The sequence below is a fragment of the Streptomyces sp. LN549 genome, from assembly GCF_043203805.1.
Lineage (GTDB): Bacteria > Actinomycetota > Actinomycetes > Streptomycetales > Streptomycetaceae > Streptomyces.
Map to the genome: position 1 here is coordinate 8414813 of NZ_JAZHRI010000002.1, position 55962 is coordinate 8470774.

52 protein-coding genes and 3 pseudogenes (1 of these 55 running past the window's edge) are annotated in these 55962 nt (G+C 69.7%); 22 read left to right on the plus strand and 33 right to left on the minus strand.

Annotated features, from left to right (window positions below; all coding sequences use genetic code 11):
* Together SH922_RS37180 and SH922_RS37185 are read left to right on the plus strand one after the other, a co-directional pair.
* Positions 1–563, plus strand: the 3' portion of a protein-coding gene (locus SH922_RS37180; RefSeq protein ID WP_393062936.1) for a type 1 glutamine amidotransferase domain-containing protein. Its footprint begins 133 nt before the window's first position; the window shows 563 of its 696 coding nt (coding positions 134–696); the start codon falls outside the window, past its left edge; the stop codon is at positions 561–563.
* A gap of 165 nt (positions 564–728) precedes the next feature.
* Positions 729–979, plus strand: a pseudogene (locus SH922_RS37185) (cysteine hydrolase family protein); the annotation flags it as partial.
* Positions 980–1051: 72 nt separating this feature from the next.
* Here SH922_RS37185 and SH922_RS37190 read toward each other — a convergent pair.
* Together SH922_RS37190 and SH922_RS37195 are read right to left on the minus strand one after the other, a co-directional pair.
* Complete coding sequence (locus SH922_RS37190) at positions 1052–1423, minus strand: VOC family protein (protein WP_393062937.1); 372 nt, start codon at positions 1421–1423, stop codon at positions 1052–1054.
* A 200-nt stretch (positions 1424–1623) separates the two neighbouring features.
* Positions 1624–1950 (minus strand): plasmid stabilization protein, encoded by a 327-nt coding sequence (locus SH922_RS37195; protein ID WP_393062938.1) that lies wholly within the window; start codon positions 1948–1950, stop codon positions 1624–1626.
* Positions 1951–2256: 306 nt separating this feature from the next.
* On the opposite strand from SH922_RS37195, the gene SH922_RS37200 reads away from it, so the two are divergent.
* Together SH922_RS37200 and SH922_RS37205 are read left to right on the plus strand one after the other, a co-directional pair.
* Complete coding sequence (locus SH922_RS37200) at positions 2257–2694, plus strand: VOC family protein (RefSeq protein ID WP_393062939.1); 438 nt, start codon at positions 2257–2259, stop codon at positions 2692–2694.
* Between the two features lie 304 nt (positions 2695–2998).
* A complete protein-coding gene (locus SH922_RS37205; RefSeq protein ID WP_393062940.1) occupies positions 2999–3610 on the plus strand; it encodes an endonuclease in 612 nt (203 codons plus the stop codon).
* Between the two features lie 249 nt (positions 3611–3859).
* Here SH922_RS37205 and gndA read toward each other — a convergent pair whose 3' ends face one another.
* Positions 3860–5299 carry an NADP-dependent phosphogluconate dehydrogenase gene (gene gndA, locus SH922_RS37210; protein ID WP_393062941.1) on the minus strand — a complete coding sequence of 480 codons (1440 nt, stop codon included), beginning with the start codon at positions 5297–5299 and terminating at the stop codon, positions 3860–3862.
* 626 nt (positions 5300–5925) lie between these two features.
* On the opposite strand from gndA, the gene SH922_RS37215 reads away from it, so the two are divergent.
* Together SH922_RS37215 and SH922_RS37220 are read left to right on the plus strand one after the other, a co-directional pair.
* A complete protein-coding gene (locus SH922_RS37215; RefSeq protein ID WP_393062942.1) occupies positions 5926–6156 on the plus strand; it encodes a hypothetical protein in 231 nt (76 codons plus the stop codon).
* Positions 6157–6380: 224 nt separating this feature from the next.
* Positions 6381–6974, plus strand: a complete 594-nt coding sequence (locus tag SH922_RS37220; RefSeq protein WP_393062943.1) for a TetR-like C-terminal domain-containing protein — start codon at positions 6381–6383, stop codon at positions 6972–6974.
* 186 nt (positions 6975–7160) lie between these two features.
* On the opposite strand, the gene SH922_RS37225 is transcribed toward SH922_RS37220, so the two are convergent.
* A complete protein-coding gene (locus SH922_RS37225) occupies positions 7161–7664 on the minus strand; it encodes a GNAT family N-acetyltransferase (protein ID WP_393062944.1) in 504 nt (167 codons plus the stop codon).
* Positions 7665–7686: 22 nt separating this feature from the next.
* The gene (locus SH922_RS37230; protein WP_393062945.1) at positions 7687–8787 is read right to left on the minus strand and encodes an RICIN domain-containing protein; all 1101 of its coding nucleotides are present in this window, start codon (positions 8785–8787) and stop codon (positions 7687–7689) included.
* Positions 8788–8996: 209 nt separating this feature from the next.
* On the opposite strand from SH922_RS37230, the gene SH922_RS37235 reads away from it, so the two are divergent.
* Entirely contained in the window at positions 8997–9596 is a 600-nt protein-coding gene (locus SH922_RS37235; protein ID WP_393062946.1) for a hypothetical protein, read from the plus strand.
* Positions 9597–9761: 165 nt separating this feature from the next.
* Here the strand turns inward: SH922_RS37235 and SH922_RS37240 are convergent, their stop codons facing one another.
* The 5 genes from SH922_RS37240 to SH922_RS37260 all read right to left on the minus strand — a co-directional run bounded on the left by SH922_RS37240 (position 9762) and on the right by SH922_RS37260 (position 15272).
* Positions 9762–10388 carry a hypothetical protein gene (locus SH922_RS37240; protein WP_393062947.1) on the minus strand — a complete coding sequence of 209 codons (627 nt, stop codon included), beginning with the start codon at positions 10386–10388 and terminating at the stop codon, positions 9762–9764.
* Between the two features lie 269 nt (positions 10389–10657).
* On the minus strand, positions 10658–12016 hold the full coding sequence (locus tag SH922_RS37245) for a GH1 family beta-glucosidase (RefSeq protein ID WP_393063803.1): 1359 nt from the start codon (positions 12014–12016) through the stop codon (positions 10658–10660).
* 20 nt (positions 12017–12036) lie between these two features.
* The gene (locus SH922_RS37250; protein WP_393062948.1) at positions 12037–12945 is read right to left on the minus strand and encodes a carbohydrate ABC transporter permease; all 909 of its coding nucleotides are present in this window, start codon (positions 12943–12945) and stop codon (positions 12037–12039) included.
* Positions 12938–13948 (minus strand): carbohydrate ABC transporter permease, encoded by a 1011-nt coding sequence (locus SH922_RS37255; protein WP_393062949.1) that lies wholly within the window; start codon positions 13946–13948, stop codon positions 12938–12940. The genes SH922_RS37250 and SH922_RS37255 overlap by 8 nt, the downstream gene beginning before the upstream one ends.
* A gap of 10 nt (positions 13949–13958) precedes the next feature.
* The gene (locus SH922_RS37260; RefSeq protein ID WP_393062950.1) at positions 13959–15272 is read right to left on the minus strand and encodes an ABC transporter substrate-binding protein; all 1314 of its coding nucleotides are present in this window, start codon (positions 15270–15272) and stop codon (positions 13959–13961) included.
* Positions 15273–15417: 145 nt separating this feature from the next.
* Here SH922_RS37260 and SH922_RS37265 point away from each other — a divergent pair, with 145 nt between their 5' ends.
* Positions 15418–16776, plus strand: a complete 1359-nt coding sequence (locus SH922_RS37265; protein WP_393062951.1) for an ROK family protein — start codon at positions 15418–15420, stop codon at positions 16774–16776.
* An 81-nt stretch (positions 16777–16857) separates the two neighbouring features.
* On the opposite strand, the gene SH922_RS37270 is transcribed toward SH922_RS37265, so the two are convergent.
* Positions 16858–17952, minus strand: coding sequence for a LacI family DNA-binding transcriptional regulator (locus SH922_RS37270; RefSeq protein ID WP_393062952.1), 1095 nt, complete (start codon positions 17950–17952; stop codon positions 16858–16860).
* A gap of 8 nt (positions 17953–17960) precedes the next feature.
* Complete coding sequence (locus tag SH922_RS37275; protein WP_393062953.1) at positions 17961–20492, minus strand: glycoside hydrolase family 3 C-terminal domain-containing protein; 2532 nt, start codon at positions 20490–20492, stop codon at positions 17961–17963.
* A 229-nt stretch (positions 20493–20721) separates the two neighbouring features.
* Here SH922_RS37275 and SH922_RS37280 point away from each other — a divergent pair, with 229 nt between their 5' ends.
* On the plus strand, positions 20722–22086 hold the full coding sequence (locus tag SH922_RS37280; protein ID WP_393062954.1) for a transglycosylase family protein: 1365 nt from the start codon (positions 20722–20724) through the stop codon (positions 22084–22086).
* On the opposite strand, the gene SH922_RS37285 is transcribed toward SH922_RS37280, so the two are convergent.
* The gene (locus SH922_RS37285) at positions 22056–23387 is read right to left on the minus strand and encodes a DMT family transporter (protein ID WP_393062955.1); all 1332 of its coding nucleotides are present in this window, start codon (positions 23385–23387) and stop codon (positions 22056–22058) included. The two genes, SH922_RS37280 and SH922_RS37285, sit on opposite strands and share 31 nt — an antisense overlap.
* A gap of 225 nt (positions 23388–23612) precedes the next feature.
* Here SH922_RS37285 and SH922_RS37290 point away from each other — a divergent pair, with 225 nt between their 5' ends.
* The 4 genes from SH922_RS37290 (at position 23613) to SH922_RS37305 (ending at position 30545) form a co-directional block, all read left to right on the plus strand.
* Positions 23613–24326 carry a (2Fe-2S)-binding protein gene (locus SH922_RS37290; RefSeq protein WP_393062956.1) on the plus strand — a complete coding sequence of 238 codons (714 nt, stop codon included), beginning with the start codon at positions 23613–23615 and terminating at the stop codon, positions 24324–24326.
* Between the two features lie 212 nt (positions 24327–24538).
* On the plus strand, positions 24539–25186 hold the full coding sequence (locus SH922_RS37295; protein WP_393062957.1) for a GAP family protein: 648 nt from the start codon (positions 24539–24541) through the stop codon (positions 25184–25186).
* A gap of 272 nt (positions 25187–25458) precedes the next feature.
* A complete protein-coding gene (locus tag SH922_RS37300; protein WP_393062958.1) occupies positions 25459–28065 on the plus strand; it encodes a PA14 domain-containing protein in 2607 nt (868 codons plus the stop codon).
* 128 nt (positions 28066–28193) lie between these two features.
* Positions 28194–30545: a GH92 family glycosyl hydrolase gene (locus SH922_RS37305; RefSeq protein ID WP_393062959.1), complete on the plus strand. Its 2352-nt coding sequence runs from the start codon at positions 28194–28196 to the stop codon at positions 30543–30545.
* A 73-nt stretch (positions 30546–30618) separates the two neighbouring features.
* Here SH922_RS37305 and SH922_RS37310 read toward each other — a convergent pair whose 3' ends face one another.
* Together SH922_RS37310 and SH922_RS37315 are read right to left on the minus strand one after the other, a co-directional pair.
* Positions 30619–30951, minus strand: coding sequence for an STAS domain-containing protein (locus tag SH922_RS37310; RefSeq protein ID WP_393062960.1), 333 nt, complete (start codon positions 30949–30951; stop codon positions 30619–30621).
* Between the two features lie 248 nt (positions 30952–31199).
* Positions 31200–31712 (minus strand): MarR family transcriptional regulator, encoded by a 513-nt coding sequence (locus tag SH922_RS37315; protein ID WP_393062961.1) that lies wholly within the window; start codon positions 31710–31712, stop codon positions 31200–31202.
* An 80-nt stretch (positions 31713–31792) separates the two neighbouring features.
* Between SH922_RS37315 and SH922_RS37320 the strand changes: the two genes are divergently transcribed.
* Positions 31793–32968, plus strand: a complete 1176-nt coding sequence (locus tag SH922_RS37320; RefSeq protein ID WP_393062962.1) for a PP2C family protein-serine/threonine phosphatase — start codon at positions 31793–31795, stop codon at positions 32966–32968.
* Positions 32969–32997: 29 nt separating this feature from the next.
* Here the strand turns inward: SH922_RS37320 and SH922_RS37325 are convergent, their stop codons facing one another.
* The 6 genes from SH922_RS37325 to SH922_RS37350 form a co-directional block, all read right to left on the minus strand.
* Entirely contained in the window at positions 32998–33453 is a 456-nt protein-coding gene (locus SH922_RS37325) for an ATP-binding protein (RefSeq protein ID WP_393062963.1), read from the minus strand.
* Between the two features lie 101 nt (positions 33454–33554).
* Positions 33555–33998, minus strand: a complete 444-nt coding sequence (locus SH922_RS37330; protein WP_136325649.1) for a response regulator — start codon at positions 33996–33998, stop codon at positions 33555–33557.
* Positions 33995–35617 carry a CHASE3 domain-containing protein gene (locus tag SH922_RS37335; protein WP_393062964.1) on the minus strand — a complete coding sequence of 541 codons (1623 nt, stop codon included), beginning with the start codon at positions 35615–35617 and terminating at the stop codon, positions 33995–33997. The genes SH922_RS37330 and SH922_RS37335 overlap by 4 nt, the downstream gene beginning before the upstream one ends.
* Positions 35607–36866, minus strand: a complete 1260-nt coding sequence (locus SH922_RS37340; RefSeq protein ID WP_393062965.1) for a PP2C family protein-serine/threonine phosphatase — start codon at positions 36864–36866, stop codon at positions 35607–35609. Before SH922_RS37340 ends, SH922_RS37335 begins: the two co-directional genes overlap by 11 nt.
* Before the next feature lie 132 nt (positions 36867–36998).
* A complete protein-coding gene (locus tag SH922_RS37345) occupies positions 36999–37205 on the minus strand; it encodes a hypothetical protein (RefSeq protein WP_393062966.1) in 207 nt (68 codons plus the stop codon).
* A 27-nt stretch (positions 37206–37232) separates the two neighbouring features.
* A complete protein-coding gene (locus tag SH922_RS37350) occupies positions 37233–38123 on the minus strand; it encodes an RNA polymerase sigma factor SigF (protein WP_393062967.1) in 891 nt (296 codons plus the stop codon).
* A 323-nt stretch (positions 38124–38446) separates the two neighbouring features.
* Here SH922_RS37350 and SH922_RS37355 point away from each other — a divergent pair, with 323 nt between their 5' ends.
* Positions 38447–39931: an SDR family NAD(P)-dependent oxidoreductase gene (locus SH922_RS37355; protein ID WP_393062968.1), complete on the plus strand. Its 1485-nt coding sequence runs from the start codon at positions 38447–38449 to the stop codon at positions 39929–39931.
* 333 nt (positions 39932–40264) lie between these two features.
* A complete protein-coding gene (locus SH922_RS37360; RefSeq protein WP_393062969.1) occupies positions 40265–40441 on the plus strand; it encodes a hypothetical protein in 177 nt (58 codons plus the stop codon).
* An 80-nt stretch (positions 40442–40521) separates the two neighbouring features.
* Here SH922_RS37360 and SH922_RS37365 read toward each other — a convergent pair whose 3' ends face one another.
* From SH922_RS37365 to SH922_RS37385, 5 genes and pseudogenes are all read right to left on the minus strand, one after another.
* A complete protein-coding gene (locus tag SH922_RS37365; RefSeq protein ID WP_393062970.1) occupies positions 40522–40896 on the minus strand; it encodes a fluoride efflux transporter FluC in 375 nt (124 codons plus the stop codon).
* 124 nt (positions 40897–41020) lie between these two features.
* Complete coding sequence (locus SH922_RS37370; protein ID WP_393062971.1) at positions 41021–41218, minus strand: helix-turn-helix domain-containing protein; 198 nt, start codon at positions 41216–41218, stop codon at positions 41021–41023.
* An 81-nt stretch (positions 41219–41299) separates the two neighbouring features.
* Positions 41300–41563: pseudogene (locus SH922_RS37375) on the minus strand (recombinase family protein); the annotation flags it as partial.
* Between the two features lie 9 nt (positions 41564–41572).
* Positions 41573–41710: a hypothetical protein gene (locus SH922_RS37380; protein WP_393062972.1), complete on the minus strand. Its 138-nt coding sequence runs from the start codon at positions 41708–41710 to the stop codon at positions 41573–41575.
* A 154-nt stretch (positions 41711–41864) separates the two neighbouring features.
* Complete coding sequence (locus tag SH922_RS37385; protein WP_393062973.1) at positions 41865–42440, minus strand: TetR/AcrR family transcriptional regulator; 576 nt, start codon at positions 42438–42440, stop codon at positions 41865–41867.
* Positions 42441–42631: 191 nt separating this feature from the next.
* Between SH922_RS37385 and SH922_RS37390 the strand changes: the two genes are divergently transcribed.
* Positions 42632–43462, plus strand: a complete 831-nt coding sequence (locus SH922_RS37390) for a zinc-binding dehydrogenase (protein WP_393063804.1) — start codon at positions 42632–42634, stop codon at positions 43460–43462.
* Positions 43463–43475: 13 nt separating this feature from the next.
* A pseudogene (locus SH922_RS37395) lies at positions 43476–43829 on the plus strand (ammonia channel protein); the annotation flags it as partial.
* Positions 43830–43855: 26 nt separating this feature from the next.
* On the opposite strand, the gene SH922_RS37400 reads toward SH922_RS37395, so the two are convergent.
* Genes SH922_RS37400 through SH922_RS37410 form a run of 3 tightly spaced genes read right to left on the minus strand, consistent with a single transcriptional unit; the run spans position 43856 to position 46696 of the window.
* Positions 43856–45283, minus strand: coding sequence for a lipase maturation factor family protein (locus SH922_RS37400; protein WP_393062974.1), 1428 nt, complete (start codon positions 45281–45283; stop codon positions 43856–43858).
* Between the two features lie 37 nt (positions 45284–45320).
* Positions 45321–45845 (minus strand): DUF1990 family protein, encoded by a 525-nt coding sequence (locus SH922_RS37405; RefSeq protein ID WP_393062975.1) that lies wholly within the window; start codon positions 45843–45845, stop codon positions 45321–45323.
* A complete protein-coding gene (locus tag SH922_RS37410; RefSeq protein WP_393062976.1) occupies positions 45842–46696 on the minus strand; it encodes a YndJ family protein in 855 nt (284 codons plus the stop codon). The genes SH922_RS37405 and SH922_RS37410 overlap by 4 nt, the downstream gene beginning before the upstream one ends.
* Before the next feature lie 199 nt (positions 46697–46895).
* Between SH922_RS37410 and SH922_RS37415 the strand changes: the two genes are divergently transcribed.
* Positions 46896–48104, plus strand: coding sequence for a DUF6777 domain-containing protein (locus tag SH922_RS37415; protein ID WP_393062977.1), 1209 nt, complete (start codon positions 46896–46898; stop codon positions 48102–48104).
* On the opposite strand, the gene SH922_RS37420 is transcribed toward SH922_RS37415, so the two are convergent.
* Together SH922_RS37420 and sigJ are read right to left on the minus strand one after the other, a co-directional pair.
* On the minus strand, positions 48094–48543 hold the full coding sequence (locus tag SH922_RS37420) for a VOC family protein (protein WP_393062978.1): 450 nt from the start codon (positions 48541–48543) through the stop codon (positions 48094–48096). The genes SH922_RS37415 and SH922_RS37420 overlap by 11 nt on opposite strands.
* A gap of 121 nt (positions 48544–48664) precedes the next feature.
* On the minus strand, positions 48665–49540 hold the full coding sequence (gene sigJ / locus SH922_RS37425; protein ID WP_393062979.1) for an RNA polymerase sigma factor SigJ: 876 nt from the start codon (positions 49538–49540) through the stop codon (positions 48665–48667).
* 264 nt (positions 49541–49804) lie between these two features.
* Between sigJ and SH922_RS37430 the strand changes: the two genes are divergently transcribed.
* Positions 49805–50383, plus strand: a complete 579-nt coding sequence (locus SH922_RS37430) for an NADPH-dependent FMN reductase (protein ID WP_393062980.1) — start codon at positions 49805–49807, stop codon at positions 50381–50383.
* A gap of 442 nt (positions 50384–50825) precedes the next feature.
* On the opposite strand, the gene SH922_RS37435 is transcribed toward SH922_RS37430, so the two are convergent.
* Positions 50826–52259, minus strand: coding sequence for a carotenoid oxygenase family protein (locus SH922_RS37435; RefSeq protein ID WP_393062981.1), 1434 nt, complete (start codon positions 52257–52259; stop codon positions 50826–50828).
* 180 nt (positions 52260–52439) lie between these two features.
* On the opposite strand from SH922_RS37435, the gene SH922_RS37440 reads away from it, so the two are divergent.
* Both SH922_RS37440 and SH922_RS37445 read left to right on the plus strand, forming a co-directional pair.
* Positions 52440–53036, plus strand: a complete 597-nt coding sequence (locus SH922_RS37440; RefSeq protein WP_393062982.1) for a hypothetical protein — start codon at positions 52440–52442, stop codon at positions 53034–53036.
* Positions 53037–53153: 117 nt separating this feature from the next.
* A complete protein-coding gene (locus SH922_RS37445; RefSeq protein WP_393062983.1) occupies positions 53154–54206 on the plus strand; it encodes a chitinase in 1053 nt (350 codons plus the stop codon).
* Between the two features lie 68 nt (positions 54207–54274).
* Here SH922_RS37445 and SH922_RS37450 read toward each other — a convergent pair whose 3' ends face one another.
* Positions 54275–55642, minus strand: a complete 1368-nt coding sequence (locus tag SH922_RS37450) for an FAD-dependent oxidoreductase (protein WP_393062984.1) — start codon at positions 55640–55642, stop codon at positions 54275–54277.
* Between the last annotated feature and the right edge of the window lie 320 nt (positions 55643–55962).

The following is a 55962-nucleotide window of genomic DNA, read 5'->3' on the forward strand; positions in this document are numbered from 1 at the left end:
TCGTCGTCGCCACCCCCGGTGGAGTGGTGCCGACCGTGGACCGGGGCAGCCTGGCTCCCGAGTTCAACGACGGCCAGGAGAACGCCGACAGGATGGCGGCGGCCGTCGCCGGCATGACCGAGCTCCGGCACCCGCTCAAGGTGGAGGACGTGGACCCGTCGGACTACGCGGCGGTGTTCTACCCGGGCGGGCACGGCCCGATGGAGGACCTGGCGGTGAACGCCGACTCCGGCCGGCTGCTGACCCGGGCGCTGGACTCGGGCATGCCGCTCGGCATCGTCTGCCACGCCCCGGCCGCCGTGCTCGCTGCCACGAAGGACGACGGCACCAACCCCTTCGCCGACTACCGGCTCACCGGATTCACCAATACGGAGGAGAGCCAGGCAGGCTTTGCCGACAAGGCCAAGTGGCTGCTCCAGGACCGCCTCGTGGAGATCGGCACCGATTTCCAGGAGGGCGAGCCGTGGGCCCCGCACGTCGTCGTCGACCGCAGTCTGGTCACCGGCCAGAACCCGGCGTCGTCGGGCCCGCTCGCCGACGAACTGCTCAAGAGGATCGGCTGACGCGTTCGGGTGCTCCGGACGACCCGGCCGCCCGTCGGCAGCGCGAGAGCACGGGCATCAGCATCGGCATCAGGCATCCGCCGCCGTCCGGCGACGGGTGCCGTGTCCGGCGTCCCGGCACTCCGTCGCCGCGTCTCCGAAGGCGGGTGAGCCTCGTCGGCAACCTCTCTGTTCGTGGTCAAGGCCAGGCACTCGATCTTCTACGAGACGCCGCTCTCGTATCTGCTCCACCAACGGGGCGTCGGCCATCTCGTCCTCCGCGGTCAGGTGACGGAGCAATGCGTTCTCCACGCCGCCCTGGACGTGCCATCCGGCATCTGAGCCTCACCGTTCCTGAGGACGGAGTGGCCCATATCCATCCGGACCTTGCGCAGGCCGCGCTTCGGATGATGGAACGCAACATGGGCGCCCACGTACGCACAGCGAGCCGGTCGCATTCTGATCCGGACGGCATCGAGACCATGTCCGGGCGGTGTCCCGGTCACGGCTCACTGGCGGCACAGGCAGAACGGGTGCCCGGCCGGATCTGCGAAGACCCGAAAGCCGCGTTCCCCGTTCCGGTCGTTGAGGTCCAGCGCTTCCGCACCCAGCGCGAGCACTTCCCGCTGCGCCTGTTCCATGTCCGTCACTTCGAAGTCGAGGTGTTCCTGCTGGGAGTTGTGGTCGCCCCGGGGCCACTCGGGCGGCCGGTAGTCGGGGGCGAGCTGGAAGGCGATGCGAGCTCCGCCCGGGACGTAGAGGTCGTACCAGTTGTCGGCCCCCTTCTTCACCTCTCCGCCCAGAACCCCCTGGTAAAAGGCGGCAAGTGCCTCGGGGTCGGGGCAGTCGAGGGCTACCAGACAGTACGTTGCGACAGCCATGCTTCTCTCCTCGATTCCATGCGCCAACGACGTAGCGGAATTCACCGGGGCGGTACCAGCCTTCACCGGGGCAGGGCTCACCGAGATCGCACTCGTACAGATGAGGGGTGCCCATCAGCAGCCCTTCATCCGCCGGGCGAGGGAAGAGGTTCTGCCCGCTTCGCGCGCCAAGTGACCCGCTGCGTCCCCGGCCCTCGGGTTCAGCGGCTCACGGCCTTGCGGAGCTGTTCCTTGTTCATGGCGGAGCGGCCCTCGATGTTCTTCTTCTTGGCCTCTTCGTACAGTTGGTCCCTGGTGCGGCCCTGCGCGCCCTGGTGCGAGCGTTCCCCACCGCGCTGGGAGGCCGACTTCGGGTCGCGTGTGGATGTCTTGCTCGCCGTCTTCGACTCACCCGAGCGAGCGCGCTCCTTGTTCACCGTGCGGGCGGCGATCTCCTTCGCGCGCTTCTCGGACTCGCCGCGCTTCTCGGCGCTCTCCTTCACGTGTTCGTACTGACGTTCGCGCTTGCGGCTGGATCCTGCCGGCATGGCGTTCTCCTCCTCGTGGCGTCGGTGCCGGGCCGGCCGCCCGGGGCCCGGGCGGCCGTGGTACTACTCCGCCGCAAATTCCTGTTGCCCATGGGCCACGTCCGAAACATTGCATCGCCGACACGCGCACGCCCATCGGGTAGCGCGCTCGGGTGACCCCGGGCGCCCTACCGGCGGGTGCCTCCGGTGAGCGACGGCATCGGCGCCTGCCGGTGGACAGGTCACGGTCGACCTCGACGGTGACCTGGTACTCGGCTGCGTCCTTGCGCAAGCACCCGATCGGCCCGGCTCAGTAGCATGCAACGCATGGCCATCAAACTTGAGAACGTCGGCATCGCCGTTCGCGACCTCGAAGCAGCAATCTCCTTTTTCACCGACCTCGGCCTCACGGTCCTCGGCCGTGACACGGTCAGTGGTGAGTGGACCGACACGGCCGTCGGCCTTGATGGCAATCACGCCAGGATCGCGATGCTCCAGACGCCGGATGGTCAGGGTCGGCTTGAGCTCTTCGAGTACATCCACCCCGAAGCGATCGAGTCGGAGCCCACTCGTCCCAACGAGATCGGCATGCATCGCGTCGCCTTCTCGGTCGACGACATCGACAAGGCCCTCGAGACAGCCGCAAAGCACGGATGCCGTCCACTACGTGGTGTGGCGACCTATGAGGACGTCTACAAGCTCACGTACCTCCGCGGTCCCAGCGGCATCCTTGTGATGCTCGCCGAGGAGCTGAAGAAGAACTGACGGCCGATCGGGTCAATTGCCCTCACGGGCCACGGGCCCGCCCATCACCCGCTCTGGAAGGCGTCAGGGGCCACCGGCTCCGTCCACGAACCCTTTACGCAAGATCAAGTCAGGAGAGGCAAGCAGGCAGAAGTCCGGCAACCGGCTGCAAGACGTTCATGTCAGCGTGATGATCACGCCTGAACGAGTAAAATGGAAGGCCGTTCGGTGGCCGGCAGCGCGACACGGATATAGGTCACCAGCCAGACGGCAGCCGGTGCGAAGGGAGCCTTCGCAGCCGGGAGAATTCCATCGGAGGGCCGCGATGCCCCGGGCGATGACGGCGCAGCGTCTTCTGGCGGAGTACGGCCGGACGTATGCCGACGAAGCCGGGATCCGGCTGCGTAATACGCCTATGCCGCTGTATCAGTTGCTGACGCTCTGTGTGCTGTTCTCGGTTCGCATCAGAGCGGATATCGCGGTGGCCGCGGCCCGGGAACTGTTCGGAGCCGGAATGCGTACGCCGCAGGCGATGGCGGACTCCTCGTGGCAAGGCAGGGTGGATGCGTTGGGCCGTGCTCACTACCGCCGCTACGACGAGAGCACGGCCACGGTGCTGGGGGAGGGGGCGGAGCTCGTACTCGGCGAGTACCGCGGCGACTTGCGGCGACTGCGTCAGAAGGCTGATGGGGACCCGGAACAGATTCGCCGGCTGCTGCAGGAGTTCCCCCGGATCGGTCCAGTGGGGGCAGACATTTTCAGTCGAGAGGCGCAAGGTGTATGGCCCGAACTGCGCCCGGCATTCGATACGCGTGCCCGTGAAGCCGCCGCCGGTCTCGGTCTCCCGAAGACACCCGAGAGGCTGGCCGCACTGGTCGGCGACGATGATCTGCCGAGGCTTGCGGCAGCACTGGTCCGGGTCGAACTGGCCAATTGAGGAGCCCGGTCGCCACTCCACACTGCACGTGTCACTGTGCCCACCACTCACGTCACCGCGTCCGGCCGGCCTTCTCACCGACCGGCACACACGACCGAAATCCCCACGCCACCGTAGCCGCCAGGAGTCTTCCCGGACGCCGTCGACGCCGGCACCTTGGTCCGCGCTGCCTCGACGCAGGGGCTCTGGTCGTCGCCGAGAACCCGCACCCGGGGCGAGTCCGGGCCGTCATCGGCTTCGTCGTGTCGGTCAGCTTTCGACTTCGGTCTTGTCGCCGCCCCAGAGGGTGTGGAAGGCGCCGTCGCGATCCGTGCGGTGGTAGGTGTGTGCGCCGAAGTAGTCGCGCTGGCCCTGGGTGAGGGCGGCGGGCAGGCGTTCGGCGCGCAGGGAGTCGTAGTAGGTGAGGGTGGTGGCGAAGGCAGGGGTGGGGACACCCTGGGTGACAGCGGTGGCGATCACGGTGCGCCAGTCGTTCTGTGCGGCGGCGATCTCTTCGGCGAAGCTCTTGTCCGAGAGGAGGCTCGGCATCTGAGGCTGCGCTTCGTAGGCGCTGGTGATTCGGTCGAGGAACGCGGCCCGGATGATGCATCCACCGCGCCAGATCGCGGCGACCTTGCCGAGGTCGATGTTCCAGTCGTACTGCTCGCTGCCGGCCGCGATCTCGTGGAAGCCCTGGGTGTAGGCGACGATCTTCGAGGCATACAGGGCCTGCTCGACCTGGTCGGCGAACGCCGCCGCCTCGTCCTTGCCGAGTTTGCGGGCGGTTGGTCCGGCGAGGTGGCGTGAGGCGTCACGGAGGGTTGCGTGGCCGGAGACGGAGCGGGCGAAGACGGCCTCGGCGATGCCGGAGACGGGGACGCCCAGGTCGAGGGCGATCTGTACGGTCCAGCGGCCGGTGCCCTTCTGCTCCGCCTGGTCGAGCACGACATCCACGAAGGGCTTACCGGTCGCGGCATCGACGTGCGAGAGCACTTCTGCGGTGATCTCGATGAGGTAGGAGTCGAGGCGCCCGGTGTTCCACGCGCGGAAGATGTCCGCGATCTGCGCGGGGGAGTACCCGGCCACGTCGCGGAGCAGTTGGTACGCCTCGCCGATGAGCTGCATGTCTGCGTACTCGATGCCGTTATGTGTCATTTTTACGAAGTGTCCGGCGCCGTCAGGGCCAATATGCGTGACGCACGGGGCGCCGTCCTTGGCCTTCGCGGCGATCTTTTCCAGCATTGGTCCAAGGGAGTCGTATGACTCCTTGCTGCCGCCTGGCATGATGCTCGGTCCGTTGAGCGCTCCCTCCTCGCCACCGGAGACGCCGGTGCCGACGAAGTGGATGCCCTGCTCCCGCAACTCGCGCTCCCGGCGGCGTGTGTCTGCGAAGTGCGCGTTACCCCCGTCGATGATCACATCGCCGGGTTCGAGGAGAGGCGTGAACTCCGCGATCACTGCGTCCGTCGCCTCTCCGGCCTTCACCATGACGACCAGACGTCGTGGCCGTTCCAGAGCTGCCACGAAATCCTCGGCACTCTCGGTCGCGATGAACTTTCCTTCGTCGCCGAACTGATCTACGAGTTCACGGGTGCGGGCGCCCGTGCGGTTGTGCACCGCGACGGTGTAGCCGTTGCGCGCGAAGTTGCGGGCCAGGTTGCGACCCATCACCGCGAGTCCGGTGACGCCGATCTGCGCAGTGCCGCTCATCTGTCTGCTCCTGCAGTGTGTCGGGGAAGCCGGGGACCGATCCGCGGGCCGGAAGCCGGGGCGGGGTGGGGCGCCGGGAGGCTGCGATGTCCAGTATGGATACGGGACGGGGGGACGGCCTGTTCAACGGCCGGACGGCACCCGACCCCCCTCGCGCCGGACCTGATCCGCCCGTGCGGGTGGATCAGGCGCCGCTTCGCTGTCGCGATGCCGAGCCCCGACCCGCTGTCACGTACCCCGGACACTGAAGGACACACGAGCCCGAGGCGCCGATGCGAAGGGGCGCCGCGGACCTGCTGCGGGCGCTGTCCGCCCCAGCGCGGCTCGCGGCGCAGCTGTGTCGCGTTCACGACGTCGCCCCGTCTGTCAGCCGCGAACCTGCAGTCCCGTCATTCACCGGGCTGTGTTCCGCGTCCGAACACCAACAGGCCGCTCTGCTGCCGTTGTTCACCAACCCTTGACACTGCTTGAGCGGCGGCGCAACACTGACAGTGCTTTGGAGAGCGCTCTCCCGCCTGTTCCGGGTACCGCCGCGAGGGGGCCTCTCCGCGTGCGCCATCCAGCTCCACTCTCTCCTCACGCCGCACATCCGATGTGTGCGGACGCAGAGCGGCATGGAGGTCCGCATGACGACAAGACCACTCTCGGCAAGACCCCGTCCGACAGCGCTCCGCAAGACAAGGCTGGTGTCCCTGCTGGCCTTCGCCGCATCCCTGGCGCTCGTGGTCACGGGATTCAACGTGATCACGGACGCAGGCCCGGCCGGCGCGGCTTCCCGCGCGGCCGAACGGCCCGCCGCCGTGACCCATGCGATGCAGGGGCACGCGATGGCGGCGGCGAACTACGAACTCCCCTGACCCGGAGCGCTCTTCTCGGTGGCCGCATCATGCCCATCGAGGAGAGCGCTCTCCCTCGGATGCCCGCGCTGTCCCACTCCCCGCTGTCGGCGCGGTGCAATAGCCCGCGGTGCTCACGGAAATCCGTGGCCACCGCGGGCCGCCGCCTTTCCCTACCGGGCGCCCGCCTGTGTATATTCCGGAGAAAGCTAAGGGGTCTAGGCAGTACGTCGATGGAGGTGGGGATGGTACGCGCAGGACTCACGACCGACCGGGTCGTGGCGGCGGCGGCCGACCTGGCCGACTCGATCGGCTTCGACAACGTGACCATCTCCGCGCTGGCCCGTGGCTTCGGTGTCAAGGACGCCAGCCTGTACTCCCACGTCAAGAACCTCCAGGATCTGCGCACCCGGGTCGCGCTGCTGGCTGCCGGTGAGTTCATCGACCGGATCGAGGCGGCGGTGGCCGGCCGGGCCGGGAAGGACGCCCTGACCGCGTTCGCCGACGCCTACCGGTCCTTCGCGCTGGAGTGCCCGGGCCGGTACGAGGCGACGCAGATGCGCGTCGACCCGGCCGTCGTAGCCGAAGCGCCCGCGTACCACCGGACCATCGAGACCACCTCGTCGATGCTGCGCGCCTACGGCCTGACCGAACCCGACCTCACGGACGCGGTACGGCTGCTGCGCAGCACCTTCCACGGGTTCACCGCGCTGGAGGCCGACGGCGGATTCGGCGCACCACGCTCCGTGCAGTCGTCCTGGGAGCGCGCGGTCGAGGCATTGCACTTCCTGCTCGCCAGCTGGCCGTCGGCAACCGGCGGGGCAGGACGCGGCGCGTGATGCCGTGGGACTCGAACTCACGATCAACACCTCAGGATCACGTGGTGCGGACCAGTGGGCAGGGGTGCGAAATGCTCGTCCGCCCGAAACCGCACACCCTTCCGTGCCGTCGAGCCGTCAAGCGGCCCACTCCGCCTGATCGGACTCGATCACGTGAGCATCAAGCCTTTGGGGTGCGATCTCGCGTCACGCCAACGAGCGGGTGAGCCAGACCACTTCACCGCTGTCCTCCATGGAAACGTGATCCCGCTCGAACCCGAGCTTCTCAAGGACACGGAACGACGGCGTGTTCCACGCTCCGACGGTCGCCCAGAGCCGCTTCCGCCCGGTAGCAACAGCGGCTTCGAGCACCGCGCCGGCCGCCTCGGTGGCGTAGCCGCTCCCATGCGTGCGCTGGAACAACTCATACGCGATTTCGGGCTCCTCCAAGGTGGAGCGGCCGATGATCAATCCGCAATAGCCGATGAAGTCGCCCTCGGCACGGCGTTGGATGGGCAGCAGGGCAATGCCCGTTGTCGCCGTTTCGGCGACCAGCTTCGCGATGGTCGTCCGGGCGTGCTCGACCGTGGATGTCCCGTCGCCGCGCTCGGAGCGGAGGGCGCAGAGCTCGGCGGCGTCCGAATCGGCCCACGGTCGCAGGCTCAGCCGCTCGGTCTCAAGATGGAACGACATCGTCTCGTATGCAGACATGGCCCCTACTCTGCCCCATGGCTCATCCGGAAACCGAGGGCAGCGTGCTTGCTGCTGGTTCGGCTTCCGGAGCCAGGAGGAAGTGCTGGGAGGCGCTGTCGGTGCAGGGCCCGGCGACCGCCACGGCTGACGCGGCCTTGGGATCCGCACCCGAGATGCCGATACACCGCCCGTCGCTCGCGGCCCGTATCCGGTACGGCCCGGTCCGCCCGGTACTCGAGGCCGGCGCCCCGGCCGTGCGGACCCGCTCGAACGTGAACACTTGGGCGGTCCTGCTGCTGCGACAGTCATCCCAGGGTTCGAGCAGCCCGCTGGTGAGAACCGTCAGGCATCCCCAGCCGTTCACGGGATGGACCCACTTGACGAAGAAGCGGCCGCCGCCCAGTGGATCGAGTCTGGTGTACGGGGGTGTGGACTGAGGGCACGGGCGCTGCACGGCGACCGTGTCGCCGCCGGGCTCACGGCCCTCGGTCACGCACAAGTCTGTGGCCCGGACCGGTCGGATGCTGTACCACCCGGTTGCCGGCTCCCGGGACGAGGGCGCAGTCGCCGCGGGGCCTGGATCGTCGGGCAGGACCAGCCAGGAGGCGATGCCCGCCAGGAGCACGGTGGGCAGCGACACCCACAGGCGGGGCGCCGCGAAACGGTGCCGACGCCGCAGTCGCCTCGGCGCGGTTCCGGGTTCCGACTGGATCGCGGGGTGCCCGATTCCCTCCTCCGCGTCGCGACCGCGGGCACCGCCGACTTCGGAGGGGCCGCTGGTGTCGTCGTCGGCCGGCGACGACGGGGCGGCACGGCCGTCGCGGACGGGAACCTCCTTCATCGAGGGGTTCGCCGAACCACCCCCCAGAGCAAGGCGGTTACGTGCCTGAAGCCAGGTCTCGGCATGCTCGCCCGCGCCACAGGCGTGGACGAAGGCGTTCAGCATGTGCGGCCGCGGCAGCGCATGTCTGCGCAGTACATCCGCGATCGTGCTGCGCGGAAGGACCCGCCCCTCCCGTTCGGCGCGCTCTTCGAGTTGCCGGTAGGTCAGTCCCGACGCGTCCTTGAGCCGCTTCATCAAGTCGACGAACTGCTCGACGCTGTCCGCGCGTTCGGGCTCCACATCCCCCGTGGTGTTCATGACTCCATCCTTGGCCCTCCGTCCGGCGGGCAGCAAGGGGGCTCTGCGCAGCCCGGAGCTTTGTCCGAAAGGTTGTGGTGACCAGCCCGGACAGCAAGGGGCTGTCCGGGACACCGGGCATCCCTTGCCGGACGGAGCGCCGGCCAAGCAGTGTCGGTGCTGCCGGCGGAACAGTCAGGCACCGTCATAAGCCACACAGGAGTGTTCTCATGCGCAACAACGCACGGACCGTACGCATCGTCCCCCTCGCGCTCGCCGCCGTCTTCGTCAGTGGGCTGAGCGCCACCACTGCCGCCCCGGCACAGGCGCGCACCGAGACGCAGGTGTCCGCCAAGGTGAGCGACGCCCATTACCTGCGCTTCAACAAGGGTTCGGTCACGAACTCCCGCCTGGAGCTGGTCAAGCGCACTCCCGGCCGGGACAAGGTGATCAAGTCGTACAAGGCGGGCTCGGGCCAGGTCAAGAACACCTGTGCGGTCGGCAAGGGCTGGCTCCCCAACGCCGGGGCGAGCAAGCCGTACGCCGTCGAGTGGCACCGCAAGAACTTCGACGGCATCATCAACGGCCTCGTCATCAAGATCGCCGACCGCAAGTGCCACAATGGCACCAAGCGCACCGAACTGTTCATCCACAGCGAGATGAAGCCGAACGGCAGGAGCGGCGTCATCGAGTCCGAGCGGTGGACCAACAGCGGCCCCAACGACTACTACTCCAACGGCTGCATCAAGCTCAACCCGACCAACATCAGGGACCTGTTCAAGCGCCTGGACAGTATTGGCTGGCCGAAGAAGCTGTACGTGGTGGACTGACCGGCTGCCCCAGTGCTCTGTCCGTGGTGCCCGGGAGGTCTTCCCGGGCACCACCTGCTGCTTGCGGGTCCTGCACGGCAGCGGGCCAGGCGGGCGTCCCCTGCACATGGCCTCGGATCATGCCTCGGCGGCCGGCGTCACAGCAGACTCTCCGAGTGTGTCCGCTCATGCATCGCTCACGCATTCAGCGGCTGCGACCTCCACGTGACGGGCAGCCCTGAGGAGATCGAGGGCGCGGAAGAAGCCCGTCCTGTCGTCCTCCCAGGCGGCGGCGGTTCGCCGATTCCCGATTCTGCGGACGCACTCCGCCAGCAGAAGGCGCTCTTCCGACGCCAATGCTCCACCGGACTCAAGGCAGGCGATGACACAACGGTGCAGGTCCGCAGCAACCGCGTCGCCGTCCGCCGGCGGAATACGTCGCCGGTCACGCAGGAATGCCAGAGCGTGCAGGGCGCCCTCCCGCGGCGCTCCCGACCACCACATTTCCCGGTACGGATTCCGCTCAGCGGTACGGGGCTGACGTGCTCCCTGCTCCTTGGCGAGTCTTCGCGTCCCGTCGAACGTCCGAAGCTCCACGTGCCAAGCATCCCTGCTGGCCTCCAGCACACCCAACGCGCGGAGCAATGCACCCTCGTCCCTGCTGTAGCGACCCGCCCTGGATTCGAGGAAGCTCAGCGTCGCGTGAAAGCCGATCGGCCGGTACAGCTGCACACAGCATCGGAGCTGCGCCACGCGCATACCGTGAGGCAGCGCGGCATTGCGGACCTTCTGCGCCATGTTGTTGAAGCTCACCCGGCAAGGCTAAGGGCTGTCAACCTGGTCACGGGATTTTCGGTCAACGGCAGGTCGGCGCCCCGACCGGATACGGTCGGCCCCGACGTCGAGCAGCAGGTCTGAGGGAGCTCCCCGCACGGCATCAGGTAGACCGTGCGGGATTCGAACCCACAGCCGACGGATGATGAGTCCGCTGCTCCGACCCTTGCCACGGACAGCGCGAAACCTCCGGCGGCGGTCGTCCGCCGCCGGAGGCTGCTGGGTGGCCCCCGCGCCTCGCGGGGTGGTCAGGCCGCCTTGCGGGAGCGGCCTGCCGCCGCCTCGCGGATCAGCTCGGCGTAGCGCCGGCCGCTGCTCTTGACGGTGCGGCGCTGCGTCGCGTAGTCGACGTGGACCAGGCCGAACCGCTTGTCGTAGCCGTACGCCCACTCGAAGTTGTCCAGCAGGGACCAGGCGAAGTACCCGGCGAGCGGGGCGCCCTTGCGGACGGCGCGGGCGCAGGCCGCGAGATGCTCCTCCAGGTACCGGGTCCGATCCGGGTCGTGCACCGATCCGTCGGCGAGGACGACGTCCTGGTACGCCGCGCCGTTCTCGGTGACGTAGATGCGCTGGACGCCGTATTCCTCGGTCAGGCGCAGGAGCAGCTGCTCCAGGCCCTGCGCGTGGACCTCCCAGTCCATGTGGGTGTGGCGGGAGCCGGGCAGATAGACCTGCTTGGCGTGCGGGACGGGGCCATTCGCGTCGGCTGTGACGACCTGGCGGAAGTAGTAGTTCACGCCCATCCAGTCGAGCGGCGCCGCGATGAGCTCCATGTCGCCTTCCTGTACGGGGAGTTCGACTCCGTACAGGTCGACCATGTCCTGCGGGTAGCCGCGCCCGAGGATCGGGTCGAGCCACCAGCGGTTGGTGTGACCGTCGCCGCGCACGGCGGCGGCCCGGTCCGCCTCGCGGTCGGTGGCGGCCTCCACCGGGCTGAGGTTGTTCACGATGCCGACGCGGGCGTCCGGGCACGCGGCCCGGATGGCCTGGACGGCGAGGCCGTGCCCGAGGTGCAGGTGGTACGAGGCCCGGACGGCGGCGGTCAGGTCGGTGAGACCCGGCGCCATCGTGCCCTCCAGATGGCCGATCCAGGCCGAGCAGAGCGGTTCGTTGAGGGTGGCCCAGTCCTTCACCCGGTCCCCGAGGCGGTCCACGACGACGGAGGTGTACGCGGCGAAGTGCTCGGCGGTCTCGCGGACGGTCCAGCCGCCGCGGTCCTGGAGCGCCTGGGGGAGGTCCCAGTGGTAGAGCGTGGCGAACGGCGTGATCCCCGCGTCCAGGAGGCCGTCCACGAGGCGGTCGTAGAAGTCGAGACCGGCCGCGTTGACCGGACCGTCGCCGCCCGGGACGATCCGGGGCCAGGCGAGCGAGAAGCGGTACGCGCCCGCCCCCACCTCCTTGATCAGTGCGATGTCCTCCGGGACCCGGTGGTAGTGGTCGCAGGCCACGTCCCCGGTGTCGCCGCCGTCCACCTTCCCCGGGGTGTGGGAGAACGTGTCCCAGATGGAGGGCGCGCGGCCGTCCTCGGTCACGGCTCCCTCGATCTGGTACGCGGCTGTGGCGACGCCCCAGGTGAAGCCGGCCGGGAGGGCGCTCAGGTCGTTCACGGACTTCCTTTCAGAAGTGGTCACTTGACGGCTCCCGCGGTGAGTCCGGCGACGAGGTAGCGCTGGAGGAGCAGGAAGCCGGCGACGATCGGCACGCTGACGACGAGCGAGGCGGCCATGACCTGGTTCCAGTAGACGTCGTTCTGCGTGGCATAGCCCTGCAGGCCGACGGCGAGTGTGCGGGTGGTGTCGTTGGTCATGACGGAGGCGAAGAGGACCTCACCCCAGGCCGTCATGAACGCGTACACGGCGACGGCGACGATGCCGGGCACCGCGGCCGGGACGACGACCCGGAACAGAGCGCCGAGCGGACCGCAGCCGTCGACGAGCGCGGCCTCGTCCAGATCCTTCGGGATCGAGTCGAAGTACCCGATGAGCATCCAGATGGAGAACGGCAGCGAGAAAGTCAGATACGTGAGGATCAGTCCGCCGCGCGAGCCGTAGAGGGCGATGCCCGTACTGTTCCCGATGTTGACGAAGATCAGGAACAGCGGGAGCAGGAAGAGGATGCCCGGGAACATCTGGGTGGAGAGCACCGTGACGGTGAAGACGCGCTTGCCGCGGAACTTGTAGCGACTGACGGCGTACGCGGAGAACACTGCGATGATCACCGACAGGACTGTCGCCGAGCCAGCCACCACCAGCGAGTTGACGAAGTACCGGGCGAGCGGGACGGTCTCCCAGATGTCGATGTACGGCTTGACGGTCAGCCCGGTCGGGATCCAGTGGAACTTCCCCGAGACGTCCTGGAGCGGCTTGAGCGAGCTGCTGACCATCACGTACACGGGCAGCAGTACGAAGGCGGTCAGGAAGGCCAGGATGACGCGACGGGTCCACAGGAAGGACTGCGGCGCGGCCATCGGCGACCGGGACCGCGATCTCGATTTCGCCGCTTTCGGCAGTGCGGCCGGCTGGGCATGGCTAGGCATCTGCACCCTTCCTTCCGCGCGAGGTGATGAGCAGGTAGACGGCCGTCACGACCAGCAGGAACAGCAGCAGGAGCACGGACATCGCGGATCCGGTGCCGAAGTTCCAGGTGACGAAGGACGACTGGTAGATGTGGATCGAGATGAGGTCCGCGCTCGAAGGTGCCGCCTTGCCGAACAGCACGTACGGGGTGTTGAAGTCGTTGAACGTCCAGAGGAACAGGACGAGCACCAGGACCTGGTTGACCGGGCGCAGCGACGGCAGTGTGATCTTGCGGATCTGCTGCCAGATGCCGGCGCCGTCGATCGCGGAGGCTTCGTACAGCTCGCGCGGGATGTTCTGCAGCCCCGCCATCACGATGAGGAAGGCGAACGGCCAGCCCTTCCAGACCGAGACGACGATCAGCGCGTAGATGCTGTTGTCACCGATCAGCCAGAAGGACGGCTGGTCGGTCAGCCCCAGCTGGTCGTGGAGCACGTGATTGACCAGACCGTTGTCCCGCTGGAACATGAACGCCCAGGTGACGACGGCCGCATAGACCGGCAGGGCGTACGGGACGAGGAAGATCGCCCGCAGGAATCCGCGGCCGCGGAAGTTCTCCTGCAGCATGATCGCCGCCGCGACACCGAACAGCCAGGCCAGGCCGACGGCGAAGAACGTGAAGACACAGGTGATGAAGAACGAGTGGAGCAGCGCCTCGCCGATCGGGGCGTTGAAATCGACGGCGATCCTGTAGTTGTCGAGGCCGGTCCAGGGCGCTGCGCCCCAGTTGCCGATGAAGAACTGTGTGAGCCGGCGGAAGCTCATCACGATTCCGATGATCATCGGAATCACATGGATGAGAAGTTCGAGCAGGACGGCCGGCAGGAGCAGGAGATAGGGGAGTCCGCCCTGGCGGATCCGGTCGGGGATGCGCGGCAGTCGCCTGCGCGCACCCCCGTTGCCCCGGCTCGTCACCCTGTCCGACTTATCCGTCCGGCTGTCGGTTGTCACGGTGGCGGTCATGGAAGGTGCCTTACTGCTGCATCGTCTGCTGCGCCTTTTCGAGGCGCGCCTTGACGGATTCGGTGGTCACGGGGCGTCCGGCTGCGGCGTCGGCCCACAGCTCCTTGACCGCGGTGCCGACGGCGGTCTCGAACTGCGACTCGTTGGGCACCTGCGGCAGCGGGGCGGCGCTCCTGGCCAGCGTCTCGCGCAGGACCGCGAGGTCGGGCGCCGAGAACGCGGCGTCGGCCTGGGCGGTCTTGACCGGCGGGATGGACCCGTAGGTCTTGTTGAGCAGCTTCTGCTCGGCGTCGCTCGTCATGAACTTCACGAACTTCTTGGCGCCGTCGATGTTCTTGGTGTTCTTGAACACCGCCATGTTGATGCCCGCGACCATGGAGTTGACGTTCTTGCCCTGGCCGGGAGTGCCGGAGGCGACGGGCACGGGGGCCGCGCCCCAGTCCTCGGGCTTCATGCCCTGGGAGGCGAAGGTGGAGGCGGCGGCCTGCCACAGCACCATCGCGGTCTTTCCCTTGGCGAAGTCCGTCAGGGACTGGTTCTGGGCGTACTCCGCGTTGCCCGGCGCGATGATCTTGTCCTTGGCCATCAGGTCGATGTACTGCTTCACGGCCGCGACGGCGCCGTCGGAGGTGAACGTCGGCTTTCCTGCGGTGTCGAAGAAGTCCGCGCCGTGCTGCTGGCCCAGGACGAAGGTCTGGTGGATGTTGTTGGAGAGGTTGGCGCCCTCGGCGCCCAGTCCCCACTTGCCGCCCTTGGAGAGCTTCTTGCCGTCCGCGACCAGCTCGTCCCAGGTGGCCGGGGGCTTGCTGATGCCGGCCTCGGCGAAGCTCTTCTTGTTGTAGTAGAGCGCGTACGCGAGCGAGTACAGCGGCACCGCGGAGGGGTCCTTGCCCTCCGCACCGGCCGAGGCCACGGCCGAGTCGACGAAGCGGTCCCGGCCGCCGATCGCGTCGAAGTTCGCCTTGTCCCAGGGGAGCAGCGCACCCGTCGCCTGGAGCGAGGCCGACCAGGTGTTGCCGATGTTCAGGACGTCCGGGCCCTGACCGGACGTGGTGGCCGCGAGGATCCGGTTGAGCAGGTCGGCCCAGGGCACGACCTCCAGCTTGACCTTGATGCCGGTCTGCTCCTCGAACTTCTTCAGCTCGGGGGTCAGGATCTTCTTGTCGGCCTCGATGCTGGGGCCCTGGTTGGAGGCCCAGTAGGTGAGGGTCTTCGGCGAATCGTTGCTGCCGCCCTCGGCTGACGTACCGCCTCCGCAGCCGGTGACTCCGGCGGCGATGGAGATCGCGAGGGTGGCGGCTGCTGCGGCTCTGATGGTGCGCATGCGGGATGGCCCCTTTCCGGGGAGGAAGGCCGCGTTCGAGAGTCGAACGACCTTCAGGGCTTAATTTATGTCGTGATTTAAGAGGTGAGGGAAGGTCGCGTCAAGTCCCGCGGTCACGGTATGTTGCGGGAAGGGAAGGAGCCACATGGCTGAGCGCAACAGACGGACCGTGCGTGACCTGCGACGGGGCAACCGGGCGAGGGTATTGCAACGGTTGTATTTCGACGGCCCGCTGAGCCGCCAGGAGCTCGGTCCCACGACGGGGCTGAGTTCAGGTTCCATCAGTAACGTCGTCGCGGAGCTTGCCGCGGAGGGTCTCCTGGAGGAGGCCGGTGTCGTCGACTCCGACGGCGGCCGTCCCCGCACGCTGCTGCGCGTGGCACCCGGGGGTGGCCTCCTCATCGGCATCGACATCGGCGAGACCCGGATCAGGGTCGAGCTCTTCGACCTCGCCCTCACCGAACTCGCCCGCACGGAACGGCTGCTGGCCCAGCACGGCTACGACGTCAACCGCATCGTCGGCCACGTCCGCAGCGGGGTCGCCGATGTCCTGCGGGACGCGGGCGCCGATCCGCGCCGGCTCCTCGGCATCGGGATCGGCGTTCCCGGCATCATCGAACGCGACGCACCGGACGGCTCGGTCGGGGACGTGGGCTCCGTCGTCCACGGCCAGACCATCAACTGGAGCGCCGTCCCCTTCGAGCGGCTGCTCCGTGACGCCGTCCGGGTCCCGGCGGAGGTGCCGTTCTTCATCGACAACGGCGCCAAGACGCTGGGCCAGGCCGAGATGTGGTTCGGCGGCGGACGCGGCGCGGGGGCCTCGGCCGTCGCTCTCATCGGCTCCGGCGTCGGCGCCTGCGTCAACCACGGCGACCTGCTCGACGAGGACCGCAGCAGCATGGCCCTCGAATGGGGCCACACCACCGTGCAACTGCGCGGCCGACGCTGCCGGTGCGGCTCCATAGGGTGCCTGGAGGCGTACGCGGGCGCCGAGGCGATGCGCGAGCGCTGGCACGAGGCGGGCGGCCCGCTGCCCGCCGACGCCGATGACGAGACCGCACTCGCCGCGCTGCTCGCCGCCGCCTACCCCGGTCCCGGCGGCGCTCCAGACCCGCTGGCTGTCTCGGTCCTCGACGAGACGGCCGCATGTCTGGGCGCGGCCCTGGGCGACCTGATCAACCTCTTCCTGCCCGAGCGCATTCTGCTCGGAGGGTGGGCGGGCCTGCTGATCGGCCCGCATCTGCTGCCTGACATCCGCCGCTACGCACAGGAGTACGCGCTCCGCCATGCCGCGGACCGGACCACGATCGAGCTGGGCAGGCTCGGCCCCGACGCGGTCACGGTCGGCGCCGCGACGCTGCCGCTGGCCGACTTCCTGGCGAGGGGCGGCAGCCGCCCGGCCCCCGAGCCGCAGCCCGGCGTCCCGGCGCCGGGTTTCCGGACCGCCGCGGATGCCGTACGGGGCCGGGAGCGCTCACGGACGACGTCGGACGCGACGGGGTGAGGCGGGGGCCGGGCCGGGTTGCCGGGGTGTCGTGGCGAGGCGCATAACGCCCCGTGGGTGTGCGGGAGTCCTGATGTCCGTCTACGCCGAGTCCCGTACCACCAGCGCCGGTTCGAAGATCACCGATGTCGCCGCTCCGTCCGGCTTCGACAGCCGTTCGATCAGCAGCCGGGCCATCTCGGCCGCCATCGCCTCGACGGGCTGGCGGATCGTCGTCAGCGGCGGCCGGCAGGCGGACGCCGCGCTGCTGTCGTCGAACCCGATCACCGCGACGTCCTCCGGCACCCGCCTGCCGTGTTCCCGCAGGACATGGCAGGCGCCCATCGCCATCAGGTCGTTGGCCGCGAACACCGCGTCCAGATCGGGATGTTCCACCAGCAGGCGCTCCATCGCGGCCTCGCCGCTCTCCTGGGTGAACTGCCCCTCGGCGATCGGGATGTAGGGATGCCCGAGCCGCGCCATCGTGTCGCGGAAGCCGGCCAGCCGCTCCTGGCCCGCCGGCACGTTCAGCGGTCCCGTGATCGTCGCGATGCGGCGGCAGCCCCGGGCCACCAGATGCTCGGCGGCCAGCCGTGCGCCGTCCTGGTGCGCGAGGTCGACATAGCTGATCCGGACCGGACGGGCGGGCCGCGCGTACAGCACCGCGGGCAGTCCGGCGTCCGTGAGCAGCGCGGGCAGTGGATCCTCCGCGTGCGTCGAGACGACGAGCGCGCCGTCCGCACTGCCCTGGCGCAGGAACGACACCACGTCCTCGCGGGCCCGTGACGTCTCGGCGAACATCAGGACCGGGTGCATGCCGCGCGGCCGGAGGTAGTTGACCACCCCGGTGACGACCCGGCCGAAGAACGGGTCGGCGAAGACCTGTGCGGTGAAGGACGATCCGCTCTCCGGATCTGCCGCGTCCGCCGCCGGTCCGCCGTCCGGGGATTCGGGCTCGACGCCCGCGCCCGACACCACCAGGGCGATGGCGTCGGTGCGCCGGGTGACCAGGGAACGGGCCGCGCGGTTGGGTGCGTACCCGGTCAGGGCGACCGCCCGGCGCACGGCCTCCTGGATCGCCGGGTCGACATTTCGTACGCCGTTGATCACCCGGGAGACGGTGGCGCGGGAGACACCGGCCGCCCTCGCCACGTCCTCAAGGGTGGGTGTGCCGGCAGGTCGTAGGTCATCCGTCATGAGCGCATTTATAGCATCAACGGAGAGCGCTCTCCCCTCGCGCTTCGAAGCGTTGCCGGAGCCGTCACCGGACCGGCACCGGGCGCGCTGTCCGGCGCGGTCGCCGTCAGTGTCGCGCCGAGCGGCAGGTCGCCCGCCGAACGGCCGCCCAGCACCGCGAAGTCACCCGCCTCCGTCTCCCACCCGTGCGACAGGACCGACCAGTGCGCCAGGGCCCGCCCGGACACCCGGACCACCGCGATCACGCTCTGGCCGGGATCCGCCTCGACCGCCGCGTACCCGATCAGCCGGCGCACCGGCCGCTCGACCGCCGACCCGCTCCTGGCCAGATAGACCTGGACCACCTCGCGACCGCGCCTCCGCCCCGAATTGCGTACCCGGACGTGTACGTCGAAGGCTTCCCCGGCCCGCACCGTCCCCGGGGCCGCCAGCTCCTCGTACTCCCAGCTCGTGTAACCCAGGCCGTGGCCGAACCAGTAGGCCGGCGTGGCCCCGGACCGCAGCCAGGCCGCATAGCCGATGTGCAGGCCCTCGTCGTAACGGAGCTGTCCGTCGGTTGCGGGGACGGTGTCGAGCACCGGTACGTGGTCCTGGGCTGCGCCCCAGGTGGTCGGCAGCCGGCCGCCCGGCTCGACCCGGCCGAACAGGACGTCCGCCAGCCCGCTTCCGGCCTCCTGGCCCGGGAACCAGTGGAGCATCAGCGCAGGCACCCGGGTGTGCCAGGGCAGGGCGACCGGGCCGCCCGCGTTCACCACGACCACCGTGCGCGGATTGGCCCGCGCCACGGCCCGTACGAGCGCGTCCTGGCCGTCCGGCAGGCCGAGGCTCTCGCGGTCATGGCCCTCCGACTCGCTCTCCTCGGTCGTGCCCACGACCACGACCGCGACATCCGCCGCCCGCGCGGCAGCCACGGCCCGGGCGAGCTCGGACGCCGCGTCCCCGGCCGGCGGGGCGGCGGCGAGAACGGTCGCCACTCCGGTCCCAGGGGTCAGCGAGCGCCGTGCCACCACCTCCACCTCCCGGCCCGCAACCACTTCGGCCTGCACGGAGCGCAGGGGAGGGGTGACATGTATCCGGGTCGGATCGTCGCTGTCCGGCGGGAACGCCCCGGAGAGAACTTCCCGGCCGCCAACCGACAGCGAGAGGTCGCCCCAGCCGCCCACCGCCCAGGTCCACACACCGCCCACGTCGGGCCGGACCAGGGCCCGGATCTCCACGGTCGCGGAGCCTTCGGCCACGACCGAGGGCTCCACGATCCGCCCGGAAAGCCGGTGCTCGGTGTGGAGTTCGTCCCCGTTCCCGTCCAGCAGTCTGACGAGCACGCCCGGTTCTCCGGTGCGCGGATCGCGCGACCGGTCCAGGGTGAGCGGGACGGGACGGGCGGACGGCGCCAAGCCGGGGTGGTGGGTCACCGTCGCCGAGCCGTCGAGCGCTTCCCCGATTCCGGCCAGTGGCGTCACCACCGAGTCGGGGAACACCTCCGCGCTGCCCCCGCCCTGAATGCGCACCGCGGTGGCGTGCGGGCCGATGACCGCGACCGAGCGAAGCTCCGCCGGATCCAGTGGCAGCAGATCGCCGTCGTTGCGGAGCAGCACCGAACCGGCGGCGACGGCCCGGCGCAGCAGCGCCCGCTGGGTGTCGGGCGCCACCACCGGCCGCCACACCGGTCCGGGTGAGCCCAGCGCGCCCACTCGCCCGGCGAGCCGGAGCAGTCGCCGTACCTTGTCGTCGATCACCTCGGGGGAGACCAGCCCCTGTTCCAGTGCGGTGAGCAGGCCGGCCGCCCACGGGCCGTCGGGCCCCGGCATCACCAGGTCCTGTGCGGAGCGCGCGGTGTCCAGGAGTGTGCGCACACCGCCCCAGTCCGAGACCACGGGCCCTTCGAACCCCCAGCCCTCCTTCAGTGGGTGCTCCAGCAGGGGAGAGGCGGACATGGTGACGCCGTCGACCTTGTTGTACGCGGACATGACCGCCCAGACGCCGGCCGTCACCGCTGCTTCGAAGGGGGCGAGGTAGAGCTCGTGGAGCGTCTGCTCGTCCATGCGCACGTCGACGTTCAGCCGGTCCGTCTCGGCGTCGTTGGCGACGAAGTGCTTGGCGGTGGCGGCGACCCCGCCGGACTGGATGCCCCTGACGAGCGCGGCGCCGGTCCGCCCGGTGAGGAGGGGATCCTCGGAGAAGCACTCGAAATGGCGGCCACCCAGTGGGGACCGGTGCAGATTCAGCGTGGGCGCGAGGAGCACGTCCACCCCCTTGCGCCGTGCCTCCGCGGCGAGCAGTGCGCCGAGATCCGTGAGCAGACGCTCGTCCCAGGAGGCTGCCAGTGCGGTCGGGGAGGGCAGGACGAGCGACGTCTCGCGCTCGTCCCAAGTCTCGCCGCGCACACCGGCGGGTCCGTCGGAGAGGGTGAGGGGGAGTAGTGCGACGGTCGGCTCGGCATGCGTGCGCCAGGTGCTCGCGCCGGTCAGCAGGCGCACCTTCTGTGCCAGGTCGAGCTTCTCCAGCAGCGGATCGATCTCTTCGTCCGTCATGACGGTCATGCCCCTTCAACCCCCGCGCCCTGCTGGATCGGAGAGCGCTCTCCCGAACTGCCGCGCCCAGCGTCGCTGGCCGACGCCGACCGTGTCAATGGGGAACAGCCGGGGACGGGGCCGGGTGCGGCCGGGTCCCGACGGTGGCCGGAACTCGCTGTGCCCTTGTCATCACCCGCTGTCTGCACATAAGTTGACCGCTTGCGACGTGTCCTACTGCCTGTGGGGGAGCCACATCATGGCCGCGAACGGACGGCACCGCAGATACCAGCCGAGCCGCATCAACCGTGCTTCGCTCACGGTCACGGCGGGCGGCGCGGGCATTGCGCTCCCGCTCATCACCGCCGCATCGGCCGGTGCGGCGTCAGGAGATGTCTGGGAGAAGGTCGCCGCGTGCGAATCCACCAGTAACTGGCACATCAACACGGGCAACGGCTACTTCGGCGGGCTTCAGTTCACCCGCTCGACCTGGGCGGCCTACGGTGGCACGGTCTATGCGCCGCGCGCGGACCTGGCCACCAGGGACCAGCAGATCGCCATCGCGGAGAAGGTCCTTCAGGGTCAGGGCCCGGGTGCCTGGCCGGTCTGCTCCGGGAAGGCGGGCCTGACGCGGGGCGGTGACGGACCCGACATCAGCCCGCAGACCGAGCGGACAGCAGAGGCCGCGACGTCGAAGAGGGCCGGTTCCCGGACTTCCTTGCCGACCAGGGCCGAGACGAAGAACGCCTCGGTGGCCGCCACCCCGACGACGGTGCCGGGCAAGCGCGACTCGTACACCGTGGCCGGCGGGGACTCGCTCTCCGCGATCGCAGCAGACCGGCGTCTGGAGGGCGGCTGGCAGCGGCTCTACTCGGCGAACCGCAAGGTCGTCGGTGACGACCCGGACCTGATCTTCCCGGGCCAGCGTCTGAGCCTCGACCTGGCAGGGACCCCGAGGACGACCGTCGGCGCCGCTCCGAAGCAGGAGGCCAAGTCGGAGCCGCGGGCGAAGGAAAAAGCAGCGCCCGCACCGAAGAGGACGGCCCAGCCCGAGCGCAGGCAAACAGCCCAGCCCGAGCGAAGGCAGACGGCCCAGCCCGCGCAGCAGGCGAAGCCGAAGCCGGCGGCGCAGCCGAAGCAGACACAGCAGGCGAAGCCGAAGCCCAAGAAGGCCGAGAGCCACAGGACCGAGACCCGCAAGACCGAGCGGGCCGAGAAGCACTCCGGGCTCACCGCACCGGTGGCGGCTCGCACGGGCACCCCCTACCACCAGGCAGGTTCCTGGTCCAGCGGCTACCACACAGGCGTCGACTTCCCCGTGCCCACCGGCACGTCGGTGAAGGCGGTCGCGCCCGGCACGGTCGTCTCGGCGGGTTGGGGCGGTGCGTACGGCTACCAGATCGTCATCCGGCACGGCGACGGCAAGTACAGCCAGTACGCGCACCTGTCGTCGCTCCTCGTCCGCTCCGGCCAGCACGTCGGCGGAGGGCAGCGCATCGCCCGCTCCGGCTCCACCGGCAACGTCACGGGGCCGCATCTGCACTTCGAGATCCGGACAGGACCCGACTACGGTTCCGACGTCGACCCGCTCGCCTACCTCAGGGCGGGCGGCGTCAGGGTCTGAACGCCGGGGCGCTCACCGGCCGCGGCGGTGGCGGAGGCGGTGGACTCCGCGGATGACGCGCCCTTTCGCGCGGCGCCTTTGCGCGGCCGCGGGTCCGGTCCGAACTCCGCCTGACCCACCCGGCGCTCCAGCGGTGTCCGTACGGGCAGCGGCAGCGGGGCGGGAAACGTTTCCGCGGCCGCCACCGGCGGCATCATCGGCGCCATGGGTTCGGGCAGGGCCACCACGGTCGGCGTCGTCGACCGGACCGGCCGGAGCGGAGTGCCCGCCGTGTCGGTCGTTGTGCCCACCGGGTCCGGCGAGCCGGCGGGCCCGGCGAAATCCGCCGCGTCCTCGCTCCGGGCGCCAGGGGACAGGGGCCCCGGCGGAGGCGCGGCAACGGCGGCGTCGTCGGACGCCGTGCCCGTGCGGGCAGCGGTCTGCGGGCGCTCGCCGTCGCCGGCGATGTGCCGGCCCTCGCGGCGCTCCGCGCTGATCCGTTCCGTGGTGAGCATGATCAGTCCGCCGGCCGCGACGGCCCCGCAGGCGAGGGCGAGCATCGTGCCGGTGGTGCCGTAACGGAACTGCTCACCGAACAGCGTGATGCCGACCGCAGCGGCCACCACCGGGTTCACCACGGTCACCGTGGCGAGCGGGGCCGTCAGACCCGCGCCGCGGTAGGCGGCCTGGGACAGCAGCAGCCCGGCCCCTGCGAGTGCGGCGATCACCAGCAGCGTCGGAAGGCCCGCGCCCACCGAGCCCGAGGTCCACTGCATGGCAACGGTCTTCGTGAACACCGAGGCGATACCGAAGGCGACCCCAGCGGCCCCGGCCAGGACCACGCTGCGCATCACCGGCCGGCGCATGGCCTTCGCGACCAGGATGAGCGCGGCCACCGCACCGAACGTCACGATGGCGAGCATCAGTTGCTGCGGCCCGCCCAGGGAGTGAGCATCGGAACTTCCGGTCAGGGCCAGCAGTCCCGCAAGCCCCACCGTCGCCATGACCGCGCCGCGCCAGGCGGTCGCCCCGGCCTTGCGGCGGACGAAGAGGGCGGCCATCGGCAGGGCGAAGACGATGGTCAGGGCGCCCAGCGGCTGCACGAGGCTGAGCGGACCGTACGCCAGCGCCACCACGTGCAGGACGGCGCCCACGCCGTTCAGTGCCACCGCGGCCCACCAGACCCGGTTGCGCAGCGGTGCGAGTGAGCGGCCGTCGGAGGCCGTGGCCACGCGTTCCTGGACGATCGCCCCGGCCGCGTAGGCGACCGCGGAGATCAGTGACAGGAGCACGGACAGCGCGAGGGAACTCATGTACACCACGATCTCCCTTCAAAGCGCCCGCGTCGTCGTCCCTGAGACGGCGATTCGGCGTACTGCTTTGGTAGTACGGGAGTGGTCCCGGTGTCCTCCTCCCGACGGTAGTCCTCCCTGTGGCCGACGTCAGAACGATCATCCCGCACAGCTACGGTGAACCGCGAGCCGCGGCACTGCCGGTGTCCGCGGGGTCACATCAGGTGGCCGGGTGGAGCGGGAGGCGGCAGCGCGATGGACGAGAACGAAGGGGCGGGCCCGGGCGGGTTCTTCGCGTTGCGGACGGCGCCGGTGCCGGACGGTGGGCATCTCCCGCTGGCACGGTTGTACGCGGGGGAGGACGCACCGCTCAGATCCCGGATCGACACGGTGGCGGAGCGGCTCGGCACGTCCGAACGACGGGTCGCCGCCTCGGTCGCACATCTGGGGCTCGCCGCGCGGCTGTGGTCGACCGCTCTGGGCCCTGCGGCCCTCACCGGTGGATTCCCCGGTCTGCGGGCCGAGGACCTTCACTGGGACTCCCGGCTGTCCGCCCCGGAGGACCTGTGGCTCGATGGAGGCGCCCTGCTTCCTGGTTCGGCGTCCCGGATTCGGGAGGCCGTCCAGTACGGCCATCTCGAACCGCTCGGCGCGGCGATCCGCCGGGACACCGCCGTGCCGGTGCGCCTGCTGTGGGGCAACGCCGGATCCGCGCTGGCGGGAGCCGTGCGCCAGTTGGCCGTGTGGGCGCGTGCGCACGGCAGGCCGGACGTTGCCGCGCGCACCCGCGCCCTGGCCGCCGAACTCTTCGACCACGCGGATCTGCGCGACACGGGCGCACCGCACGGTCCGGGCTTTCGCAGGCGCTCCTGTTGTCTCTACTACCGGGTCCCGGGCGGTGGGCTGTGCGGTGACTGCGTCTTCGACGAGGCCCCCCGCAGACCGCCGGGGCGGCCCGGCCCGGTCTGAGCGGGGAGGGCGCGGCCGGCGGCGGTCAGAGCCTTTCGGGTGTCTGCCGCCGCCGTGCGGTATGGACTGCACCGGGTGGAAAGGCGCGGGCTGCGAAGTCGACGCAGAATGGTTCATCTCTGCGACGAAGGGCTCGGACATGCAGCAGTCCACCGCGAGGGCCATCGGTGCCGGACTCCGTGCCCGCATCCGTAGGACGATCGGCGCCGGGCATGGTTCTTGAACTCGTCGTCATCGGCCTGGCCATCAACGTGGGGCCCCTGCACAACAGCGCGTTCATCCTGCTGCTCTCCGCGCCCCGTGGCGTCCGGAAGGGACTGGCGTTCATCCTGGCGTGGCTCGGCTGCCTGGTCCTGGTACTCGCCGCGGTGATTCTGCTGACCGGCGGCAAGCCGCCGGCTCCCCGAAGCGCTCCCTCCACGGTCGCGCTGGCGCTCAAACTGGCGCTGGGTGTCGGAATGGTGGCCTACGCGGAGTCGAAACGGCGGCGGGGCGGAAGCCGGCGACCGCACCGCACCCCGAAGTGGCTGGGCGGGCTGGACAGCGCCTCCGGGTGGACCGCCGCGGGGCTGGGCGTCATTCTGCAGCCCTGGGGTCTGGTCGCCGCGGGCGCCGCCACGGTCGTCCAGGCGCATCTGTCCTCGCTCGGCTCGTACGTGGCGCTGCTGGCCTTCTGTCTGCTGGCCACCTCCGGCCTGCTCGCGATGGAGTTGTACGCCACGTTCCGGCCCACGAAGTCGCGGGTGAGACTCGCTGCCCTGCGCGACTGGACCGAAAGCCATCAGGACCAGGTGGTCGTCACGTTGTCCCTGCTGGTCGGAGTGTGGCTGGTCGCCAAGAGCATCTACCAGCTCGTCTGATCCACGGCTCCCGAAGGCCTGCCGGGCATGCCGGAAGGCGGCGTGCCCGAAGTCCCACCGGGCATGCCGGAAGGCGGCGTGGCGTTCCGGTCCGCGCCGTGGTGCCGGGGGCTCTGACGTGGGCTCTTCCGGTATTCCTCCGCTCCGCACACGGGCTTGTCATGGACCTGGACAGCGCCGCATGCGGCGTGCTGTCATGCCAACTGCCATTCCTTCCAACGTTGTACATCGTGTTGCAACGAGCCGCCACCCTTCCTCACCAAGGAGGATCCGTGCGCATCGACAAGAGACTGATTCTGTTCCTGGCTGCCGCCGTCGGGGCCGCCGGACTGTCCGCCGTACCCGCCGCTTCGGCGGCCGGGCAGGACTCCGGAGGCTCCACCGAAGTGCAGGGGCTGAAGGGGGAGTACTACACCCAGTCCGCCCCGGGAGCCTTCGACTTCGGGGAGCTCAAGGCCACCGGATTCGACCCCTCCATCGACTTCCCGACCCTGGAGTCGCGGCTGACCTCGGCCACCGGACAGGCCGACGACGCCAGCATCCGGTGGACCGGGAAGATCGTGCCGGAGAAGACCGGCGCTCATACGTTCTCGATGATCGGGGACAACGGCTTCCGCCTCTGGATCGACGGAAAGCCGGTCATCGACCACTGGGTCGACGACTGGGAGAAGGAACAGACCTCCCAGCCGGTCGAGTTGACCGCCGGTACCGCCTACGACTTCAAGGTGGAGTACTTCGAGCACGAGGGAGGCTCCAACCTCCATCTCAAATGGACCGAACCGGGCGGCACCGAGGTGCCGGTGCCGCAGTCGGCCTTCCGGCTGCCGGACGACTTCGCGTACGACGGGGCCACAGGCGCCACCGTGCTCGCCGACGGCCGCACCCTCAAGCTCGACTTCGCGCAGAAGCTCGGCGCCCTGCCGGCCGGTCTGGTGAACCACCTGGACGCCGTGATCGGCGGGGCCGAGTGGCCGCTCGGGGCGGTCAAGGCCGACCCGGCCGACCCGCGCAGTCTGACCGTCGCCCTCAAGGAACCGGTCGTCGGGAACAAGGCCGGCGACGCCACGGGCCTGGCCGACATCCGTTACGACGGGGACGGCGCACTGTCCGGCGAGGACGGCAAGGCGGTCGGTGCCTTCTGGTCCAGCGGGCCCAACCACTCGACGTACCAGCTCCGCACCGAGTGGGCCGACGAGGTCGGGCCGAAGAACGCCCTGCCCGAGTACCCGCGCCCCCAGCTCACCCGTGACAACTGGCAGAACCTCAACGGTTCATGGGAGTTCGCCGCGGCGAAGGCGGGGGAGCAGCCGCCGGTGGGGAAGAAGCTCGGCGAGAAGATCCTCGTCCCGTACCCGGTCGAATCCCAGCTCTCCGGGATCGAACGGCACGAGGACCGCATGTGGTACCGCCGGACCTTCACCGTCCCGAAGGACTGGAAGGTCGGCTCGGGCAAGCGTCTCCAGCTGAACTTCGGTGCCGTGGACTGGCAGTCCGAGGTGTACGTCAACGGGCACAAGGTCACCGAACACAAGGGCGGTTACGACAAGTTCAGCGCCGACGTCACCGACGCGCTGAAGCCCGGCCGCACCCAGGAGCTGATCGTCGGCGTCTACGACCCGACCGACGCCAAGGACGGCGAGAACCCGCCGATGGGCAAGCAGCGCCTCGACCCCAGCGGCATCTGGTACACCCCGTCCTCCGGTATCTGGCAGACCGTCTGGATGGAACCGGTCGCGGCCGACCACGCCGACTCGCTGAAGCTCACCCCGGACGTCCAGGGCGAGAGCGTCGCCGTCGAGGTGCGCGGTGTACGGGACGGGGTGCCGGTCACGGCGACCGCGTACGACGGGAAGCGCAAGGTCGGCACCGTCACAGGGCGGACCGGATCGGCGCTGAAGGTGCCCGTCCCGGACCCGCGCCTGTGGTCCGCCGACGATCCGCACCTCTACCAGCTGAAGGTCACCGTCGGATCCGACCGGGTCGGCAGCTACTTCGGCATGCGGTCCATCGCCGTCGAGAAGGTGAACGGCACCCCGCGCACCGTCCTCAACGGCAAGCCGGTCTTCCTGATGGCCACCCTCGACCAGGGCTTCTGGCCGGACGGGCTGCACACCGCGCCCACCGACGAGGCACTCGCGTACGACCTGAAGATGCACAAGGCGATGGGCTTCAACTCGGTCCGCAAGCACATCAAGGTCGAGCCCGACCGCTGGTTCTACTGGGCGGACAAGCTGGGCCTGATGGTCTGGCAGGACATGCCGGCGATGAACACCGTCAATCCGTCGGCCGCCGCGCGCGCCGAGTACGAGCACGAGATGAAGGAGATGATCGACGAACACTCCAGCCACCCGTCCGTCGTCATGTGGGTCACCTTCAACGAGGGCTGGGGGCAGTACGACGAGGCCCGCATTGCCGACCAGGCCAAGGCCTGGGACCCGACCCGGCTGGTCAACAGCATGTCCGGCATCAACCTCGGCGTCGACGGCGGGACCGGGGACATCATCGACGAACACGGCTACCCGAGCCCCGCGCTGCCGAAGCCGGACGGTCAACGGGCCCTGATCAGCGGTGAGTACGGCGGACTCGGCCTCGCGGTGCCCGGCCACGCCTGGGCCGTGCAGCAGTCGTACATCGCGGTCGACCAGGCCACCTACACCGACGACTACCTGACCAAGCTCGACGAGGTGCACGCGCTGGCCTGCAAGGGCAGCAACGGTGCGGTGTACACGCAGATCTCCGACGTGGAAGGTGAGCTGAACGGTCTGCTCACCTACGACCGCAGGGTCGTCAAGCCCGATGTGAAGCGGGTCCACGACGCCCAGCAGGCGTTGATCCGCGACGCGTCGAAGCCGGTCGTCGCGGGCTGCCCCACCGCGTGACCCGTGGTGCCGCTCCGGTCCGCCCCGCATCGGGCGGACCGGAGCGGCATCGTCCGACCCCTTGACGCGGATCAACGGGGAACCAAGAATGATCGCGCTCTGACAACGTTGTCCGAAGGAGTAATCCCATGCACCGGATCCCACGGCCGCGACTGCGCGGCCCGGCGGCCGCACTCGCCGCCGCCGCGCTCCTGGGCGGTGTCCTCACCACCGGGGCCACGGCCCAGGCCGCGCCCCGGACCGACGGCCGGCTGACCGACCTGGTCAACCCGTTCATCGGTACTCAGAACGAGGGCAACACCTACCCCGGCGCCTCCGTGCCCTTCGGCATGGTGCAGCTCTCCCCGGACACCGGCCACAACACCGGGTACGACTACGGCGAGAACCACATCCGCGGCTTCTCCTCGGTCCATCTCTCCGGCGTCGGCTGCGGCCTGGGCGGCGACCTGCCGACCCTGCCCACCACCGGTGACATCACCGAGACCGACTACGCGAAGTACGCGGCCGAGTTCAGCCACGACGACGAGAAGGCGAGCCCCGGCTACTACAAGGTCGGGCTCAAGACCGGTATCGACGCGGAGCTGACCGCGACGCAGCGCACCGGGGTGCAGCGCTACACCTTCCCGGCCACCGACAAGGCCAACGTCCTGCTCAACGCGGGCCAGTCGCTGCACAGGACGCTGTCGTCCGAGGTCGAGATCCTGGACAACCGCACCGTGCGGACCGCGATCACGGGCAGTGGCTTCTGCCAGGACACCAAGCCGTACACGGTCTACACCGTCACCCACTTCGACCGGCCGTTCACCACGTCCGGCACCTGGAACGGCGACACCGTCACCGAGGGTTCGAAGAAGTCCTCGGCCACCGACGCCCGCAACGGCGCCTGGCTGCGCTTCGACACCAGCAAGGACCGCACGGTCGAGGCCACCACCGCCCTGAGCTACGTCGACGCCAAGGGCGCCGCGCTCAACCTCCGTGCCGAGGGCGGCCGCACCTTCGACCGCGTCGAGCGCGCCGCGCAGCGCAGCTGGGAGGCGCGCCTCGAAGGCGTGAAGGCCCAGGGCGGCAGCGACGAACTGCGCCGCACCTTCTACTCCTCGCTCTACCGGTCCTTCCTCGCGCCCAACGTCGGCAGCGACGTCGACGGCCGCTACACCGGCTGGGACCAGAAGAAGCACCGGGCCGAAGGCTTCACGTACTACCAGAACTGGTCACTCTGGGACACCTACCGCACCCAGGCCCAGCTCCTCTCGCTACTCGCCCCGCGCGAGTCCCGCGACATGGCGATATCCGTCCTGCGGATCGACGCCGAGAGCGGCTGGCTGCCCAAGTGGGGCTACGGCACCGTCGAGACGAACATCATGACCGGTGACCCGGTCACCCCCTTCCTCACCAACGCCTACCAGCAGGGTCTGCTGAAGGGGTACGAGGAGGAGGCGTACCGCGCCCTGAAGAAGAACGCCGACGGTGTACCGGCCGCGGACTCCGCACCGGTGGGCCGCGAGGCCAACGTCGAGTACCTGAAGGACGGCTTCGCCCCGTACATCAAGGACCGTCCGCACGCCAAGCCGGGCGACTCCGACTACGACCACGGCGCCTCCGCCACCCTGGAGTACGCCCTGTCCGACGGCATGCTCGCCGAGATGGCCCGCGACCTCGGCCACGACGCCGACGCCGCCCGCTACGACGCCCGCGCCCAGAACTACCGGAAGATCTTCGACCCCTCGACCGGCTTCTTCCGCGCCCGCGACGCCTCCGGCGCCTTCACAGGCCCTGCTGATCCGGCGCAGAGCGAGGGCTTCCACGAGGGCACGTCCTGGCAGTACCAGTGGATGGTGCCGCAGGACATCCCCGGCATGGTCGACCTGATCGGCGGCAAGGACTCAGCCAACCAGCGGCTCGACTCCTTCTTCGCGTACGACGAGCTCCTCGCCGACCCGGCGAAGACCGCGCGCGAGGTGTGGGTCAACGGCCCCTACGCGTACTACAACGCCGACAAGTACAACCCGCAGAACGAGCCCGACCTCATCGCCCCGTACACCTATCTCTCCACCGGCCAGCCGTGGAAGACGACCGATGTGGTCCACGCGGCCCTGACGCTCTTCACCAACGGGCCGACCGGCATGACGGGCAATGACGACCTGGGCACCATGTCCGCCTGGATGGTGCTCTCCTCGATCGGTGTCTTCCCGGTCCAGCCGGGCACCGACACCTGGGGTCTGTCCACGCCGGCCTTCGAACGCGTCGACATCGAGCTCGACCGCCGGTACTACCCGCGCGGATCGCTCACGGTGAGCGCACCCGGAGCCTCGGACACCGACCGCTACATCCAGTCGGCCCGGCTCGACGGTGCGCAGCAGTCGCGCACCTACCTCACCACCGACGACATCCGCTCGGCCCGTTCGCTCTCCTTCACGGTGGGCAGCGAGCCGTCGGCCTGGGGCACCTCGCCCGAGGACGCCCCGCCCGCCCTGGGCTGAGGCGAACACCGCACGGCACGCGAGCGCCCTTCCCCCCGTCCGGCGGGGGGAAGGGCGCTCGCGTGCCGTGGCCTCAGGCGGGCAGCGGCGGGTCGATCGCCTCGGCGACGGTCGGGAAGACCGGAAGAGCGCTGTCGAGGCCCAGTACCCCGATCAGCCGTTCCATGAAGGGGGACGGTGCGGCGAGCCGCAGCCGGGGGCCCAGCAGGGTCTGGCCCTGAAGAAGCACGTTGACCGTCGTCGAGTCCGCGAAACTCACGTCCGAGAGGTCGACGACGACCGGCCCGTCGCCGTCCGATGCCGCGCTCTCCAGCGCGGCGCCGAGGGGGGCGACGTTGTCGATGTCGAGGTCACCCGTCACGGCGAGGACCAGCGATCCGTGGTCCTGCCGTGGGACGATTCTCATGGCTCTGTCGGCACTGGGGGATGGAAGCACGGTCACCTCGTGATGCACTGGACGGCGGGGGAGAATGCCGGTTGATGTGGACGGTCCGGTGCAAGTCCGTCCCTGGTCGCGGCGGGTGTCGGCCAACGATAGAAGTAACAGTTGCCATTTGACAACATTCTTCGCGGGGCAACAATCTGTACCCCAATGATCAACCTACGCACCCCGCAAGGAGTGCCTCGGTACGCGGAAGCAGGGGCTGAATGAAGCTAGGCGCTGTCTGCGATCTCGTCGCGGAGCCGGTCGGCCGGGCTCCGGCCGGCGGCGAGCCGCTGCGATGCAGCCGAGCGGAAGGCGGCGAGCCCGGCGGTGAGCGCCGCCACCTCGGCGGGCTGCATCCGCTCCAGCACGGCGGAGAGCTCGCGCGTGCGGATCGCCCGGCACTCCTCCAGGAGGGCGCGGCCCCGTCCCGTCAGCCGGAGCTCGACCTCACGGCGGCTCGTCGGGCTGGGGTCCCGCTGGACGAGGCCCATGGCCTCCATCCGGTCGCAGAGCCTGCTCACCGATGGGGCGCGCGAACCGAGCGCCTCACCGAGCGAGCGGAGGTTGCTGCCCTCCTGCCGCTCGATCACGAGCAGGGCCCGCAGCTGCGAGGGCGAGACAGTGCCGGGAGGCGCGGCCTCCTGGCCGCGGCCCCACAGCACCTCCAGCAGTTCGGAGGCGGCGCAGACGTCCTCGGAAACCCGCTCGAGACGGTGGGGAAGGCCGGAGCGGTGGGGCATCCTTCCACTCTGTCATCCGGAGCGTCCTCCTGTCAGCCCGGCCCCGTCCCTGTCACCCGACGAAGAATGAGCGGAAGACCGTGAACGCCCGTACCGAAATCGAACGAGCCGTACGTGCTGCCGCGCCGCACGCCCTGGTGGAGACGGTGCGCGACGCACTCGCCACCGCGTACGACGCCCGGTCGGTGCAGCTGCTGCTGGCGGACTACGGCATGAACGTGCTCAAGCCGGTCGGCACCGCACCGGAGCACGAAAGCGCTCTGTCGATCCACAACAGCCCGCAGGGCCGCGCCTTCGGCAGCCAGCGCCCGCACGAGGAGCCGGCCGGTGGCGGCGACCAGGTCGACCATCACTTTCCCGTGACGGTACGCGGCGAGCGCCTCGGAATCCTCAGCGTCCGCCTCCCGGCCGACGCGGCCACCCCGCAGACCATGGACGAGCTGGCCCACGTGGCCGACCTCCTGGGCCACGAGATCGTCGTGGCGGAACGGGACACCGACCACTACCGGCGGGCCCGCCGCATCAACCGGCTCACGCTCGCCGCCGAGATGCAGTGGCAGCTGCTCCCCGCCCGGGCCTTCACCGCGGCCGAGTACGCCATCGGCGCGCAGCTGGAACCCGCCTACGCCATCCACGGGGACAACTTCGACTGGGCCGCGGACGGCGACCAGCTGACCGTCTCCGTGACCAACGGCCTGGGCGAGGGCATCCAGGCCTCCCTGCTCACCAGCCTCGCCGTGAACGCGTTGCGCAACGCCAGAAGGGCCGGGATCGGCATCGCGGACCAGGCCGCCCTCGCCGACCAGGCGCTCTACGAGCAGCACCGCGGCAGCGCCCATGTATCGACCGTGCTGCTCCGCTTCGACCTCGCCACCGGAAGGGTCGGCGCGGTGGACGCGGGCTCTCCGCAGCTGTGGCGGCTGCGCGGCCGGACGGTCGCCCGGGTGGAACTGGACGCTCAGCTGCCGCTCGGCATGTACGAGGAGTCGCAGTACGTGGTCCAGAACCTTCAGGCACTCCCCGGCGACCGGCTGCTGCTCGTCAGCGACGGGGTGTACGACACCGTGTCACCTCACGGCGAGGCGTACGTGGAACGCGGCCTGGCCAGGGTGATCCTCGCGACGCGGCTGCTGCCCGCGGCGTCGGTCCCGGGCGCCGTCCTGCGCGAACTCGCGGACTACCGCGCCGCGGACACGCTCGATGACGCGCTGGTCGTCTGCATCGACTGGTTCGGCAGACAGGGGAATGACGGCTGACGCCACGGCCCGTGCGCCGCCGGGGCTGATCAGCTACTGAGCATGAACTCGGCACGGATGCGCTTGCCGACCGGCACCCGCTCGGCCGTCAGGCGGTCGCACAGGGCCACGACGATCTCCATGCCGTGCCCCCCGAGCCGGCTCGGGTCGGGGGAGTAGAAGACCGGGAGCGCGCTGCTGCTGTCGTACACCGTCACGCTGATGCGCTCGGCGGTGCCCTCCAGCTCCAGCAGGTAGGGACCGTGGCTGTAGCGGTCGGCGTTGGTGACCAGCTCGCTCACGGCGAGCATCAGATCATTGCGGGTGTGCGTGCCGAGCACGGCCATCCACTCGGCGACGAGCCGCGCGAGAAAGCGGTCGGCCAGGGCGCGCGCCTGGGCGATGCACCCCGGTTCGCCGTCGAACACCTCGGCGCTGTGCAGTGTCTCCGTGGGCGGACAACTCCTCGGGGAGTCGTCCGGCCGGGAGATGGCCTGTTCGTTCATGTGCTCCAGCCAGGGCGCAGCGGGGGAGGCCGTGGACCTCTCTTCTCGCTGATCGTGTACCCGCGTCGGGAGATCCCACGCCCGGGTGATGTCAGCAGATATTACGCACGTCCGGGAAGCCGCACCACGGTCACGAAGAACTCGTCGATCTGGCGGACCGCCGCGATGAACTGGTCGAGGTCGACCGGCTTCGTGACATAGGCGTTGGCGTGCAGTTTGTAGCTGCGCAGGATGTCCTCCTCGGCGGAGGACGTGGTCAGCACGACCACGGGAATGAGCGAGAGCTCGGGGTCCTGCTTGATCTGCTCCAGCACCTGGCGCCCGTCGTACCTGGGCAGGTTCAGGTCGAGCAGGATCAGGTCGGGACGCGGGGCGTCACCGTACGCGCCGCGGCGGTAGAGGAAGTCGAGCGCCTCCTGTCCGTCGCGGACCACATGGAGCGTATTGCGGATCTTGTTGTCTTCGAACGCCTCACGCGTCATGAGCTCGTCGCCGGGGTCGTCCTCGACGAGAAGGACCTCGATGGGCTGTACGGGGTTGGTCACGCGGTGTCTCCGGAGCTCTCGTCGGGCCCGGCCGTTTCCACGGCTGCTGCCGGGGAGGTGTCGGCGTCGGCGGGCAGGCAGAAGTGGATGCGGGTGCCCTGGCGGGGTTCGGGGTCGAGCCAGATGCGGCCGCCGTGGAACTCGATGATCTTGCGGCAGAGGGCGAGTCCGATGCCCGTGCCGTCGTACTCGTCGCGGGCGTGCAGACGCTGGAAGATGACGAAGACCTTCTCGGCGAACTCGGGAGCGATCCCGATGCCGTTGTCCGTCACGGTGAAGTGCCAGACGTCCTCCTCCCGCACACAGTCGACCGTGACGACGCACGGCTCGTCCGGGCGGCGGAACTTCACCGCGTTCCCGATCAGGTTCTGCCAGATCATCGCGAGCGTCGTCGCGTCACCGTTCACCTCGGGGAGCGGGTCCGGACGTACGACCGTGGTTCCCGACTCCTCGATGACCAGTGCCAGATTGGCCAGGCCCCGGTCCAGAGCGTGGTCGAGATCGACGGTACTCCAGCTGTCGTGGACCCGGCCCACCCGGGAGAAGGTGAGCAGGTCGTTGATGAGCACCTGCATGCGCTTGGCGCCGTCGACCGCGAAGTCGATGTACTGCTTGCCCCGCGCGTCCAGCTCGGTCCCGTACCGCTTGTCCAGCAGCTGGCAGAACGACGCGACCTTCCGCAGCGGCTCCTGGAGATCGTGCGAGGCGACGTAGGCGAACTGCTCCAGCTCTGAATTGGAGCGGCGGAGCTCCTCCGTCTGCTGTGCCAGCAGCTCCTCGCGCTCCTGGGAGGCGTCGAGCTCCTCGACCAGCCGGCACCTCATGTCCTCGACGGCGGCGGCCACGGCCCGTACGTCGGACGGCCCGCGCACCTGGATCCGCCGGCGGAAGGTGCCGGACCGCACCTGGCGGGAGGCTTCGGCCAGGGCGTTGAGCGGCCGTCCCACCACCCGGTGCAGCAGCAGGCTAAGGGCGATCACGCACACGACGAAGCAGGCCACGAGTGCGATCAGCGCCTTGTCGCGTGTGGCACGTGCGTCGGTGAGCTGGTCACGCGCGTGGTCCCTGGCGGCGTCGAGATGGGACTGCTGCGCGGTGTAGAGGCGCCGGAGCGTGTCGAAGGCCGCCTTGCTCCCGGCGGTCCTGGTGGACGACCGGCCCTCCGGGCCGTCGCGCCGGACGGAGGCGATCAGCGGTTCGGCATGCTTCTTGCGCCACTGCGCCGAGGCGGCGGCGATCCGGTCCAGATCGCCGTCGTACGGGTCGCCGGCGCCCATGGCGTCGCGGACCCGCGCCAGGTGCCGCTGCTCGTCGAGCTTGCCGCTCGCGTACGGCTGCAGGAAGGAGGGGTCGCCGGTGAGGGCGTAGCCACGGACCCCGGTCTCCTGGTCGAGCAGCGCGTTCTGCAGCTGGAAGGAGGCCGAGCGGGCCGGCTGGATACGGTCGACGAGTTCGGTGGTCCGGTCGGATATTCGGGCCAGGACGAGTCCGCCGACCACCAGGCAGCCGCACACGACCAGGACGAAGCAGCCCAGGATCAGATGGACCCAGTTCTGGACCGACAGCCGCGCCAGACGTCCTGGCCGCTGCGGGGTGTCGTCCGGTGAGTCACTGCTCATGAGGTGTCCTTTTCCAGGCGAGATGCAGCACGGCCACGTCGTCGGCGAGGCCGCCGTACGGAGCAGCCCCCTCGGTGGCGCCGGCGACCAGCGCGTCGACGAACGGCCGGGCCGGCAGCGCGGACAGGTCCCGGGCCATGGCCAGCAGGCCTTCCTCGCCCAGCCGGGTGTCCTGTCCGGTGCGGCCCTCGAACAGCCCGTCGGTGAAGAGTACGAGACCGGCGCCGGGTGCCAACGCGTGCTCGGTCGAGACCCACTGGCCGTGGCCGGGCAGCAGGCCGAGCGCAATGCCGCCCTCGGGCTCCACCCACTCGATGTCCGTTCCGTCGCGCAGCAGGAGCCCCGGGTGTCCCGCCCTGACGATGACGACGTGGTCCCCGCCGGGGGGAAGGACGAGCGAGGTGACGGTCGCGAAGACATGGGGATCGGAACGCTCCGCGACGAGGATCTCCTCGAGCAGCGCGAGTTGTTCGAGTTGGCCGGTGCCGCACAGGACCGCGGTGCGCCAGGCCACCCGCAGGCAGACCCCGAGCGCGGCCTCCGCAGCACCATGTCCGGACACGTCGCCGATCACGGCGTGGACTGTGCCGTCGGGTCTCTGGACCACGTCGTAGAAGTCGCCGCTGAGCAGTCCGTGGGCGCGGCCCGGCTCGTAACGGGCGACGGCCTCGAAACCGTCGTCGTGCAACAGCGGGACGGGCAGCAGCCCTCGTTCGAGGCGCGCGTTCTCCTGGGCCATCAGCTGTGTGGCGCGCAGGGCGGCCGCGGCCCGCTCGACCTGCTTGCGCTGGAGGGCGTAGCGGACCGCGCGCGACAGGGCCTGCGGGTCGATCCGCCCCTTGACGAGATAGTCCTGCGCACCGGCGGCCACCGCGTCGAGCCCCGCCTCGGCCTCCGCCAGGCCGGTCAGCACCACGATGGCGGCGTCCGGGGTGGTCTCCAGGATCCGGTTCACGGCACTCAGCCCGTGTACATCCGGAAGGTGCAGGTCCAGCAGGACGCAGACGGGTGTCCGATGGCCGCGCAGGAAGGTCAGCGCCTCGGTCAGGGTCTTGCACCAGGTGAGCGCGGAGTCCAGCTCGCCGTCGGCGAGCATCTCCTCGACGAGCAGGGCATCGCCGGCGTCGTCCTCGACCAGGAGGATGGCGGCGTTGAGGTCCCAGACGGAAGGCCGTTCGGCCGGTACGGAGCCGGCCTGCACCGGAAACGCCGCCGCGACCGGGTGCCGGGAGTGGGAGCTGGTGCGCATCTCAGCCACGGTTCACCCTCTCGTCGCGCCCGATCGGGCCGCCCTTCGTCGCCCCGCAGCATATGTGAACGACGCCCGCCGCTGTGCGGTCGGGCGTCGTCCGGCTGCTGAGCGGAGTCGGGCCCCGATGGTTCAGCTCGGAGGGATGTCGCCGGTGAGCTTCTCCAGCCTGAGCAGATCGTGCGGGGTGATGCCGGTGAGCCCGGACACCGTGTCGATGTCAGCGCCCGCGCGGACCGCGAGCACCGCTTCCAGTTCGACGTCCGCGCGGGAGGCGTCGGCTGCCGCCTCGGCGTCCCGAAGCCGGTGCACGGCCAGTTCCAGTGGGGAGAGATCCATGGGACGGGATGCTCTCACGCGCCTGGGTCACGCCTCGACGGACATCCCTGCCCGCAGCTGCTTGATGATGCGTGCGATCAGCCGGGAGACGTGCATCTGGGAGACCCCGAGCTCGGCACCGATCTGGGACTGCGTCATCTCCTGGCCGAAGCGCATCTGCACGATCCTGCGCTCGCGGTCGTCGAGCTGTGCCAGCAGAGGCGCCAGCGTGTGGAGGTTCTCGACGGTGTCCATCCCCGGATCGGCTTCGCCGATCACGTCGGCGAAGGACCGCTGGTCGTTGCCGGAGTCGGTCTCGGCCGAGGGCGTGTCGAGGGACCCCGCCGAATAGCCGTTGGCCGCGACGAGACCCTCGATGATCTCTTCCTCGGGGAGGTCGAGGTGGGCGGCGAGTTCCTGGACCGTCGGGTCGCGGTCCAGGTCCGCGGCGAGCTGTTCCTTCGCCTTGGCGAGGTCGACCCGCAGCTCCTGCAGCCGTCGCGGCACGTGCACGGCCCAGGTGGTGTCCCGGAAGAAGCGCTTGATCTCCCCGACGATGTAGGGGACGGCGAAGGTGGCGAACTCGACCTCGCGCGAGAGGTCGAACCGGTCGATGGCCTTGATCAGCCCGATGGTGCCCACCTGGATGATGTCCTCGGTGTCGTCGCCACCGCGGTTGCGGAACCGCGAGGCGGCGAACCGCACCAGCGTGAGGTTCATCTCGATGAGGGTGTTGCGCGCGTACTGGTACTCGTGCGTGCCCTCTTCGAGGACCTGCAGACGGTCGAGGAACACCTTCGACAGGGCACGCGCGTCCTTCGGGGCCACCTTGCCGGTGTCCTCGATCCACGGCAGCTCCGAAGTTCCCGCACCGTCCTGTCCGGGCAGCGTGCGCGCGCCGCCGAGGATGGTGCCGGTCTGCTCCGTCGTGCCCGTCATGATGTCGCCTCTCTGTGTTGCCAACTGCGTTGGGCCTCGTCTGCCCGGTAATGGCGAGGTCATGCCGAACGGGCGCGATTCTTTTTCGACGGCCGCCGCGACGGAGAGCCGGCCAGCGGGTGAAACCGCTCCCGCACCCGAATGGAGCAGCACCCGGGGCATGGCAAACTTGACGGGGGCGTTCGGCCCGCAGTGCGGCGGCTTTGCGCAGAAGCCCGCGGCCGGGCCTCAGTCCCGTGGACGTCAGTCCTCGTGAGCCCGGCTCGGCGGCGCGCCACAGTCCGCCGAGAGAATCCGGCGGCACAAGCAACAGAGGAACGGCAATGACGGTGACAGAGGACAGCCCGGAGCTCGCGCCCGGTATCGAGGAGTTCGGTCCCGGTATCGACCCGCAGCGGCTGGCCGTCTGCCTGAGCGTGCTCGACGAGCTCGACTCCATCGAGGTCGACCACCCGGACGCCATCGCGGTGCGCCGCGCCACCGCCGGCGTCTACCGCACGGTGAAGCAGCGCCGCCGCCAGGAGCGCCGCGCCGCCAAGACCGCGCACGACAAGGCCGTGACCGAAGCGACGGCGACCGGCTCGGCCGAGCGTATCGACGACGAGACCCAGGGCGTCCTGCCGTCCTCGTCCGCCACCGCCGAGATCGCGGGGGTCCTCCAGCGGCCCAGGTCCTGCTACATCTGCAAGACGCGGTACGTCGAGGTCGACGCCTTCTACCACCAGCTCTGCCAGGACTGTGCCCGCGAGAACCGCGCCCGGCGCGACGCGCGCACCGACCTCACCGGCCGCCGGGCGCTGCTCACCGGTGGGCGCGCCAAGATCGGCATGTACATCGCGCTGCGCCTGCTGCGCGACGGCGCGCACACCACGATCACCACCCGCTTCCCCAACGACGCGATCCGCCGCTTCAAGGCCATGCCGGACAGCGACGAGTGGATCCACCGCCTGAAGATCGTCGGCATCGATCTGCGCGACCCGGCCCAGGTCGTCGCCCTCGCCGCCTCGGTGGCCGCCGAGGGGCCCCTGGACATCCTGATCAACAACGCCGCGCAGACGGTCCGCCGTTCCCCGCAGGCGTACGGCGAACTGCTCGGGGCCGAGTCCGCCCCGCTGCCCGCGGGCGAGCTGCCGGCCGCCGAGGTGATCGGCACCTTCGGCAGCGGCACCGTCGACCGCGTGGCCGCGCTGCCGGCCGCCCGTAAGGAAGGGCTGAGCGCCCAAGACGTCACCGAGCTGGCCCTGGTGACCGGATCGGCGTCGCCGGCGCGCATCGCCGCCGGCACCGCGATCGACGCGGGCGGCCTCGTCCCGGATCTGCACCACACCAACAGCTGGATCCAGACAGTCGACGAGGTCGAGCCGATCGAGCTGCTGGAAGTCCAGCTCTGCAACTCCACCGCGCCGTTCATCCTGATCAGCCGGCTCCGTCCGGCGATGGCCGCGACCGCCGCCAAACACGCCTACGTGGTCAACGTATCCGCGATGGAAGGCGTGTTCGGCCGTGGCTACAAGGGTGCGGGCCACCCGCACACCAACATGGCGAAGGCCGCACTGAACATGCTGACCCGCACCAGCGCCCAGGAGATGTTCGAGAAGGACGGCATCCTGATGACCGCCGTCGACACCGGCTGGATCACCGACGAGCGCCCGCACCCGGACAAGATGCGCCTCGCCGAGGAGGGTTTCCACGCCCCGCTCGACCTGGTCGACGGCGCTGCCCGCGTCTACGACCCGATCGTCCGCGGCGAAGCGGGCGAGGCGATGTACGGCTGCTTCCTCAAGGACTACGCCCCCGCCAACTGGTAGCACGCCCTGTGGTCACAGACCCGGTCCGGGAACCCTCCCGGGCCGGGTCTTTTCCATGGTTGGTGGCTGAAAGTGACCCAAGGCACACGTTCCATCGAGCATGGGGACGCTCATTTGGTTACGCTGAGGGGAACGGACGCCATCAAGGGATCCACGAAGATTCCTCGACCGTCCTGGGACAGGCTCGTCAACCGGGCCGCAGTCCCGTCTCGTACCCGGCGCCACCGCGACCGAACAGATCCTGCCCTGCCCCGCACCATGGGCGGTCGACCACCGGATATGACGCCGGGACGTCGGATGCTCCGGGGGCTACGTGACACGAAGGAGTGCGCGGTGACGACACCAGAACTGACGAAGCACGAACAGGGGACGGCCGAACGGCACGGAGACCGGGCCCGCAGGCCCGAGAAGCTCCGGAACATCGAGGTCTGGGCCAGGTCCGCACCGATCCGGCTGGCCGGCTACGAGGACGACCTCGCCGAGCCGCACATCCTGCCCGGCATCGACTGAGTGCTTCCCGCCCGAGCTCCGGTCCGCACCCCGAGAGGGGCGCGGACCGGAGCTCGGGCGTGACGTGGTGTTCGTGGCGGTCAGAAGACCGCGTTCGCCACAGCGGCCCCGGCGAACGAGAGTCCCACTCCCGCGCAGACGGTGAGCAGCAGATACCCCGCCGCCAGGCCCAGCCGGCGGGCGGACGTCAGGGTGAGCAGTTCGTAGGAGAACGTCGACCAGGTCGACAGGGCCCCGCAGAAGCCGGTGGCGAGGAGCAGGTTCAGCCGGGTTCCCAGATCGCCGTCGGACGCCGCCTCAGCGATGAAGCCGAGGAGCAGGGCCGCGCCCGCGTTGGCCGCGAAGGTGCCCCATGGGAAGGCGGTGTGGAGGCGGTACTTCGCGTCCACGCCGAGCAGATAGCGCAGCGGCGCCCCCACCGGTCCGCCGGCGAGTACGAGCAGCCAGTCGGTCATGAGGCGTCGCTCCCCTTGCCGTAGGAGCGCCCGAAGGCGAGATGGGCCGCGAACGCGCCCGCGGTCACGGCGGCGGAGACGGGGTGCCGGTAAGAATGCTGTCACCAGCCGCAAACGGCGGTGATCAGTCCTCGGACCTGGTGGGTTGGGGCAGTTCCGGCGTGCTCGTCGCCTCAGCGAGTGCGAGGCGACCGCCCTTCAGCTCGGGCACGTAGTTGTAGATCGTGTTCCTGGAGACGCCGAGGAGCTTCGCGATCGAGGTGACGGTGTTCTCCGGGCGGGCGAGCAGGTCGCGGGCGTGACGTACCTGCTCCTCCGTCATCGCTGGCGGGCGGCCGAGTCGGGCGCCGCGGGCACGAGCGGCGTCCAGGCCCTCGTTGGTGCCCTGCACGATGAGTTCGCGGATGAACTCCGCCAGGGCCGCGAAGACGTGGAAGACCAGGCGCCCGCCGGGCGTGGTCGTGTCGAGGGCCTCGTGCAGCGAGGTGAAGCCGACGCCACGCTTGCGCAGGCCGGAAACGATCGTGATGAGGTCCTGGATGGAACGGCTGAGCCGGTCCAGTGACGGGACGACGAGGGTGTCGCCCTCGCGCAGGTAGTCGAGGGCCTTCCACAGTTCCTCGCGTTCGGCGTTCTTGCCGGACTTCTTGTCGGAGAAGATCCGGATGCACCTTGCTTAGGCGAGTGCGTGGATCTGCCGGTCGAGCAACTGCCCCTTGGTGGACACGCGTGCGTATCCCACGAGGCTGCCGGTCCGTACGGCCGGAACGGGTGCGAGGAGATCGGCGGTGTCGTCGTCCTGGGGTGGCTGCACCTGCCAGATCGTAAAGAAAAGGGTGCTCCTCAAGTTCTCGAGCACATCGACTTTCTGACACCGTTTTATGGGCATGATCCGGCGTCGATCCGGCCGCGCGTCGCCGCTTATCGATCTTGCTCATCAATCGGTCGATAGTTGGACACTCCGACGATCAGTCGCGGCGGAGGAGCGCCATGGCCATCTTCTGGACGGAACGGGTGAAGCGGCGAGGGTCGTCAGGCGGTGTCATGTGGCGGATCAGGTCGCCGTCGAAGACTGCGAGTACGGCGTGGGCCAGGAAGCCGGCGTCGAGATCTGGACTTCCGTCGGCGAACAAGGTGCTCAGATGGCGGTGCCAGAGCTGGTAGCTGGGATCGTCGTACTTGTCCTCCGCGCAGGCTTGCCCGTGCGCGGACAGCAAGGTGGCGTTACCTTCGGCGATCGCGCCGAGCCCATCGAGGAAGGCGAGCAGTCGCTCCGATGTGGGCGCTCCGGGCCCCAGGGGTGGGGGCCCGTTCCTGACCGCGTCGCGCAGTTCCCGGGACCTCTCCTCCAGCAGCGCCTGCAGCAGTCCGGCGCGGTTGCCGAAGCGCCGGAAGACGGTGCCTTTCCCGACTCCGGCAAGGGCAGCAACCCGGTCGAGAGACACATGGTCCCCGCCGCCTTCGGTCAAGAGTTGCTCAGTCGCGCGTAGCACCGCGCGACGGTTACGGACCGCGTCAGCGCGTTCGGCCCGCTGTTCAGGCATCGGCACCCCTCAGCTAGACGGACTGTTAGTCCGCATACTACCGTGACAATTAACCGGACTGACGGTCCGCATAATGCACGTCTACAGAGAGAGGTCTCATGGTCATGCACGCGCTCGTCGTCGATCCCGACGCTCCCGCATCCCTGCGTCTCGGGCCGGCCGCAGAACCCCAGGCAGCACCGCATCAGCTGGTGGTCGATGTCCAGCACATCTCGCTCAACCGCGGCGAGGTGGCGTTCGCGGGGCAACTTCCGGCCGGGACCGTTCACGGCTACGACGCCGCCGGTGTCGTCGTGCGTGCCGCGACGGACGGCACCGGACCGTCTGTAGGAGCCAGGGTCACGGCGTTCGGAGCCGGCGCGTGGGCCCAGCGGATGGTCGTGGACACCACTGCGGTGGCCGAAGTTCCCGCCCAGGTCGACCTCGCTGACGCCGCCGCGCTGCCGATGGCTGGCATCACTGCGCTACGCACGCTGCGCTCCCGCTCCATCCTGGGCCGACGAGTACTGATCACCGGCGCGGCCGGCGGCGTCGGCCGCTACGCGGTCCAGCTCGCGGCCCTGGGGGGTGCCCATGTGATCGCCTCGGTGGGATCGTCGACGCGTGCCGCTGGCTTGGCCAAGCTGGGCGCCCACCAAGTGGTGGTCGGCCTGGAAGGCATCGACCAGCCGGTGGACCTCATCCTCGACAATGTCGGCGGCCAACAGCTGGCCGCAGCCTGGGAACTCCTCGCGCCGGGCGGGGGTGTGCAGAACATCGGCTGGGCTTCCGACGAACCGGCGGTGTTCGCGCCGTACTCGCTGTACTCCGCGGGGCCGTCCAAGACAATGAACACGTTCGGCGACGTCCACGAGGTCGGCCCGGACCTGGCAACCCTGCTGGAGTTCGTGGCAGCGGGGAGGCTTTCCCCAGAGGTCGACTGGCGCGGTTCCTGGGACCGTGTCGCCGAGGCCGCCCAAGCGCTGCTGGACCGGCGAATCGCGGGCAAGGCAGTCCTGGATGTAGAGCCGGCGGCGGCCTAGTGACTGACCACAGCTGATCGGTCTGATCATGGTCGGGCTCTTCGCCACCGCACGCATCAGCGGCAAGGAGGGGCTCTTCTACGGCGGCGACTGGGGGCTTCTCGGCAAGCAGCTCGTCGCCATCGTCTCCGTGATCGCCTTCTCGTTCATCCTCACCTGGCTCATCGCCAAGGCCGTGGACATGACCGTCGGATTCCGCGCCGAGGAGGAGTACGCCAACGTCCCCGGCGAGCAGGAGGAGCGCGCGTACGACTTCCAGACCGCCGAGCGCCTCGGCGCCCTGGTCTCCGGCAAGCGGGTGTCCAGCGACGACGAACTCGTCAAGCAGATCAGTACGTTGCTGCGGGCCCGCGAGGACGACCGGTAGCAGGACCGGCGAGTGCGCCGTGCGGTTCAGGATCGCCCGGTCGGAGACGGGCCCGGCGGGGTCGGGCGCAGGAACTCCCGCACGTAGGTACGGTGCCACCAGCACCCGGTGGCCCGCAGTTCGCGCCAGGTCGTGTACCGGTAGCGGTACACCCTGGCACGCACGTGAGCCGGCGGCTCACCGGGGAACGGGTTGTGCCGCAGCAGCCGCAGCGTGTCCCGGTCGTTCTCCAGCAGCCGCTCCACGAAGGGCCCGAACCAGGGCCGGGCGTACGCGGGCGAGAGCGCCGCGAACCACATCATCCAGTCGAGCCGCAGATGATACGGGGCGAACTGACGCGGGAGGCGCTGCGGATCGCCCGGTTTGCCGCGGAAGCCGTACTCCCGCCACACCGTGCCCGGGTGGATCACGGGTTCGTCGGTGCCCTCGACGACCACCTCCATCCGGACCCGGCTGATGCTGCCGAACGCGCCGTAGGTGTTGACCAGGTGCAGAGGGTCGAAGGAGCGGTTCATCACCTGCCGGCGCGAGAGCAGATTGCGGGCCGGGCGGTAGCTGAGGACCACGACCAGGGCGGTGACGGCGATGACCACCACCTCGTACCAGAGGGGCGCACCGGCCTGCGCGGGCGGCTCGGCGACCAGAGACCAGTCGACGGCCGACAGGGCGAGGGCGATCGTGAGCCAGTTGAGCCAGGCGAAGTTGCCCGACAGTACCAGCCACAGCTGAGTGAGGACCATCAGCCCTGCCGCTGCGCTCGCCACCGGCTGAGGGGTGAAGAGCAGCACCGGCACGAGGAGTTGGGTCACGTGGTTGGCCGCCACCTCGGCACGGTGCAGGGGCTTCGGGAGGCGGTGGAAGAACCAGCTCAGCGGGCCCGGCATCGGCTGCGTCTCGTGGTGGAAGTACAGACACGTCAGCTTGCGCCAGCACGCGTCCCCACGGATCTTGATCAGACCGGCGCCGAACTCCACCCGGAACAGCACCCAGCGCAGCAGCCACAGCACGAGCACCGGCGGCGCCGTGTCCGCGTTGCCGAGGAAGACGGCGAGGAACCCCGTCTCCAGGAGCAGCGACTCCCAGCCGAAGCCGTACCAGACGCCGCCGATCTGCACGATCGACAGGTAGAGCGCCCAGGGCAGGGCCCACAGGAGCATGGATCCCCACAGTGGAACGAAACGGTCCGCACCCGCGAGCAGAGCGACGGCGAGTACACAGCCGAACCAGGCGACCAGGGCGAAGAACCGGTCGGAGTAGTGGAGGCGGAAGAGCCCGGGTGCGACACGCCAGTCCGTGCGCCGCAGCAGTTCGCGGGCGGGCAGCATGCCGCGCTCGCCGATCAGCGCCCGGAACTGGAGCGCGGCGGTGAGGAAGGCGGTCAGATAGATGACGGCCAGGGCCTTCTGGAAGAGCAGCCGGCCGAGCCAGTACCCGTCTGCGGTGAACCAGTCCATCACTTCCAGTATCGGCCCGCCGCCGATTCCCGGCGCCTCAGTTCCGGGGTGTGCGCCCCTCCGCGACGATCCGGCGCAACGTGCGGCCGAGCCGGCGCGCGTACCAGCGCTGGGCCATCGGCACGAGCGGTCCGGCGAGCCGGGCGTACCACCGGGCGGGCCGGCTGAACGCCATCACGGTGAACGAGACCGTGCCGTCGTCCGCGATCTCGGCCACGAAGCACTCCTCGCCGCATTCGGGGTGGCGGGCGAGCGTTCCGTACGCGAATCCGATGCGCTCGGGACCGTATTCGGCCCAGATGACCCGGCAGGGCGCGGTGAACCTCAACGGGCCGGCCCCCAGAACCACCCGAACGGACGCACCGGGCTCGGCGCGCGGAGCCGAGGCCTTGACCCGGGCCCCGGAGACGCGGTGCATGCGGAACTCGGTGATCGCGGCACCCGCGGTCTCGAAGTCGGCACGACCGTGTCCGATCCGGGTGCGGTGGTGCAGGTGGTGGTAGCCGTCGGGGATCGGGCCGAGGCGGGTGGCGCCCGCCTCCGGATACGTGAGGGTGCTCATGCGGTCCTTCCTTCGTGGGTGGTGGGGTGGCTCAGGCGCTGCCAGGCGAGCACCGAGCAGAGGGCGAAGCCCAGCGCGTTGCCCACGCCGTGCGTGGCGGCCATCCAGGTCAGGTTGGGGTGCGGGAGGCCGGTGGCCTCGCCCAGCGCCCAGCTCAGTGCGAGCACCATGGTCGCGGCGAGCACGGCGGCCGAGGCGGCGAGCATCAGCCGGGTGGTCCGGTCGCGGGCCGCGGGGCGTACCGTGCGCCAGGTCAGGAAGGCGACGGTCCACATTCCCGCTGTCAGGACGACTGCCCCCGCCAGTTCGGCCCAGTCGCCGATGAAGTAGCCGATCAGGACGAGCAGGGTGCCCAGCGGCACGCTCAGGGCCGCGAACCGGCCCGCCGCGCTGTCGGCGACGCGGCTGACCAGCCCTGAGACCAGAGCGGCCGCGAACCCGGCGAAGTGGAAGTGCGGCACGGTCAGCGCCAGAATCCCGAGGCCGAAGCCGAACAGCGGACGCCCCGAGCGCTCGGCGACCAGCGCGGTGGCGGCGATGGCCGGGGTCACCAGCGCGGTGCACAGCGCGACCTCGGCGGGTGCTGTCCGCCATGACAGCAGTGGCTGCGGGCACCGGACGACACGGGCCAGGGCGTGCAGGGCGAGGAGCGCGGCGCCGAGTCCGTAGCCGAGGGCCAGGACGGTGGCGGCCGGCCCTCGTGGCAGCCAGAGGGCGACGGCTCCCGGTGTGGCGAGGACGGGCCACAACCGGCGCATCCGGTCCAGCTCCGGGACGTCCGCCAGTCGCAGTCCGGCGGGCACGATTACCAGCATGCCCAGCATCACGATCAGCCCCACCAGGACCGACATGGCACCACCCCCGCCTTGAACGCGTTCAACTTATGCCGGTGCTGACTCTAGGGCCTTTCTTGAACGCGTTCAAGGCTGTGGTCGCCGGGCCTCCGGAAGACCTGCGCACACGGTGAGGTCCCGGCTTGCGGGGCAGAGGGAACTGCGGCAGACATGAGGGGACCACCCGGGACCGGTGACCAGGCAGGAGACCCTCTTCGTGCACGCACCGACACGCATGCGCCGCGCCGTGCTCGCCGTACTGTCCGCCGGCATCCTCGTCACCGCGGGCTGCGCCCGGGAGAGCGCGGGCGGCGGCCACGGCACCGAGGGAACGGCCGACGCCGAGGAGGTCCTCCTCCAGCCGGCCGCTGCGCAGGGGCCCGACCCCTTCACCAGCTCGACGGCGGATCCGTCCGGCGCGGCACCGGCCACGCCCCGCACGGCCCCGCCGCGGACGTCCGCGCCCGGCGACGATGCCCCGCACACCCTTCCCGGATCGACCCCCGGCCTCTACGGGGCTACCCGCTCCGTCGCCTCCTGCGATGTCCGACAGCAGATCCGCCTCCTCGCGGCCGACCCGGCCAGGGAAGAGGCCTTCGCGCGCGCCGCCGGCGTGCCCGGGGCCGGTGTCCCGGACTTCCTGCGCGGCCTGACGCCCGTCGTGCTGCGTGCCGACACCCGGGTGGGGAACCACGGCTTCCGTGCGGGCTCCGCCACCACGTTCCAGTCCGTGCTGCAGGCCGGCACCGCCGTGATGGTGGACGACCGCGGTCTCCCGCGCGTGCGCTGTGCCTGCGGCAACCCGCTGAGCCGGCCCGCCGGTGCGGGGGACGCCGGGGACGGACGGGGCGAGAAGTGGGAGGGCTACGACCCGGCGCGGATCGTCGTCGTCGCACCCGCCGCGAAGGCCGTCACGGCCCTGGTCGTCGTCGACGCGGACCACGACAGCTGGATGGAGCGTCCGGTCGGGGACGAGGGCGCCCGGGACCGCACCCCCGAGATGCCGCCGCCCTACGGCCCCGGCACCGACATCACCGGGCCGCTGCCCGACGCGCCTCCGGCGAAGTCGAAGGAACCGAAGGCGCCGAGGGAACCGGAGAAGTCCGCGACGCCGATCCCGTCGCGCTCCACCCCCGCGCCCGGGGACTGCCCGACGCCCGTCGCCCCGACACCGCCCGGCGAGGCGGTCGCGGCGACGGAGGAGGCGACCGGTGCGCCGGTGCCGACGAACTGCCCGACGCCGACCGGTACGCCCTCCGACGGATACCCCGAACCGTTCCCGGAGTATCCGACGGACGAGCCGACGGCCCCCGCGGACCCGGACGAGCCGCCGGGCCTGGTGCCGCCCATGACGGACGAACCGCAGACAGCCATCGAGCTGCCGTGGCAGGAGGACGCGGACGACGCACTTGTCGCTATGCGGTGAGGCCGGAGAATGCCTCGGTCGTGAGCTCCTGGAGCTCGGCGAGCGGGATGTCGCGGAGATGCTGCGTGAGCCCCCATCGATGGCCGAATGGGTCGAGCAACTGGCCTTCCCGCTCGCCCCAGAAGGCGTCGCTCAACGGGCGTATCACGGTGGCCCCGGCACCGACGGCCCGCTGCCAGGCGTCATCGACATCGTCGGCATGCAGGTAAACGGCACCGTAGGTGCCGCCGAAGTGCTGTGGGCCGAAGGACTCCATCTCGGGGAACTCGTCGGCCAGCATCAGGGTGAGCGTCCCGATGCGGACCTGGACGTGGATCAGCCGTCCGCCGGGTACCACCAGTCTGGTGAGCTCTGTGGCCCCGAAGGCCTGTTGGTACCAGGCGGACGCCTCGTCCGTGCCGCGAACGGTCAGGTGCAGGGTGTGGGAGCTGAACGACATCGGTGCTTCCTCTCCAAGATCTCGGTCCGGCCGGTTCGAGCACGGCATCGAAGCGCGCCGACGGCCCGACCGATCGACGTCCCTGGACCGCGAGTTGTCAGGCTCGAGGTCGATGCTCACCTCAACTGCTCCACGGCCGGAGCTTGTCCGGGTTGCGAACTGCCCAGATGCGCCGGATGTGGGACTCGTCGATGTCGAACGCGTACACGGTCAGCACCTGACCGCCGTTGACCGCAACGAGGCCCGGTTGGCCGTTCACGGTGCGCTCAAGGAGGTCGAGCCGGCCTGCGAGACCCGCCAGGCGTACCAGGAAGTCCGCAACCTGAAGGTGGCCCCGGACCGGAGTGGGCGAGGCCATAGCGCGACCGCCGCCGTCGGCGACGGCGACGACCGACGGGTCGAGCAGCCGTACAAGGGCATCCACGTCCTTGGCCTGCCATGCCTGCCGGAACTCACTGACGACGGCGGAACGCCGCTGCGCCCGTGCGCCGCGGGTGCGGGCGGCAGCCACTCGCCGCCGACCCGACGAGGCGAGCTCGCGGCAGGCTCCCGGCGTGCGGCCGACGATCTCCGCGACCTCGTTGAACGGCACCCGGAACACATCGTGCAGCATGAAGGCGACGCGCTCGGCCGGCGTCATCGAGTCGAGCACAACCAGGAACGCCATCTCGACGGACTCGTCCAAGGTGATGTGGTCGGCGGGATCCGTCGCCGTCGATCCGTGGGAGAGCGCGCTCCACTCGGCCCGCGCCGGCAGCGGCTCCGGAATCCACTCACCGACGTAGCGCTCACGGCGGATACGAGCCGAACGGAGCTGGTCCATGCAGATCCGGCTCACGACGGTGGTCAACCAGGCCGCGGCATTCGAGACAGCGGCCCGGCGCTCGACGGGCTGGGCGAACCAACGGGCGTACGCCTCCTGGACGGCATCTTCCGCCTCGGTCAGCGAGCCGAGCAGCCGGTAGGCGAGGTTGGCGAGGTTGCGCCGCTCCGACATGAGCGGCGCGTCCTCAGGACGCCCCGGAGCATTCTCGTTTCCGCCTGTGATGTCCATTCGGTCAGCGCCTTTCACTCGCCACGTACGAATCCTCTCCCGGGATACGACGGATCAGGAGCCGCCGATGTCAGACGGCGACAGCGGCGGTCCGTCTCCTGACGATCGAGGCCACTACCGCGTCGGTGGGTGCGGGTACGGCGGCCTGACCACCACGACGGCCGCGTGCCCGTGGCAGCACCGGAAATCGAGGCAGGAGAACGCATCGTGACCAAGATCGGCATCATCATCGGCAGTACGCGGCCGGGACGGATCGGCCCGCAGGTTGCCGGGTGGGTCCACGAAGCCTCGGCGCAGAGGTCCGACGCAGAGTTCGAGCTCGTCGATCTCGCCGAGTTCCGGCTTCCGCTCTTCGACCAGGCGGTACCACCCGCCATGGGCGGAACCGGAGGCCCCGAGGCACAGGCCTGGGTGCGCACGATCGACAGGCTCGACGGATTCGTGTTCGTCACGCCGGAGTACAACAACCAGCTCCCCGGCGCACTCAAGAACGCCATCGACTTCGTCTGCGCCGGCTGGGCGGACAAGGCCGCCGGAATCGTCTCCTACGGCGCCGCCGGCGGCACCGGCTCCGCGACCCAGCTGCGGCAGCTGTGCGGTCTGCTCGGGCTCGCCGACGTGCCGGCGCAGGTCTCCCTTCACCTGGCCACGGACTTCGAGAACTTCACGGTGTTCGCTCCGGGTGGGTCCAGGGCGCGCTCACTGGACGCATTGCTCGACCATGTCGTCGCCTGGACCACGGCACTCGAGTCCCTGCGAAGTGCCCGCGCGGCGTCCGTCGCCTGAACTGCCTCCGACTGACTGGGACCAGAAGGGAGACGACCGAGCATGCCTCATCTCACTGTCCATGTTCTCGAACCTCGGATCGCCGGGCACGAGAACGACCTCGTCGCCCGCCTCACGGACGCGGTCACCTCCTTCTACGGAGAGTGGGCTCCGAAGTCATCCGGATCCGTGGTGGCGCCTCGCACCTCAATTGCGCGATCTGCCACGGTCGCTACCGGCGCACCCTGGACGGCTGTCGCTTTGCCGAACGCACTTACGAGATCCGCCGCATGGACGCGACACCACTCGCTGGGACGCCTGGTGGAACCGTCGCGGATCACCGCCGGTCGCATTCCGCGAAGGGCTCGTCGCTGAGCGGCTGAGCGGCGAGGGCCGGCTCATCCCTTCCCGGAGCGTCCGCACGACTCCTCGCACGCGACGGCCGGAGGCGGGGCCCAGGACCTCACTCCTGTGTGGGCAGCCAGTTCCCGTGGAGGCCGAGCGGGACGCGTACCGGGATCCGCACCCGGGCGACCGGGCCGGATCCGGGATCATCGGCGGGGATCACGAGCAGCCAGCTGCTGTTGTCGGTGCGGTTGGTGGCGTAGGTCATCCAGTGGCCGCCCTCGCCGGGCCCGTTGCCCGGCGAGGGCGCGAAGACCGGCTCGCCGACGGACAGATCCCCGGCCCGCCACACCGAACTCGTACCCGACGCGTCCCTGCCGTCGTACCAGCGCAGCGCGTCGAACTCGCCCGGGAGGAGATCCGGGTTCCCGGAGTCCGCGGCCACCGCCAGCTGCTGGTGCCGTCGGCCGATCAAACGGTCGTCCGTGCGGGGGAGTTCCATCCTTGCGTCGTCCATCACGGTCCGGTGCATCGTGCCGGCCACGGGATCGATGACCGCGCGGACCAGACCGGCCGTGTTGGGGACCTGTGAACCGTCCGGCGCGCCCATGGAGAGGCGGGACCACTGCACGTAGTCCAGCACCACATCACCGCCGTCGGGCTCGGTGTCGTACGCGTTGACCGTGTGCCACAGCCAGAATGCCTCGTCGGACGCCCACCGCACCGGCCCGCCGTCGCGGGGGACCAGCGCCACGCGGGTGCCGCGCTCCGGCCGCCAGTCGATCATGGACCCCCCGCTCATCGCGGCGGCGATGTCGAAGAACACCGGCGCCAGCACGACCACCAGGAACCTGGCGGTGAGCGCCATGTCGTGGATCATCATCGGTTCGTCGAGCCCGTCGATCGTCGTGGGGCCGCGGGCGACGGAGCCGCTGGGATCAATGACCGACCAGGTGAGGTAGGGCGGTTCGAGGCCGTAGCAGAAGACCAGCATCTCGCCGGTGACCGGATCGATCTTCGGGTGCGCGGTGATGCCGGCCGGCATCACCCCGCCGAACGTCTCCTTGCCGGCCGTCTCCAGCTCCGGTGTGATCAGGAAGGGGCAGTCGGATTCGGCGAGTGCCAGCAGACGGCCCGCGTGGCATACCACGTTGATGTCCGGAAGGTCACGGAAGGTACCGGCCAACTCCGGTTCCACGTCAGGGACCTGAGGTATGATCATCGATTCGATTCCGCCCCACAGCGCCCTCCCCGCCCGTTCCTCGGCGAGCACGGCGGGTGTGCGGACGAAACGGTTGCGGTAACGGGCCTGCCCGCCCGAGATCCACACCCCGTGCAGCATGCCGTCCCCGTCGATCGGATAGAGGAACGAACCGATCGGGGTGAAGCGGGGGTTGGGTCCGTTGCGCAGGAACAACCCGTCGAGCTCGTCCGGCAGTTCGCCCACCACCTGCAGGCCGGCCTCGTCGACCTCTTCGGTCACCGGGGCGAAACGGCCGGACAGATGGACGACGCGGGCCGGGTCGAATGCCTGCTGGGAATGTGCGGCCATGGTGGCCTCCCTTGCCGGGCGGGTGTGCGCCTGGAAACGTGCCGTGCCGGTCCTTCATTCAATCTCCGGCCAGGAGCCGCCGCAAAGCGGGCCCGGGGGTGCAGAGATGCGGCCCGCAGGTCCTGGCTTCACCATGGAGGAAGCGGCAGGGTGCCGTGGGAGACGCCCCGGAGGTGTCCGGTGGCTCAAGCCAATTCCGAGCGGCGGACCGGGAATCTGTTCTTCGCGTTCGCCCCGTGGATCATCTTCGTTGTCATCGCGTCCCCCAGTACCTGGGAGTACGCGGCTCTGGCCGGTCTGGTCGCCGCTGTGGTGCTCAACCTGCCCGATCTGCGCCGGGGTTCCTTCAAGGTGCTGGAGGTCACCGGCATCGTCTTCTTCGCCGTGCTCAGTGTCCTGGCTCTCTTCCTGGACCGCCAGGACATGCTCTGGCTGGAGAGGTACGCCCAGGTCCTGTCCAGCTCCGTGATCGCGGTGGTTGCGCTCGGATCGCTGGCGTTCGTCCCGTTCACCGAGCAGTACGCGCGCGAGACCACACCCCGCGAGGTGTGGGGCTCGCCCGCCTTCCGGCATGTGAACCGGGTGCTGACACTGCTCTGGGGCGGGGTCTTCGTCGCCACCGCACTGCTGGGGCTGCTCGCGGTGCACACGTCGTCCGGCGCCGACTGGTACAACTGGATCATCCCCGTCGTCCTGCTGGTGCTGGCGGTCCGCTTCACGGAGCGTTACCCGGACCGGGTGCGGGAACGGTCCGGGATGGCCCACGCGGGGCCCTGACCGACGCAGCCCTTTTGGTCCAGACCTATTGACGGAAGGTCTGGACCACTTTACGTTGAGCGCATGCGTGGCCCGTTATGAATTGACAGGGGCATGCCAATTCGAAAGGGGTCCGTCATGCTCGGTCGCACGTCACGGATGCTGGGGGCCGGCCTCGCGGCGGCGTGCATCTTACAGATGCTGGTCGCGGCCACGCCGAGTTCCGCGCAGGAGGACACCTGCGCGGTCAAGTCGAAGCCGTCGGGCAAGGTGCTCCAGGGGTACTGGGAGAACTGGGACGGCGCGTCCAACGGTGTGCACCCGCCCCTGGGCTGGATCCCGGTCACCGACAGCCGCATCCCGCAGCACGGCTACAACGTGATCAACGCGGCCTTCCCGGTGATCCTTTCGGACGGCACCGTCCTGTGGGAGGACGGGATGGACTCGACCGTGAAGGTCCCGACCCCGGCCGAGATGTGCCAGGCGAAGGCGTCCGGGCTCACCACTCTGATGTCCATCGGCGGTGCGGCAGCCGGTATCGATCTCAGCTCAAGCACCGTCGCCGACCGCTTCGTCGAGACGGTGGTTCCGATCCTGAAGAAGTACAACTTCGACGGCATCGACATCGACATCGAGACCGGTCTGACGGGCAGCGGCAACATCAACCAGCTCTCGGCCTCGCAGGCCAACCTGATCCGCATCATCGACGGCGTGCTCGCGCAGATGCCGTCCAACTTCGGTCTGACCATGGCGCCGGAGACGGCCTACGTCACGGGCGGCAGCATCACGTACGGCTCGATCTGGGGCGCGTACCTGCCCATCGTGAAGAAGTACGCGGACAACGGCCGGCTCTGGTGGCTGAACATGCAGTACTACAACGGCAGCATGTACGGATGCGTGGGCGACTCGTACTCCGCGGGCACCGTCGAGGGGTTCACGGCGCAGACGGACTGTCTGGACAAGGGGCTCGTCATCCAGGGCACCACCATCAAGGTGCCCTACGACAAGCAGGTGCCGGGTCTGCCGGCCCAGCCGGGTGCGGGCGGCGGCTACCTGGCGCCGAACCTCGTCTCGCAGGCCTGGAACCACTACGGCGGCAGCCTCAAGGGCCTGATGACCTGGTCGCTGAACTGGGACGGTTCCAAGGGCTGGACCTTCGGCGACAACGTCAAGGCGTTGCAGGGCCGCTGACACGCCCGTGACGGCGACGGCCCCGGAACACCCCCGCGCGGGGGCGTTCCGGGGCCGTCGCCGTGGTGTCAGTTACCGGGCTCCGAGGCGTCCAGCATCGCGTCGCGCTCCACGACCTTCACCCGCTCGCGGCCCTGCGCCTCGCCCAGGGCGCGCTCGTGCGCGTCCAGGCGGTACCAGCCCTCACGGGTGGTGTAGCGGACGCCGCGGGACTCCAGGAACTCGGTCACGGCCGCAGGCTCGGGCTGTGCCGCGGCGGGCAGCCGGCCGGTGGTGTGGTCCTCCAGCAGGCAGGCGACCGTCTCGTTGGCGTCGCCCTTGGTGTGCCCGATCAGGCCGATCGGTCCCCGCTTGATCCAGCCGGTGACGTACACCGACTCCATCGGCTCCCCGCCTGCGAGAACCCGCCCGGCGGCGTGCGGAACCGTGCCGGACGCAACGTCGAAGGGGAGCTTGGGCAGCTCCTGCGAGTAGTAGCCGACCGCGCGGTAGACGCTCTGCACGTCCCAGTCGTTGAACTGACCGGTGCCCTTCACGTTGCCGGTGCCGTCCAGCTCCGTGCGCTCGGTCCGCAGCCCGACGACCTGACCGTCCTCGCCGAGGATCTCCACGGGGGACTCGAAGAAGTGCAGGAAGAGCTTGTGCGGCCGGTCGCCGACGTCGCGGATCGCCCAGTTCTCCAGCGTGGAGGCGACCATGTTGGCCTGCTTGTTCCCGCGCCGGGTCTCGATCGAGCCCGCGTCGTAGTCGATGTCCTCGGGGTTGACGATGACCTCGATGTTCGGCGAGTGGTCCAGCTCCCGCAGCTCCATCGGGCTGAACTTGGCCTGGGCGGGGCCGCGCCGCCCGAAGACGTGCACCTCCAGCGCCTTGTTGGCCTTGAGGCCGTCGTAGACGTTGGCGGGGATCTCGGTCGGCAGCAGCTCGTCGGCGGTCTTGGCGAGGATGCGGGCGACGTCCAGGGCCACGTTGCCGACGCCCAGCACGGCGACCTTCTCGGCCTCCAGCGGCCAGGTGCGCGCCACGTCCGGGTGACCGTCGTACCAGGATACGAAGTCGGCGGCGCCGTGCGAGCCGTCCAGTTCGCTGCCCGGTATGTCGAGGGCGCGGTCGGCGTCGGCGCCGGTGGAGAAGATCACGGCGTCGTAGAACGTCCGGAGCTCGTCCAGGCCGATGTCGTTGGGGTAGTCGACGTTCCCGAAGAGCCTCAGCTGCGGCTTGTCCAGGACCTGGTGCAGCGCCTGCACGATGCCCTTGATCCGCGGGTGGTCCGGGGCCACTCCGTAACGGATCAGGCCGAAGGGTGCGGGCATCCGCTCGAACAGGTCGATGGAGACACCCGGGTCGGCGGCGGCGTCGGATTTGAGCAGCGCGTCCGCTGCGTAGATGCCGGCGGGACCGGCTCCGACGATGGCGACGCGGACGGGGCGTGTCATGGAGGGCTGTTCCTTAGGACGGGCGAGCAGGGGCAGGGCGGGCCGTGGTAAGGCTTGGCTTACTCCGCCCCGACGCACACGTTAGCCGCTGGCCCTGCCCGCTTTCGGAGGGGGGCGGCGTTCTGCGGCGATATCCGGCACCCCGCACCTTTGCCGGCCCCCGAGATCTCGCGGAATCCCCGGGATGGCGCCCCTGTCGAGTGGCTTGAGAATGTGTTTTATCGCACGTTCACCTGGTGGACGGTTCACTCGAAGAATCGGACAAATGGTGGCAGAGTTACCCACATGGATGATCGGGTAGCGGGTGCCCTGTCACTCCC

What these genes read in the sequence shown, in the direction of transcription:
- SH922_RS37270 (WP_393062952.1), bottom strand. Translation starts at nt 17,952, where the DNA reads ATGACGGATGACCTACGACCTGCCGGCACACCCACCCTTGAGGACGTG.
- SH922_RS37340 (WP_393062965.1), bottom strand. Translation starts at nt 36,866, where the DNA reads ATGCGCACCAGCTCCCACTCCCGGCACCCGGTCGCGGCGGCGTTTCCG.
- SH922_RS37405 (WP_393062975.1), bottom strand. Translation starts at nt 45,845, where the DNA reads ATGAGCACCCTCACGTATCCGGAGGCGGGCGCCACCCGCCTCGGCCCG.
- SH922_RS37435 (WP_393062981.1), bottom strand. Translation starts at nt 52,259, where the DNA reads ATGGCCGCACATTCCCAGCAGGCATTCGACCCGGCCCGCGTCGTCCAT.
- SH922_RS37420 (WP_393062978.1), bottom strand. Translation starts at nt 48,543, where the DNA reads ATGTCGTTCAGCTCCCACACCCTGCACCTGACCGTTCGCGGCACGGAC.
- sigJ (WP_393062979.1), bottom strand. Translation starts at nt 49,540, where the DNA reads ATGTCGGAGCGGCGCAACCTCGCCAACCTCGCCTACCGGCTGCTCGGC.
- SH922_RS37220 (WP_393062943.1), top strand. Translation starts at nt 6,381, where the DNA reads ATGGTACGCGCAGGACTCACGACCGACCGGGTCGTGGCGGCGGCGGCC.
- SH922_RS37385 (WP_393062973.1), bottom strand. Translation starts at nt 42,440, where the DNA reads ATGCCTGAACAGCGGGCCGAACGCGCTGACGCGGTCCGTAACCGTCGC.
- SH922_RS37260 (WP_393062950.1), bottom strand. Translation starts at nt 15,272, where the DNA reads ATGCGCACCATCAGAGCCGCAGCAGCCGCCACCCTCGCGATCTCCATC.
- SH922_RS37235 (WP_393062946.1), top strand. Translation starts at nt 8,997, where the DNA reads ATGCGCAACAACGCACGGACCGTACGCATCGTCCCCCTCGCGCTCGCC.
- SH922_RS37280 (WP_393062954.1), top strand. Translation starts at nt 20,722, where the DNA reads ATGGCCGCGAACGGACGGCACCGCAGATACCAGCCGAGCCGCATCAAC.
- SH922_RS37250 (WP_393062948.1), bottom strand. Translation starts at nt 12,945, where the DNA reads ATGCCTAGCCATGCCCAGCCGGCCGCACTGCCGAAAGCGGCGAAATCG.
- SH922_RS37295 (WP_393062957.1), top strand. Translation starts at nt 24,539, where the DNA reads ATGGTTCTTGAACTCGTCGTCATCGGCCTGGCCATCAACGTGGGGCCC.
- SH922_RS37325 (WP_393062963.1), bottom strand. Translation starts at nt 33,453, where the DNA reads ATGAACGAACAGGCCATCTCCCGGCCGGACGACTCCCCGAGGAGTTGT.
- SH922_RS37400 (WP_393062974.1), bottom strand. Translation starts at nt 45,283, where the DNA reads ATGGACTGGTTCACCGCAGACGGGTACTGGCTCGGCCGGCTGCTCTTC.
- SH922_RS37410 (WP_393062976.1), bottom strand. Translation starts at nt 46,696, where the DNA reads ATGTCGGTCCTGGTGGGGCTGATCGTGATGCTGGGCATGCTGGTAATC.
- SH922_RS37310 (WP_393062960.1), bottom strand. Translation starts at nt 30,951, where the DNA reads ATGAGAATCGTCCCACGGCAGGACCACGGATCGCTGGTCCTCGCCGTG.
- gndA (WP_393062941.1), bottom strand. Translation starts at nt 5,299, where the DNA reads ATGAGCGGCACTGCGCAGATCGGCGTCACCGGACTCGCGGTGATGGGT.
- SH922_RS37450 (WP_393062984.1), bottom strand. Translation starts at nt 55,642, where the DNA reads ATGACACGCCCCGTCCGCGTCGCCATCGTCGGAGCCGGTCCCGCCGGC.
- SH922_RS37290 (WP_393062956.1), top strand. Translation starts at nt 23,613, where the DNA reads ATGGACGAGAACGAAGGGGCGGGCCCGGGCGGGTTCTTCGCGTTGCGG.
- SH922_RS37355 (WP_393062968.1), top strand. Translation starts at nt 38,447, where the DNA reads ATGACGGTGACAGAGGACAGCCCGGAGCTCGCGCCCGGTATCGAGGAG.
- SH922_RS37345 (WP_393062966.1), bottom strand. Translation starts at nt 37,205, where the DNA reads ATGGATCTCTCCCCACTGGAACTGGCCGTGCACCGGCTTCGGGACGCC.
- SH922_RS37200 (WP_393062939.1), top strand. Translation starts at nt 2,257, where the DNA reads ATGGCCATCAAACTTGAGAACGTCGGCATCGCCGTTCGCGACCTCGAA.
- SH922_RS37350 (WP_393062967.1), bottom strand. Translation starts at nt 38,123, where the DNA reads ATGACGGGCACGACGGAGCAGACCGGCACCATCCTCGGCGGCGCGCGC.
- SH922_RS37205 (WP_393062940.1), top strand. Translation starts at nt 2,999, where the DNA reads ATGCCCCGGGCGATGACGGCGCAGCGTCTTCTGGCGGAGTACGGCCGG.
- SH922_RS37230 (WP_393062945.1), bottom strand. Translation starts at nt 8,787, where the DNA reads ATGAACACCACGGGGGATGTGGAGCCCGAACGCGCGGACAGCGTCGAG.
- SH922_RS37335 (WP_393062964.1), bottom strand. Translation starts at nt 35,617, where the DNA reads ATGAGCAGTGACTCACCGGACGACACCCCGCAGCGGCCAGGACGTCTG.
- SH922_RS37315 (WP_393062961.1), bottom strand. Translation starts at nt 31,712, where the DNA reads ATGCCCCACCGCTCCGGCCTTCCCCACCGTCTCGAGCGGGTTTCCGAG.
- SH922_RS37370 (WP_393062971.1), bottom strand. Translation starts at nt 41,218, where the DNA reads ATGACGGAGGAGCAGGTACGTCACGCCCGCGACCTGCTCGCCCGCCCG.
- SH922_RS37305 (WP_393062959.1), top strand. Translation starts at nt 28,194, where the DNA reads ATGCACCGGATCCCACGGCCGCGACTGCGCGGCCCGGCGGCCGCACTC.
- SH922_RS37215 (WP_393062942.1), top strand. Translation starts at nt 5,926, where the DNA reads ATGACGACAAGACCACTCTCGGCAAGACCCCGTCCGACAGCGCTCCGC.
- SH922_RS37195 (WP_393062938.1), bottom strand. Translation starts at nt 1,950, where the DNA reads ATGCCGGCAGGATCCAGCCGCAAGCGCGAACGTCAGTACGAACACGTG.
- SH922_RS37265 (WP_393062951.1), top strand. Translation starts at nt 15,418, where the DNA reads ATGGCTGAGCGCAACAGACGGACCGTGCGTGACCTGCGACGGGGCAAC.
- SH922_RS37365 (WP_393062970.1), bottom strand. Translation starts at nt 40,896, where the DNA reads ATGACCGACTGGCTGCTCGTACTCGCCGGCGGACCGGTGGGGGCGCCG.
- SH922_RS37225 (WP_393062944.1), bottom strand. Translation starts at nt 7,664, where the DNA reads ATGTCTGCATACGAGACGATGTCGTTCCATCTTGAGACCGAGCGGCTG.
- SH922_RS37275 (WP_393062953.1), bottom strand. Translation starts at nt 20,492, where the DNA reads ATGACCGTCATGACGGACGAAGAGATCGATCCGCTGCTGGAGAAGCTC.
- SH922_RS37445 (WP_393062983.1), top strand. Translation starts at nt 53,154, where the DNA reads ATGCTCGGTCGCACGTCACGGATGCTGGGGGCCGGCCTCGCGGCGGCG.
- SH922_RS37190 (WP_393062937.1), bottom strand. Translation starts at nt 1,423, where the DNA reads ATGGCTGTCGCAACGTACTGTCTGGTAGCCCTCGACTGCCCCGACCCC.
- SH922_RS37255 (WP_393062949.1), bottom strand. Translation starts at nt 13,948, where the DNA reads ATGACCGCCACCGTGACAACCGACAGCCGGACGGATAAGTCGGACAGG.